The organism is Brasilonema angustatum (assembly GCF_059505445.1).
Genome location: NZ_JCACKO010000145.1, coordinates 1 through 57,671, shown reverse-complemented (window position 1 = coordinate 57,671; position 57,671 = coordinate 1). Strand labels below are relative to the sequence as shown.

Genomic DNA, 57,671 nt, shown 5'->3' with positions numbered 1-57,671 from the left:
GCTTCAGTGAGGCAGCGCCCTATGGCGCTCCGCCACGCCTTACGGTGAGTAAGCGCGCTGTCTCACCGTGCGGTGAATAAGGGCGCATTAGTCCTTGTTTGCCTCGTGCCAGTTCTGGTGTATCTCCTCCAACAGACACACTTGTCCTCGCACACGCTTTGCGCATAGGGCTTATGCTTCCCGAACGTCGCTGCGGACTATAGTTACGTTGTTCGTGCGTAAGTCCTGGTGTATTTTTATTTTTACCTTGTCTATCGGTATTTCCTTGCGTGAAATCTCGTAATATAGTAATTTTTTACACTATTTTTACACTCAATATCGCTTAACAAAGACGAGCCAGCGCACTGCTTCGCTTATTAACCAATACGCTTCATATTGTGTTCGGTTAAAGATTTATCATTAGTGCTCTTGGGAGGGAGCTCTGAGCAGGGAGCATCTGGTACTGGGGAAAAGAGATTTTTATACCATTTCACGATCGCACCTGATACAGCCGCAAAAATACAAGGGTTGTCCATCCTTGTCGTTCGCCCTTGGCGTCGCCCAAGGGGCGAGGGTTTGTCCAACCCTCATATCGTGTTCGGTTAAAGACTTATCATTAAGACCGCAGGGGGGGCAGAGGTGCAGAGGGGCAGAGGGGAAGGGTTTTTAAGCTTAATGCATAGATTCGGGAATTATAACTAATTAGCCGAACTTGATATCACTCCCTCCCAGCCTAAGGCGACCAGGGCGTCTACTAGCCCCTAAAAGGGGTGCTGCGCAAACGTTAACACTGCGCGCTTCACTCTTTATTTTCAAGTTAAGGTGAGCATTGCAATGCCCACCTTAACTCCGGAAGCGGCGCAACTGTACCCGTTCTCCGTAACGTAACAACTTCTCTATCGTGGCAAGACGATTTTCCCAAACTCTGACTTGATATGGATTTGAGAGCGCTTGTAGACGCATCCACTCTCTAAATTGAGACTGTAACCTTAAAAGTGACGTTCTCGCTGTTGCTAATTTAATGTTGTCTGGGTTAGTAGCCAGCTGATTTAAAGCACTTTGCACAACTTCCGCTTGGGAGTTAAAAGTTGAAAGCGTAGTGGAAGTTATTCGCAGCTTATTATTTTGCTGTGCCAACTTCCACTCACGTTGTAGATCTGTGTAACGAACGGAAGCAGTTTGAAAAGGTTGGCGGTGCGGAATGGGTTCTTTTTGTGTGCGTTGAGGGTTACCTTGAGTATTATTAAAGACTTGGTTGAGATCATTCGTGAAATTTTGTGCAGCAAACAGAGCATAACCAACAACAGGCAAGTCTCTAAGTAGTTGAATTTGATCGAATGCTCCCACTGTTTGCAAAGAAAGTAGGCGAATTCCTGGTACCAACAGGGAAGAACCCAGTTGTGTAGCAGTAATTATCCAAGGTTGTGCCAGTCGCTCAAAGCGGGGAGTATCCTGAGCATAAGTCATAGGCACAATTAAATCGATATCGCCGCGCCTTGCCCAAACTTCCCAGTGCTGCTGCAGCTTTTTAATGCGTTCTTGTTCTGGAAGGGGAAATACAGCAGCCGACAAAATCAAGTTAGGTCGCTTTTGTCGCAGTTGTTGTGACACTTGAGCAACAAAGCTATCAATTTGCTGAGTACGAAATTCTGTCCATTTTTGCCATAGTTGCTGTTGCCTTGGAGAAATCTTCGCTGGATCTGTGCCAGTCAGTTGTTGAAATTGCTCTCTAGCCGCCTTCCCATAACCGTAAGTCCGGTTAGCGCTTGGATCTTGAAAGGGATAGCGAATGTAGTCTAGTTGTAAACCATCCACGTCATAGCGAGTGACAATTTCCTGGTACAAGCTGAGCAAATACTGCCGTACTTGAGGATTTGCTGGATCAAAGAATGGTTTCGTCTGTCCAGAAGGAATCATTTGACCGCGATTATCATAGCCAGCCCAATCCGGATGAGCCGCAAGGACTGGCCCTGGGTAATTAGGATTTATATTGAGGAGTCGATTGTGACGTTCATTACCAGCAGCAAAAGTCCAAACCCAAGCGTGTAATTCTATCCCCCGCTCATGAGCTAACTTAACAGCAGATGCCAGTGGATCCCAACCGCTAACCAAAGGGTTTTGCTGGGGTGTAATGTTGCTGGGATAAATGGTGTAGCCAGCATTAACCGTTTCAAAAAATATGGTATTAATTCCGGCTTGCGCCATCCGATCAAAAATCTCAGCCAGTCTCTGCTCGCTTCCCGCACGGATAATCGTTCCTCGGTCAAGCCACATTGCCCTGATTTCTGGTTGAGCCAACCTCTTATTGAGAGGAAATTGGTTCCATAAATTCGCTCTTGCCATCAACCATTGCTGACGCGCCTGAGCGTAGTTTTTTTGTGCAATCAATTCGGGCAAGTTTTTCACAACTTCACGAGCAGCATCTAAAGCTTGTTCTGTGCTAGGAAATGTTGCCCCAGATCTTGTTGATGCCACCTGTGCCTGTTGCGTCTTTGCTAACGCTGGATTGTTACTATTTTCAGAAAGAGCGAGTGCTGCTAAATTGGCACTCTCAACTCTACCAATAAGATTTTCTAGCTCATGCTGATAGGTAAGCGCTTCAGTTCGGCTAATCGGTGCTTGTGAGTTAGGGACAACATCAAACCGCACTCCTTGTTCAAGTTGGTCAATTGCTTCCTCTGATTTTGGAGGTGTGATGCTGGGAATAGGTTTGGGTTGAGGACCTGTGGCAATTTTGGGGGGAGGTGCAGGAGATGGAGGAGATGGAGGAGATGGGGAAGATGGGGAAGATGAGGAAGTGATGGTGGTATTTTTTCCCCTGCTCCCTTCTCCCCTGCTCCCTTCTCCCCTGCTCCCCTGCTCCCTACTCTGCTCCCCTGCTCCCCTGCTCCCCTGCTCCCCTGCTCTTTTTTGTCCCGTCGGAGTTGCTGGCGCTTTAGCCACGGTAGTAGAGCAGGTTTGAGAACCTCCAGCTACTTTAGTTGGAGCACTCGAAGGCCTTTTTAAAAAACGGTTAATGGTAGTTTGTAACCAAGCGCTATCTAGCTGTGCTGGGGAAGCAGCATCTACACCCCAGCGCCAGCCAAATAAAGTGGAACGTTCATTAGCTACCACTGCTGCTGGGTTATCTTTGCCACCCCAAATAGCAGCAGCAGTAGTTGTGGCGTTATCAGCAATCACAACGCCACCCCGGACTTGACCGAATAGTCCGTTTTGGTTTGCCCATTCTATGAATTTTGCTTTTGGTGATGGTTGCAGCTTTTGTGGTTTATCAAGGCTGAATCCCCAATAGCCGCCCAGAATACTTCGCAGTAACTGTCGCACTCCCGGTGCTGACAAACTTCCTACAGGACCGCTTGCAATTAAGCGTCCTCCTTTGCTCATCCATTCTTCCAGAGCAATGGCTTGTGTTGGCGTTAATGATTCGACATTTGGTAAAAATAAAACTGTGCGATCGCCCCAATCTGCCGCACTCCTCACACTAGATAGAGGAATCACACAATACTTGACTCCAGCCGTCTGCAAGCGATTTGTGATTCCTGTCCACTGATTTGCATTTTCTTCACTCTGGACTATGCTCAATACTGGTTCTGAACTTGCCGCTGTGGCTGGGAGAATGTTTAGTAAATGAAATATTAACAAATTTAAATTTAGAATCAGAAATCCTACTTTTTGAATTTTTGATTTTATCTTTTTACCTCGTCTTTTCTGATTTATCACTAGACACTCTCACTTTAACAATTCAAAATATGCCCGTAGGACACCCTTAAAAGAACAAAGTATGCCCTACAGGCACGCTATGTATTAGTGCAACTCAGCGATTCGTTTTTGAATACAATTTACAGACGATTCATTATTGTACATTAAGTGGTTTGATACAAGTTTGAAGAAACTCTTCAACTCCCGCCACTGGAAATATTTTTACATCCAGCTTATAAGCCACATCCTCAACACTTATATCATCTAAAAATATCAATTCACCATGTTTTAGCATGACAGTTGGTAGCAAAATTCCATCTCCCAAATCTTGCCCCTGTAACTTCAAAAGCAAATCATGACCCGTTAGCAAGCCCGTCACAGAAATACTTTGTCCCCAGTAATCGCTTGACAAAGCACACATTTTGATATCTAACCCCTCAACAGAATTCAATCGCTTCAAGATAGGTTGAAATGCTTGCTCTACTGCATTGCCAACAACCCAAGTTAATTTTTTTGGTTGAACTTTTGGTGGTAGCAACTTGTCAGCAGTTTCTGTAAATTGTTTTATAAACAAATTAATAGAACCGACACCGTTATCTATTTGAGGATAATCTTTATATTCAGATTCACTTGGCAAATCCTCACCAGCAATTAAAAACCACTCATCAGCAAGCCAAACACAGTTTTGTTTTTTCTTGCGAAATTCTTGCTGTAGCGATCGCACTTGGGAAATGACTTCTCGGGCTTTTTCTCTGGTTACAGGTATCAGTTCATCTTGTTCTGGACGAAATCGCGTTAAACCGACTGGCACCACTGCCACAGAGGCAACGGCAGGTACTTGTCCAGTATGGAAAGAAGCTAAATCTCTCAGTGTTTGTTCAAGATGACCGCCATCATTAATACCAGGACACACGACAAGTTGTGCGTGAATTTGCAATCTTCTTTTTTTAAACCACTTGATTTGCTGCAATATTTGTCCTGCACGCGGATTTTTCAGTAGTTTAATTCTAACCTCAGGTTCAGTCGCATGGACAGACACATACAAAGGAGACAGCCGCATATTTTCAATTCGCTGCCATTCTCGTTCACCTAAATTGGTAAGAGTTAAGTAGGAGCCATACAAAAAGCTCAGTCGGTAATCATCGTCTTTCAGGTACAAGCTTGAGCGCTTACCTGGTGGTTGCTGATCGATAAAACAAAATGGGCAACGGTTATTACACTGAATCAAACCATCAAACAGAGCCGTTTCAAATTCTACCCCTAAATCTTCGTCATAGTCTTTCTCGATTTCAAGGGAATGGCTTTTTCCAGCAGCGTCTAAAACTTCTAGTTCTAGTACCTCATCAGCGCACAAAAATTGATAATCTATCAAATCGCGAGGATGTGTGCCGTTGATGCTGACAATTGCATCTCCTGGTTCAAATCCAATTTCAGCAGCGATGGAATCTGGTAGGACTTTAGATATTCGGGCGGGACGAAAGATAGTCATAAGCTTTGGATGATAACATATGAGTGACTATTTATGAGTTAATATGCAATAATCAATAGTCTACATACCTGTAGGCTCACAAAAGTAATAACCCAAGTTGCTAGTTATTGATTCAAGCGTTAAGCGTAGCTCTGGCGTAGGCAATCGCTTTATGCAATAAAATCCCCTTGAACAAGAAAAATGGAGGGGATAGATGTTAAATGAAATAATTACCGTCTATGCTATCATTGACGATTTATTAAAAGCGATTGGGCATAGTGAAGATTGTCGTAGACAGATGAGTGACGCAGAAATTCTTACAACGGTAATAACTGCGGTCGGTGTGCAACGGGATTGTTATGCGTTACTGAGCGTTAAGAGTGACAGTACTTGCTCTTATGGTGTTGTATCATCCAAACTTGTGAGCGATATTTTTACACAAGCCTTGACTCCTTGCCAGTCACGTTCTGATAAGTGCCCAATTACAACTAAATTTGCAGAGGGTGGCAGGGTCACGATAAAGCAACGAAACATCGAAGCAGCCCGTAATCCTGCTGAGCCCCAATCCTGAAGCGCGTAATCAGTAATTCCTAGTACTTTTGTCTGAGTAGTAATGAGTCCAACTATCACATCCGGTCGAAGCGAGTGGTAAGTTTCTGATGACAAGATTACAGCCGGACGGCGTTTAACTCCTGTTACACCAGGAAAATCAACTGTAACTAAATCTCCAGGAGAGAATGTCACAGTTCAACCTCCTCCATATCAGAGAAAGTTGTAGCTGCGTATTGTAGTGAAAAATTCACAATATCGATCTGATCCTCTTGGGTCCAGGTATCACTCTGATCGACCGATGGTAGCTGTTGCCCAACAAGCTCATTCAGAATAAGTGTTGCCAATCGCAGTCGCTCATTTGGTGACAAATTGCGAACCACCTGGGTATAAATTTCTTGGGCAGTAGTTTGCATAATCAGATCCTCCTGCCTTGATTTTAGTTCAATTTACTCGACAAACTAACGACTCACCTTTAGATCAGAACCTCTACATGGAAAGTCGCTTCTGAATTGGGTGTGTGAGAGCTAAGAATATTCTTTCATCTTTAAGAAAGGACGAAAATTAGCGTAGTGAAGTACCCACCACTAACCGCAAGCGGTATAGTGGGGGCTTCGCGTCTCATTTGTCGTTGCCACGTTGGGTACACTTATTGCTAAATGTCCGACACTCAAGTCGGTAATGGTCTTACACAACATCTCTGGTTTTTCAACCTTTATCCCTCGTGGGAACCCGCGCAGCCGCCCTTCTTCCAAAGGCAGATAGTTTGTCCGTACATTCCTGTATGGCTTATTTTTTACCGTAGAGCGTAATCATACGAACCAGTGACCGGAATCTTTCCCCCTTTCTCTCGCTAGTTACCGTGGTAAGCGTCGAACCGCTACTGTGACCTTTGTTGTCAGCCGAGTGGGTGGGTCAGCAACCAATAACAGTATAAAACGTTAACTATGTGCATTCCGCAAAGATTGGCAACTTCGCGCTAACGCGCCGCTCCGCTAACATACATCTTTTTCTTCTCTTGCCGGAGGCAAGAATTAGTCAAAGATGCAATCGTCGTCGCCCGTCTTATATCCCCGCGCTAAGTGGAGTACCACTATAGCGGGGGACTTACGACGAAGAAGTTAAGTTAATATCAAAGAAAATAGACTATCTGTATTATTTAGTTATTTTCAGTATTAAAAGTAGCAATTGATAGTTAAGTGCATAAAAGAATTTCAAGTAACCGTGTGCTAGTGACAACTCTTTTACTGAGTGTTGCACTATTTTTCATGATAGGGCTTTCCCTGTCATTTGGAGCGGTTGGGATGACTCCATCTCAATTGTGGCAAGCAATACTCCGTCAAGGTGATACGCTCTATCAAACAATTCTCTGGGATTTACGACTACCTCGCACTCTAGCAGCAATATTGGTGGGTGCGGCTTTGGGAATGTCTGGCGCACTGCTTCAAGGAATGCTGCGCAATGGATTGGCAGATCCGTTCTTATTGGGTATCTCTGCTGGTGCTGGTTTAGTCGTTGTGCCAATATTCACGTTAGGAATATTACAGAGTTGGGTTCCTTTGGCTGCTTGGGTTGGCGGTTTGTTAACAACTCTTTTTGTTTATCTGCTTGCTAAGAGTGGAGATGGGATTTCAATTGAACGCCTTATCTTGGGTGGAGTCGCGATTAGCTCACTATTTGGATCAATTCAATCGCTATTGTTGCTGTTGACAGATAATGGACAAGTGCAAGTCGCGTTAAATTGGTTGATTGGCAGCTTGAATGGAAGAGGATGGAATCTTGTAGTAATTGCGGGACCATATATTTGTTTATCCTTATTATTAGGAAGTTTGTTAGGTAGAAGTGTCAACTTGCTGAATTTGGGAGATGATTTGGCAGTTGGGTTGGGGGTTTCCTTGGTGCGATCGCGCATTTTTATCGGTGCTATTGCGACACTATTAGCTGCAGGTGCTGTGAGTGTCGCCGGATTAATTGGTTTTGTCGGCTTAATCGTTCCTCATGGTATCCGCTTGTTCGTTGGCACAGATTATCGAGTTGTTTTGCCATTGAGTGCTGTTGGTGGTGCTTTAGTCTTGACAGCCGCTGATTTGCTGTCTCGCTTGGGTGCTGTGGAGTTACCAGTTGGTGCTGTTACGGCGCTTTTTGGATCGCCTCTGTTTATTTGGTTGCTGTATCAACGTAAAGGAAATTTTAGTTAGTATCCTGCTTTAGTCGTGACAGATGATGCAGCGACTACTAGCCGTTATGTTACAATCTTCGAGCGCGGTAATGAAAAAAAGCAAGATAAAATACTGGATTGGGTTAATTCTATTTTCAGTGGTTTCTAGCATGGGGATGATCCAGAAACAGGTTGATGCAGCAGTATCCCATCAGCAGCCACTCAGAGTTTTATTTATTGGTAACAGTTATACTTATGTCAATGACCTTCCCTGGTTGACGCAACAGTTGTCCATTTCAGCCAGAGAAACCAGAAGGCTGGAAACTGAAATGGTGACAGTTGGTGGAGCGACGCTGAAAAGTAATTGGGAGCGTGGTGAAGCACTTAAGCGAATTCAGAATTCCCGATGGGACTATGTAGTGCTGCAAGAACAGAGTACTTTACCGATTAGCGATCCGAAGGTGATGTACGAATATGCCCGTTTGTTTGATGCCGAAATCAAACGAGTTAACGCCCGAACAGTTTTCTACCTAACTTGGGCAAGAGAGAATCGACCCCAAACGCAACAGATATTGACCGATTCGTATATGAAGATTGCTAAAGAACTCGGAGCTGAGGTTGCACCTGTTGGACTGGCTTGGCAAAAAGTTCAGGAGGAGAATCCAAAATTGAACCTTTACTATCCGGATCAAAGTCACCCTAGTCCGATTGGATCGTATGTAGCGGCGTGTGTGTTCTATGCAAAATTCTATGAAAAAAATCCAGTAGGCTTGAGTCGTCGTATCTACAGCACTCAATTTGGAACTCCACAAGAAGGAAACAAAATTAGGTTAGAGAGTTTGAGCGAAATAGATGCTGCAATAATTCAAAATTTGGCTTGGTATGTTGTCAGCAAGATGTGGTCTTCCCAGAGCTGATTTATGAAACTTGACAATTGACCCTTCGGCTTCGCTCAGGATCAAAGCTGAGCGAAGCCGAAGCTTTGACGTTTTTATTGAAATAGTTGTGTTTTAGAGATTTTTAAATTAGAATATTCAAGTGGGTTGTATTTTGAGCAACTCTATTTCCTGAAAAAAATTATCTCGCTCCGCTCCGCTCCGCTGACACAGAGAAAAGAAAAAAGAATAAAGGGGAAAAGGACAAAAGTATAAAGGGCTACTAAGTCCACGCGGCGGAACACGCAACGCGGAAACCGTCGTAGCCGAAGATGTTCCCGACGCCCTCATCGTCGTTGAGGCGAGACGCCGAACGGCAGCGATCGGGAACGTAGTGCCAAGAACCACCACGCAGCAAATGATTATTATTATTCTCAGCTATCCATTCACTGCCATCTTTCAGTGCGCCTTCATAGTTCGGATGCCAAGTATCAGCACACCATTCCAAAACATTGCCATGCATGTCGTATAAACCAAAGGCATTTGGTGGAAAACTTCCTACGGTTGTCGTTTCTTGCCGATATTCTCCCTTGGGAGCATTTCCGTAAGTGTAGTTACCATCATAATTTGCTAAATCAGTCGTTATTGTCTCACCAAAGTAAAAGGGCGTCATTGTACCTGCACGACAAGCATATTCCCACTCCGCTTCGCTGGGTAACCGATAATCCCTTCCCGCTGTGAAATTTATTCTAAAATTAAGTCTAGCACAAAATTCCAATGCATCATACCAAGAAATTCGCTCTACTGGTCGGTTATCTCCTTTAAAGTAAGACGGATTTGGGTCTAGTTCTTTGTTGACTTGAGGTAAAGCCGCTACGGCTCTCCATTGTGCTTGAGTGACCGGATATCTACCCATGAAGAAGGGTTGAACTGTGACTTGGTGTTGGGGACGTTCGTTATCTTTACTACCTTGCTCATTTTTTGGTGCGCCCATCATAAATGTACCACCAGGTATTTCAACCATTTCTAGGGTAACTCCGTTTCCTAAGTCTTCCGTAAAGTATTGTGCTCGACATCTTTTGCGAGCGATTTTCCAACCTTGGGCATTCACCGTTACCACATCAAATTCAAACCATTTTAAAAGTGATTTGTTGCTGTTGGAATAGATAGCGTTAATTTCTTGAGCGACTTGCTGTAAATCGGGATTACCACGTCGTTCATTCAACGCTCCTTTAATTAATTCTGGTATACGATTTTGGCTGTCAAGCTGCTGTATTAAGTGGAAAACAACTAAATTATAGTTGGAATGATTAGGAACTTCTGATTCGCTTATATCAAGTTCCATGCGTAGCATCATCACCAGTTCGTCGCGGTTTGGAAAGGCAGATTTTAGTGCTTCTCTTATTTTCCTTATTGTTTCTCCAGACAAACCCATTAACGGCTACTCCATAGTTAGAAAAAATAAAATTTTGCTGCTGATAGCCAATTTTGACCGCCTCGGAATTAATTCCGAGGCTCACAGCCTAAGTCTACTAAAGTAGACTTCAAAGCTTATAAGTAGGTCAACATAAAAAAACATAAAATACGATTCTTGCGATTGCTTCGCTCCACTGCGTTTTGCTCGCAATGACATTTCACGAATTAGGTTGAGCTACTTACAGTCGTCTTTAGACGACTTTTGCTATGAGACTGGGATTTAAATCCCAGGCGGACGAGAATGCAAAGCGTCACTCTCGTTCCCAGGCGCTTTGCTTGGGAATGAAATTCGCTTAGGCTCTGCCTCTAGTAGCTCAGGAGGCAGAGCCTCCATTGCTACATTCCTTGCCAGAGACAAGGAACGAGACAATTGTGCCAAGATCTGAGCATAAATAAATATTCACCATATTGGTTGACCACTTCGTAAATCAGCCAATAAACCTTGCTTCTCTAAACGTGAACAAATAGCACTGAACGGTGTTCCCGCGTTGTAAGTTGGATTTCTCCTGTCAGGATCACCGCTATGATGCAGCGCTACTAAATTCCAGTTAATGTCAAAACATGGAGAACCAGAGGAACCAGGCTGAGTATTCGTTTTATATTTAACAGTTGTGCCATTTTCGTTGATGTTAATAATAGCATCTGTGTCAAACGCCAATTTTAATGGCTCGGCTTTTGGATGTTGCACTATTAATAATGGAGTCTCAGGCAAAAATTCATAAGATTGGGTAGGTAATGAAATCCATCCTCGCTGTGGAGCATTTGGATCAGAGTTTTTCGCGATCGCTTCTTCTCCAGGAACTCCATCTACCCGAAGCAAAGCATAATCTAATTCGTCAGGTGTTGGTAAAGTATTTTTGGTGTAAGGACTTTTATCAATCAGCCAGTCATCCTCTACTAAGCGATATTCTGTACCTTGGTTGATAATATTGCCATCCGCTAGTTGTTTATAGTCAAAACACAGAATAACATTGCTGGCATTTGCTTGTCCTGAATCCACAGATTCGATGACATGGTAATTGGTCATTACCACATTTGGTGCAATCAAAAAACCTGTTCCAAATTCTTTAGTATTATTGTTATTACTAATTTCTATGCGGCAGACTTGCGCTTCAATTGTGCCTAACTTTTCTCGCCATGTATTCACGTCTAGAAAACTATTCGTTTTCTTAATAATTTTCTCTAATGCGCCTCTTGCTGATAGCTGTGGTGGCATAGGAGTCGCAAGATTGAATTCTTGGGCAAAGACAAATAATCCTGAATTTCCAGGATTTGATTCACGAGCACCTGCAATCAGTTTATCAACCCATCCCTCAGCTTCTGCTGCTTGAATCAATCTAAAGACAATTGCTTGTAAGTCATTGCCCATGGCGATTGCATTTAGGTTTTTTTCAAACTGGAATCTTACGACTTCAGCAAGTCTTTGCTGTTCTGGAAATGCCTCAAGTAGAGCTTGTGTGAATTGTTTGTATTGCGGACCAGTTAGTTTCATGGGTTCTTTTACGCAAGTGCGATATATGTGCAGTACAATTTTAGAACTCCATTCTTACCCTTTATTTTGTCTTCGGCAGCCGTCATATAGCAAAAAGACCCGGCGATTAGAAATCGCGGCTATACAGGCAAAACCCGCCTACGCGGGTTTGAAACCCTTAATTTTCCATTAGTCCGCGCAGGCGGACTTCGCTTGTGTAGTAGCGAATTATATTCGCCCAATACTTTTCAAATATCCTCTTAGTCTATGACACAGAGAACAAGGAGATTGCACAATGGATAAAGTAAGTTTATATCGTCAATATATTCAGGAGTTGCTGAGTCAACGGGCAAAACTGCGATGCTCCGGAGGAGCCGCTACGCTAACGCCTAATGATCCGATAGAAAGCGAGACGATATTTGACACGACGAGCGATTGCGCAAAGCGCAGACGCCAAAGGCGTACGCTATCAGCTTGTGAATGTAGGTTGGAAAAATAGTAGCACTCGGATCTATGGTTGTGTGCTGCATGTGGATATTAAGAATGGAAAAATTTGGGTGCAGCATGACGGAACAGAGGATGCGATTGCGCAAAGCGCAGACGCCAAAGGCGTATCGCAGATCAGCTTGTGGCGCGAGGAGTTCCGAAGCAGGACATTGTGCTAGCATATCATGCACCTCATGTGCGACAGTACACAGACTTTGCGGTGGGGTGAGAAGCTCTTATGTAATGGATTGGCGTAATAGAATGCCATTAGAAACAAACAATCTCAGTGGTGGATACGATAATAAACCAATTGTCCAAGAAATCACTCTCGCACTCCAAGCCGGAGAATGGCTGAGTCTAATCGGTGCGAATGGTTCTGGAAAATCCACCCTCCTAAAACTCATGAGTCGCCTGCTGAAACCGCAAACAGGCGCTGTACTGCTGGATGGAAAAGTTATTCACACCCAAAAAGCTACTGCTGTCGCTCAAAAACTGGCGTTATTACCGCAACAGCAAACGATACCTGCGGGGTTATCAGTGCGACAGTTGGTTTCTTTAGGGCGCACACCCCATCAACCTTGGTGGCAATGGGAATTAAACGCACAGGATAGAGATAAAGTTGAGAAAGCTTTAGAATTAACTAGGATGCAATCTTTGTGCGATCGCCCTGTCGAACAATTATCCGGTGGTGAACGACAAAGAGCTTTTTTGGCGTTAGCCTTAGCTCAAGATCCGCAAGTTTTGCTATTAGATGAACCAACTACTTATTTAGATATCCGCTACCAGTTGCAGTTACTAGAACTGCTCAAACAACTCAACAAAGAACAAAAGTTATCCATTATCACAGTGTTGCATGATGTGAATTTAGCCGCAAGGTATAGCTCTCGCATTGCATTGTTGTGCCAAGGTAAAATTTGGGCAGTAGGAGAACCAAGGATAGTTTTGACGCCTGAACATTTGGCTGATGTTTTGGGTATAGAAGTTGCTGTATTGGAAACACCAGTTGGTTTGCAAATTTGCTCGTTGGCTGCTATTGATGAGGAATACGAAGCCGCATCTAATAATGAATAAAAATTATCGGGTAATTATGCAACGTCGTGTTATACTATTTGGATTAATACTGTGGTTAAGTTTGGTCACTTTTGCTTGTACAAGTGCAACGACTAGTACTACCTCTACATCGCAGCAAACCCAACAGTCAGCTAAAAGAATTGTAACCCTCTCATCTCTATCATCTGATATTGTTGAGCAACTTGATAGCACAAAATTAATCGGGATGAGTGGTAGCAATTTATTCAAAAATGACTCACGATTTAAAGATATTCCGCGTGTGAGTCAGGAGCAAACACCACCAAATTTAGAAAAAATTGTAGCACTGAAACCGGATTTGGTTATTGGCGCTGAAGGTTTTTCTAATCCGACTACCGACAAACTCAAAGAACTGGGTATAACAACTTTACTGACTAAGGTTGATAGTTGGGAAAAATTACAAGATTTAACCAAAACTTTGGCAAAAATAGTTAATGCTGATCCAACGCCGCTATTAAACCGCTATCAAACTTTTTTGCCTGAGAAATCGATTCAGAATCCTTCCACATTAGTGCTGGTTAGCCGTCAACCAATTTTGTCACCAAGCAGAAAAAGTTGGGCAGGAAATTTGTTAGAGAAATTTCAAGCGAAAAATGTATCAGCAGATTTACAAGGTAAATTTTCAGTACCTGGTTATGTGACGCTTTCTGCTGAGAAAGTTTTGGAAGCAAATCCAGAAGTATTAATTGTTGTTAGTCCTCTACCTGGATTATTAAAATCTTTTAAATCAGAATCTTTTTGGAATCAACTCCAAGCAACGAAAAATAATCGAGTCTACGAGTTCGACTACTACGGACTTGTCAACCCTGGGAGTATAGATGCGATTGAAAAAGCTTGTGGAAAACTCAAAGTAGCACTATCACGACAAAAGTAAACACCTCTGATAAAAGTCAAATTTTTGGACAATGAAACTAGAAGTAATTCTCATAACTCAGATAGAATTACTATATAAAGTGTGTTATTCACTTTGTTTTATGGTTTTGGGTAGAAAAATGCTTGAACCAAAACAGCTCGCTGACCTGTAGTAGTTCACAGGAAACACGAAAGAAAGAAGAGGGAACAGTGACCCACGTTTAAAAAATGTGAGTCAGAGGAGGTTTTTACTGGCAAGAAGGGGTTGACAACGGTACTAATGCTTAATTTTCAAACGATATTTGAAGCGATACCGGGATTATATTTAGTATTGACACCCGATTTTGTCATTGTGGCAGCGAGCGATGCTTACTTGCAGGCAACCATGAGAAAACGAGAAGAGATTCTTGATCGCATGATATTCGATGCCTATCCTGATAATCCAGACGATCCAGATGCGACAGGAGTGCAGAATTTGCGTGCCTCACTAGAAAGCGTGCTGAAGGATCGAAAGCCTCATACGATGGCGGTACAGAAGTATGACATTCGCCGTCTTGAATCAGAAGGCGGCGGATTTGAGGAACGGTATTGGACTGCAGTCAATTCGCCCGTCTTCGACGCAAATGGTGAGATTACGCAGATCATCCATAGAACCGAGGATGTTACAGAATTTGTCCGGGTGCAGCAGCAGAAAAATGAGCTGCACTTAGTAGGGACTGAGCTTGATCAGCGACTTGAGCCAGCGATGAGTGAACAAACGCGCCAGCAATTCGAGTATTACTATCCCGCGTGGAATCGCTGGTTTGAAAATCGCGTTTACCTGATTCCTGATGCCATTGCGATCTTGTGTGCTGAGATTACTGAGCGCAAACAAGCAGAAGCGGCGCTGCGAGAAAGGGAACAACAACTGAGGCTAGCGCTAAAAACGAGTAAACTTGGTTCCTGGCAACTCGATTTGAAGACAAATATTTTGTCTACTTCTGACCAGTGCAAAATGAACTTTGGGCTATCAATTGATGCTGATTTTTCGCATCAGACTTTGATGGAGCGGATTCATCCTGAGGATCAAGCTTGGGTGCAAGGGGCAATTCAGGAGTCAATTGTCAACCGCACCGACTACGATGTGGAGTACCGCAATATCTGGACAGATGGCAGCACTCACTGGGTACTAATACGAGGTCAGGTGGTTTATGACTCAGCCGGAAACCCCCTGCGCATGATGGGTATGTCAATGGACATCACCGATCGCAAACAAGCAGAGATCGCCTTGCGAGAAAGTGAGCGGCGGTTCCGGCGATTGGTCGAATCAAATTTATTTGGGGTCGTGTTTGGGGATTGTTTTGGTAAGCTGCATTACGCCAATGACTATTTCTTAAACTTAGTTGGGTACACCCCAGAAGAGGTGTACTCTGGGCAAGTACAATCGGATAAATTGACCCCGCCAGAATTTGCAGCGTTGGATGCAAAAGCAGCTGAACAATTGAGTACACAGGGTGTTTGTCCACCCTACGAAAAAGTTTATCTGCACAAGGATGGTCGGCGAATTCCCATTTTAATTGCTGCCGCTTTAGTCCAAGAACCGTTTAATATAAACCAGGAAGTCATGGCCTTTGTCCTGGATCTGAGTAAACAAAAGCAGCTTAGGCAAGAACGCGATCGCTTGTTCAACTTGTCCTTAGATATGCTGGCGATCGGCAACTTCAACGGCTACTTTACACAGGTTAATCCAGCTTGGGAAAAAACGCTTGGTTTCACCCAAACGGAACTGACGACACAGCCCTATCTTGCATTTGTGCATCCTGATGATCGAGCTGCAACACTAACTCAAGGACAAAAACTGGCACGGGGAAGGCAAACGGTTGGTTTTGAAAACCGCTTCCAGACGAAAGACGGTTCCTATAAATGGATTTCCTGGAACGTTGTTTGCGTGCCCGAACAAAATGTTCTTTACGCCATTGCTCGCGACATCACTGATCGCAAACAAACTGAGCAAGAACGAGAACAATTGTTCATGAGCGAACAAGCAGCCCGATCAGAAGCCGAACGGTTGAACCGGATTAAAGATGAATTTCTCGCCGTGCTGTCTCACGAATTACGTTCCCCCCTCAATCCGATTCTTGGCTGGTCGAAGTTATTGCAAAATGGCAAACTCAGCGCCGCAAAAACCAGCGAAGCCCTCGCCACAATCGAGCGCAACGCCAAGTTACAGGTGCAACTGATTGACGATCTCCTCGATGTCTCTCGGATTCTGCGCGGTAAATTGGTCTTAAATGCCATACCCGTCGAGCTCGGTAGCGTTATTTCTGGAGCGATCGAAACCGTTCGATTAGCCGCCGATGCCAAGTCCCTACAAGTGAAAACACAGATGACCCCAGGGGTGAGCGTTATCGGCGATGCGACTCGATTACAGCAAATCGTGTGGAATCTCTTATCCAACGCTGTTAAATTCACCCCGCGAGGTGGACAAATTGAAGTTAATTTAACACCCGTTGGCACCAATGCCCAAATTCAAGTCACAGACACGGGCAAAGGCATTCGGGCTGAGTTTCTGCCGCATGTATTTGACCGTTTCCAGCAAGAAGACGGCTCCACGACGCGCAAATTTGGCGGTTTAGGGTTAGGACTAGCGATTGTGCGTCAAATTGTTGAGATGCATGGTGGAAAGGCGTTTGTCGAGAGTCTTGGCGAAGGACAAGGAGCTACCTTTACTGTAGAGATTCCTCTGGCTCCCAAGTCTGTTGAGATGCCCCAAATCAAGCAATTACCACAACCAGCGTGTGATTTGAGTGGCATTCAGATTTTAGTCGTAGACGATGACCCAGACTCGCGGGAGTTGATTGCTTTTGTCTTAAAGCAACAAAACGCCAGCGTCACAGCTGTCTCCTCTGGTTCTGATGCCCTAGAAGCTTTTTCACAATCGATTCCTAATATTGTGGTCAGCGATATCGGTATGCCAGAAATCGATGGCTACATGCTCATGCGTGAAATCCGAATGCTGCCACCCGAACGAGGAGGACGTGTTCCGGCGATCGCCATAACTGCCTATGCCGGAGAATTGGATCAACAGCAGGCGATAAACGCGGGTTTCCAACGACACATTCCCAAACCAATTTCGCCAAATGCAGTGATCGAGAGTGTAGTGGAGTTAGTTCGATCGCCAGAGTGAATCGGGGCTATGAACAGATGCACACTGATTAAGTCTACGTATATATGCGTATTTTTGCAGTTTTAAATCGTTCTGAATCTGATGATTGCCAGAAATTTCATCAAGTATTATTCAATAGCCCTGTTGCGATCGCACCTAGAATTGCAGCCCCAAATGCCAAGCGATACCAGACAAATACGAAATTGTTATGGGTTTGAAGATATCGCAACAACCAGGCGATGGATATATAAGAAAATATAAACGCTGAAACTACCCCGACACTCACTACCACTAAGTCAATCTTGCCTAACGCCTCTTTGAAGAATTCATATAAAGTGGCGATTGTTAATGTTGGAATGCCCAACAAAAACGAAAATCTCGCTGCTGTCTCCCTTTTGAGTCCCAAAAACAAGGCAGTTGTTAAAGTTGAGCCAGAACGTGATACACCAGGCGCTAAAGCCAGCATTTGGCCCAGCCCTATCAGTAGTCCATCTCGAATCTTCAAGTCTCGAAAGTCCCGCTTGCGGCTGCCAACTTTTTCCGCCACACCTAATAAAATTGCCATCACAATTGAATCGATGGCAATGGTAGTCATGCTGTTAATCACCGAGTTTTCGTCATTAAGTGCCTTCTTCAGGAGAAAGCCCCCCACCAAAGCTGGCAAGGTTCCTACTGCTATGCCCACTAGTAATTGCCATTCGTCTCGCCGCCAGTCTTTTTGCTGAAAAGCCGCCCAGCCTCCAGTCAAAATTTGAGTGATATCTTTCCAAAAATATAGGAACACGGCAATCACGCTGCCGAATTGAATCGTCGCCACAAAGGATTTTTGTCCCAGGAGTTCCCAGCCGAATGCTTTAGTAAACACCTGCAAATGGGCAGTGCTGCTGATGGGGAGAAATTCTGTTATCCCTTGGACAATCCCTAGGATAAATGCCTGAATGAGTGCCTGTATCAGGTTGACTTCACCACCAGCAGGAGGATTTTCGGTTACTCCTACTTGTGCCAGTTGTCCCCATACACCATAAAGCAACCCGTAACACTGTGTACTACTCACTTCTAATATTGTCGTCATCACTAGAACTCTGAATATACCTGCGTTATTGTACTGAATTATCCAAATTTACACTCTTTTTATTGGTCTTTCCGGGTGGCACGTGAACTGTAAGCATCTCAAATGAAATGCTCACAACATTAACATATTCTTAATTCTTGGATTAAGCTAAAATTAAATGCCCCCCTAGGGCATTTATACTGTAATATATTAAGTAATATAAAGATAAATAAAAAATATTAAAAACATTGGTTAACAATACTTTGTCTTCTTACACTGCTTCTACTACTACGATTCAGCGAACTCAGCCAACGAAAAGCGCTGACGTTGGTTTATTGTGGAAAGTCGCCTCTCAACCAGCATGGTTAGTCTTTGCGGCGGCTGTCTTTTTGGTTTGTGTGCCTGTGTTTATTGAAGCGCCACTCGTGCGATCGCTTCCGTGGTTGAGTTTAGCTTTAACAGCAGGTTGGATCTGGCTGAGTTTTAAATTAATGTCGCGTCCCTCTACGTATGTTTGGGGAGATTTGCTTTTAGGATTCAGTTGGAGTTGGTTAGCAGGTTCTGTTTACTGGGGCTGGTTGCGCTGGGAACCGTTATGGCATTTACCCGTTGAGTGTATAGGTTTACCGTTTGCCTTGTGGTGTCTCAGTCGGAACTGGGGCAAAATCGGTAACTGGTTTTATTTAGGTTCTTTACTCGGTACAGTGTTAACCGATGTGTATTTCTACTTGGTAGATTTAATTCCTTATTGGCGGCAAATCGTGCGAGTAGAATCAACATTGGAGGCAACACCAATTTTACAAAGTGCTTTGGCACAAGTCCAAACGCCTTGGGGACAAGCTTGGGCGCTAACTCTCGCCACAGTCTTGTTAACGGTGGGGCTTTTGTCTTTATCTGGGAAGCAGCGACACTGGTATGCTTTTAGTGGAGCGGTTTTGAGTACTATTTTGGTGGACTGCTTATTTTTACTGGCTGCGGTTTTTGCGTGAAGATCAGCTTATGTACTTGGATAACCACAATTGTACGTACTGACTGGGGGTTTGTTCGGCAAGCTAAGCTTATCATTAAAAGTTGAGAGTTTCACTGGTATCAACAGTGAGAGCGTCACAACAAAGGAATTTTTGCAGTGAACAAGCTTAAGCGGTTTTGGCAACAGATCAACCCCCAAGAATTAGGAACGCCTGGAGACATGGCGGAGTCTGGGGCAGAAGTTTCTAAAGCTGCTTTGGAATTTATGATTGCGCTTGGTTTGCTTGCAAGCGTTCCAGCAGCACCAGTGGCGCAGACCTCAGTGGCGCAAACCTCAGTAGCGCAGACCTCAGTGGCGCAGACCTCAGTCGCGCAAACCTCAGTCGCGCAAACCTCAGTAGCGCAGACCTCAGCGGCGCAGACCTCAGTGGCGCAAACCTCAGAACGGCAAACCTCAGTAGCGCAGACCTCAGTGGCGCAAACCTCAGAACGGCAAACCTCAGTAGCGCAGACCTCAGTAGCGCAAACCTCAGAACGGCAAACCTCAGTAGCGCAAACCTCAGAACGGCAAACCTCAGTGGCGCAGACCTGAGTGGCGCAAACCTCAGTGGCGCAAACCTGAGTGGCGCAAACCTCAGTCGCGCAAACCTCAGTGACGCAATCCTCAGTGACGCAAACCTCAGTGGCGCAAACCTCAGTGGCGCAAACCTCAGAAGCGCAAACCTCAGTGGCGCAAACCTCAGTGTCGCAAACCTCAGTGGCGCAAACCTCAGTCGCGCAGACCTCAGTGGCGCAGATCTCAGTGGCGCAGACCTCAGTCGCGCAAACCTCAGTCGCGCAGACCTCACAAACATTACTTGGAATCAGGATACGAAACGGGAAGATGTGCGAGGATTGGAGACAGCGGTTAATAAGCCTGAAGCCTTTTGACATCCTCCCCGCCTGACTTCCGTTTCGCCTCAGTTGTAGCCGAAGGCTTCCCAAAGGATGACTTTTGAAAAAGTACCAAGTAAACTCCAGTTAGCAAGTTTCCTCTGCTGTCGTTCGCTTTGAGCAACTTCATCAGGAGTCAAATACAGTTTACCGTTTCCATCACCTCTACTTTAGGAAATTCTTGCTTGTTGGAAGATTTGTTGAGGTGTAATTTGTAGCATTTCAAATAGGGAATCTTCTAAACTATCAGTACCGCGCTTGGTTTGAGGGAGAGCATCTGGATAAAAAATAGTAATAGTTTTTGCTCTAGTGTCAATAATCCAAACGCGTTGAACTTTAGCTTTCAGATAATCTGTTGCTTTTTCTGTCATTTCTCCGAAAGTTTGACCAGGGGAGATAATTTCAATGACTAATTCGGGTGCAACAGGACAAGCCTCATCTTGCAACCAATCGGCAGAAAGACGGTTATAAGAAACATATGTCAAATCTGGTACAGGAACCCAGTCTTGTTGATTTTGTGTTAGCTTAATTGCCCATTCTATTACAACCCGTCCCTTTCCTTCTGCCCATCCAGATAATAGTATAAATAACGCACCTGTTATAGAACTATGAAAAAAATTTGGTGACATTTCATCGTTTTTGAATTTAGGAATAGCTTCTCCGTCAATTAGTTCATAGGTGATGTCTGCTTCAGTAAGTGCGAGGAATTCTTCGAGGGTGAGTTGGGTTTTGAGTTTAATCATGGTTAGTTTTGGAGTTGAAGGATGACTCAATTTTAGATTTTTAACTAATTCTGGAGGTTTAAGTCTCCTGTTTCTAAGTAGCGATCTACCTAATTAAACGTAAAATGTCCGCATTTTTTTTGGATAATGCGGTTCTGATCGCTGTGTATCACCGCTCAAATTCACAAAAAAAACCGCTGTGTTCTACAGTACAGCGGTCATGGTTTGTTGCGAGTAGATGCATCCTGTGAGGTTGCACCTTTTCGGCTAGGTCAGGGGCAATACAGTTCAGTTAAGGAAATTAATCTGTTTCGGCAGGCACAGGGGCACAGGGGCACAGGGGCAGGGGGGAAGAAGAGTTAACGCCCATTGACTCTTTTCTCCTCTGCTCCCACTAGCGAACCATCCCCTCTGCTGTCTCTACGAATAAACGTCTTAACTGAACGGTATTGAGGTCAGGGGAAGAAATATTGCTTGCTCTTTAGAACTGTTAGCTGGTTGGTTAGGATTCGTCTATTTACCTCGCGAAGATCAGATGTTAATAGTTATTCTCAACTATTGTCAGAAGTTTACTAGGAATTTGCCTGAGAAGCAAGTACTTATATATAGAGAAAGTTTATGAATAAAATTTCAGATATTTATTTTAAATATCAACGGAATAATTTGGTGGATAAGCTTTCTCAACTACTCATAAGTCTCAGAAAATCCTGAAATACTAGTAAAAAATTGTAGTTAAATATAAAATATTCTCAATAACTTCCTCATAAGTTGCCGGAACAAGTGCAAAGTACTTGTAAGGAGTACTTGCAGCTCATGGCAATGGGAATAGGGAATACCCTATTCCCCTTTTCTTAATACCAAAAAGGTATATGTGCAATCTGTGTTAATGAGCGATCGCCACACAAAGGCTTCTGCATCGCCTGCATCATCCCATCGCTGTTCACAATCATCGCTCATTCCTGATAAGTTAATTTTATAAACACTATCAGTTCTTCAAATGTAAACTTTTATTGACCTTTCTTAACAAAATTCTTATACTAGTTTACATAAGTTAAAAATACAAAAAAATAAACCAAAAAAACAAGCTACGTATATTTGTTAACGCTCTAGTTTCGCTTGTCTTGGGTGTTAGCTAAGATTTTTAGATTTCGATATCAGGACTCATTGACATTTGGACTTCTCCTCCTAGCCTCGGTTGGTTTCGCCGAGGTTTTTTGTTGTGCTTGGGTGCGATGTTCCGAAGGAGTCGCCCCAAGGGAGACGCGCTAATTTGTTTTTATGCTTGACAACAATTCAATTCAAAAAGATTAGCTCAAGAGCCTCGAATTAAGTAGAGTGGGCATTACAATGCCCACCCTACACCTGAGGTGACACCGATTTTACAAAGTGCTTTGACGCAAGTGCAAACACCTTGGGGACAAGCTTGGGCGCTAGTTCTCGCCATAGTCTTGTTAACGGTAAGACTTTTGTCTTTATCAGGAAAGCAGCGGCATAGGTACGCTTTTGGTGGAGCGGTTGTGAGTACCATATTGGTAGACTGCCTATTTTTGCTGGCAGCGGTTCTAGCTTTTGGAGTACGCTGATCAAAACACCTGTAAAGATTTTATCTATAATCCTGAAATTGCGCTGTGAGTGATTGTAGTTTAATTTAGCCATAGCCTATCAGTACTACCAATACACAATTCGCGCTTATATTACTATGCAAGCAAGCCAGCCGAACCCTAAAGAAGAATATACTTACGCTGGGCAGCCAGGTCAAGACGTACCATCCTTTGACGCCAAACGTCCCTTACCCGCACGAGTCCAGCCGAAGCCGCGATATGTGGCAAACCTTGCAATGCATCGTCTAGTTCCGATGCCAACCCAAACCCCAGGTTCACCACCTGTGCCACCAGCACCGGGCATCACTGGTGTTCTCGAAGCAATGGCAAAGATAGGACAAACACCCCCTCAATGGATGCCTGCTAACTTAACCCGCTGCCATCCTGACAAGTTCAGCGATAATTTTTTTGTCGAACGTCGTCTCAACGGTTTCAACCCAGGTAAATTCAAACGAGTTAAACACCAGCCTTGGCAGTACATCATTCGCTACGATTGCACTAAGTATACAGTTGAAGAAGGTGGTATCCTACCTTCATTAATTGAGGCACGATTCAAACTCGAAGATCAAGCTTTATATCTTGACTCGATTGAATTCACTCTCAACGGCGAAACTGAGACTCATGTGCCTGGTGATGCCGACTGGGAATGGTCAAAGCGATTATTCCGCAGTGCTGAGTTTGTCTTTCAAGAAATCCAAACTCACCTGGCACGTACTCATATGAATATCGGTCAGTATGCAATAGCGTACTATCGCAATATAGTTAATAACCCAATCCGCTTGCTGCTTGAACCTCACCTCGACGGTCTACTCAACATTAACGCTTTAGGAGCGTCCTTAATATTTGGTAATACAGGTTTTATTCCTGAAGCTTCGGCTTTGAGTCCCCAAGAAGTAGACAATGTACTTAAAGATGAAATTAGACGCCTGTCTTACCGTAATTGGAGTCCTGCTGGTTATGCGTTAAAAGATTACGTGCATAACAACAACTTTGACCCTGCGGCAAAGAGTGTATGGGAAGCGTTTAGAGATTACGTGTCGAAATTCTTCGAGACACACCATGCGGGTATTAAGACTTATTGGTCGGAGGTTGAGGGAATGTCCCGGGATTTAGTGACCCACTCAATCCTTAACCCGGAATTGGGAACACTTGCGATCGCTAATATCAACGATCTCAAGCAGCTTTGTATCTACATGATTTTCCACTGTTCGTTCTTTCATTCGTGGGTAAATAACAAACAGTATGAGGATGGTGGTGACATAGACTATGCCACTATTGGTCTTTGGGACAAACATAATCCTAAGTATGATCCATCTGCGGTGGCTCAAAAACACGCTAAACAAGTAACCCTACTTTGGACGCTGTCGAACGTATACTACAACCCCATCATGGAATTTGGTTCTCCCGACCTCAAAGAACACCTGTGGAAACGCCGCGAATCGATACAGCCCGGATTACCTTTGGAGTCAATCATGATGAGCACTAATATTTAACTGACCAAGCTTGTGTGATAAAGCAATCCAAAACAGACCTAATTGCTGAAAAATCTGGAATTATGCTTGATTCTTTTGATAGGGAAGTACGTCTTGCATTAGGTCTAGAGATTTGTTGATGCTTTCGGTGTCACCAATGTCCGCAGGACTTACGGCGTATCGCACGTAAGCCTAAAACATCCTCGCTCTTTGGTACGCGCTGCGTGTTCCAAAGAGCGATCGCAAGGGAGCAACAGACGCATAAACGCCTATCGCCTCCATCACTCCATCGCTGTTCACAATCATCGCTCATTCCTGATAAGTTAATTTTATGAACGCTATCAGTTCTTCAAATGTAAACTTTTATTGACCTTTCTTAACAAAATTCTTATACTAGTTTACATAAGTTAAAAATACAAAAAAATAAACCAAAAAAACAAGCTATGTATATTTGTTAACGCTCTAGTTTCGCTTGTCTTGGGCGTTAGCTAAGATTTTTAGATTTCGATATCAGGACTCATTCACATTTGGACTTGTCCTCCCTGCCTCGGTTGGTTTCGCCGAGGTTTTTTGTTGCAGTTGCGTGCGATGTGCTGCATTCGCGTAGGGTGCCAAAGGCTTAGCCGCAGAGTTTCCAAACTCCCGCAACGCCTTTGTGACGTTATCCCAGGATGACACAGTTATGCGATCGCCCAAAAGAAGCGATCGCATAAATTTCCACTACAGCTAAGTTCTATCCCATCAACGAATGCGCCTTATCTACCACAACGTTAAGCACATGATGAGTGAAGGGAAGGCTATCAACAACCATGCCTACACACAACAACATCATGTATGAAATGGAATACAGAAATAATCCTTTAGCAAAATTGCGGTCTTCTGGATTGTGCAGTAGTTGCCAAGCTTTGTAAATAAAAACTGCCCCTAAGCTGACAGCAAGGACTCCGTAGATTACTCCACTGACGTGCAAAGGGTAAATTAATGAAAATGTTGCTGCTACTGTAACTAGGGTGTATAACCAAATCTGCCGCACCGTCGGCGTAGTTCCTGCAATTACTGGTAACATTGGTATACCAACTTTTGCGTAATCATCCCTAATCATCAAAGCAAGAGACCAGAAATGAGGCGGTGTCCACAAAAAGACAATAGCAAATACTACCCATGCTGCCCAGCTTAAGGTACCAGTAACAGCAGCCCAACCAACTAATGCTGGAACTGCTCCTGCTGCTCCACCAATAACGATATTTTGAGTGCTATGTCGCTTAAGTAAATGCGTATAAATTAGCACATAAAATAAAATACCTGACATTGCTAGCAGTGCAGCTAGTAAGTTGGCAAATACGTAAAGCAACGTAAAAGAAATGACAGCTAAAGCACTAGCGAAAATCAAAGCATCGCGCGACTGTATTCTACCTGAAGGTAGAGGGCGATGACGTGTGCGCTCCATTTCATAATCGATATCTCGGTCGTAGACACAGTTAATCGTCTGGGCGCTTGCAGCGGCCATTGTACCACCAGTAAGTGTGACGAGTAACAACAATGGGTCTACTTCTCCCTTAGCTGCAATCCACATACTTCCAGCAGTGGTAATAAGTAGCAAAGGGATGATTCTCGGCTTTGTAAGCTGGTAGTAGCTTTGAACAACCTGTAGAAATGTTTGATGGTGGCGAGAGACATTAGTCTCAATCATTTTGGCACTATTTCCTTTTTTTCAAACCTAGATAACTGTTCACTGTTCACTTATGGTATTTGCGTTGATAATCACGCTGTTAGCGTTGATCCCACGGCTGTGAACCCAGTCGCGCAGTGCAAGAACTGTGAAACCCACTAAAGTACCAAGCAAAGCTGCTCCTACAGCTTGGTGAGAGACAGTAAGTGGCTCGACTTGAAGATGTAACCGAAAAGTGGCAACTCCTACCAGGAGTTGTACAATAAGTAATCCACCAGCGATATTTGCTAGTCGTCGTAATGCAGGATGCAATGCTGGTGTCCGCCATGAAAGAAATACGACTGCCAATGTTGCCACTGTTGGAGGCACTACGCCAGCAATATGACTATACATCACAGTACAAAGTTGGGATATGCCAAAGCATTGGTGTAGCGCCCAACGAGACCCGACCAAAGCACCTAGTAAACTTTGTAGATAAACCAAAACAGCTGCTGTTAAACCAACCCAAGGCAAGTTACCTACGTTTCCGGTTGGCTGGTAAGGGGTAAGTGCAGTGCCAATGACTAGTAAGGTCATGAAAAATAACAGCGCTGTTCCTAAGTGAGCTGTTACAATATCAAACCGCAAAAGTTCAGTTACCGTGAGTCCGCCCAAGACTCCTTGGAAAACGATTAAAAATAGCGCGAATGTGGATGCCCAAGGTAGCCATCTGGGTAAAGAGCGACGAGACCACCAGGACATTCCAACGAGTGCGATCGCGCTGACACCAATTAATGCCGCATCCAACCTGTGAAACCACTCCAAAAAAACCTGGAAATTCATTTGCTTGGTTGGCACCAGTTCTCCGTAACACAAAGGCCAATCAGGACAAGCAAGTCCAGCATTCATCACACGGGTGGCACTGCCTATTGCCATCAAAATCAAAGTGGCTATACACATTCTCCACACCAAGCGACGAATTCGTTCTTGTGGAGCCTGCGGCGGCGCAGTGGTTATGTTTTGTTGTTCTAGGACAAATTCGCTCATCTAAAGACACCTTTTGCCGCTCTTTTTGATTCTGTCTACGTTCTAAACATTTATCAGTACCGATCCATCTCCCACCCTAGCGTACAACTAAGGTTCGAGACTGGCTCTCACTATACTGTGAATCACCATAGCCACTTTTTGCCTGAAGCTTTAGGGAATTTTTAAGTTGTGAGCCTTAAACTCGTGCGCTCTTAATTTCTAGCAACAACCTTAATAAACATTATCCCCCTGTTTCCTGTTTCCTGTTCCCTATTCCCTATTCCCTGTTCCCTGTTCCCTGTTCCTAACCAGTTAGAAAAATTTTTCCCTAATTGACATCCACCACTAGACACATCCGAGAAACAGATTCTGTTCAAGATCCAAAAAATCAGCCGAAAAATTAATAAAATTTTCATGCGTGACTCCAAGATATCTCTTAGGCTGGACTAGTGTAGTAAGTGAGTAAACTGCTCAGTCGGATATAGTAAAGCCGTTAACTCAAAAAAACCGTGAAAATCCCAAGTTCCATCTGGACATTACTAATTGGCATCGGGCTGACCCTAGTCAGTCTCTGGTACGGTCAAAATCATGGTCTACTACCAACAGCAGCTTCTGACGAAGCCCCGTTAGTAGACGGTTTGTTCAACGCAATGATGACCGTCTCCACTGGTATATTTGTGCTCGTAGAAGGTATCTTAATTTACTCTGCTATAAAATACCGTCGCCGTGCAGGTGACAATGCAGATGGTCCGCCAGTACATGGCAACGTACCATTAGAAATCCTTTGGACAGCAATCCCAACTGTTATCGTTATCGGTATTTCTGTTTACAGCTTCGACGTTTACAACGATATGGGCGGCTTTAGTCCCCATGACATTCATGAAGCCCCAATGACGTCACAAGTCATGAACATGCCTGGGGCTGCGATCGCCGCAACTTTAAGCGATACTCCCCCCAGCACAGAACCTAACGAAAATCAGGAAAAATCTGATGAGGCAATGCAAGACCCTGCGACAGCAGCAGTCCGCAATGCTGACCAAATTCCCCAAAAGCGGAATGCTCCTGGTGTAGGAAGTGTTGCTCCTAGCCTTGGACCTACACCTGAAAATGAAGGAAAACCACCTGCATTTGTGGTAAACGTCACAGGTTTGCAGTACGCCTGGATTTTTACCTACCCTGACACTGAAGTCACTTCTGGAGAACTGCACGTTCCCATCGGGCGGGAAGTGCAATTGAATATGACAGCCAACGATGTGATCCATGCCTTCTGGGTACCAGAGTTTCGTTTGAAGCAAGATGTGATCCCCGGTCGGCAAAGTGAGATTCGTTTTACGCCCAACAAAGAAGGTGACTATACGCTCATCTGTGCCGAACTGTGTGGTCCTTACCACGGTGCGATGAGGACACAAGTTGTTGTTCAAAAACCAGAAGAATTTGAACAGTGGATCAAAGAACAGGAAGTTGCTAGCGCTGAAGAACTCAAGCAAGCAGTTGCTCTTAATCCTGCGGATTTAACACCAGATGAATTTCTCGCTCCTCATACCAGCCATATGGGAATTCATCCAGAAATGCTACATCAAATTCACCATTAGTCATTAGTAATTAGCAATTGACTCCTGACTCCTGAGTTCTGAAATTTTTATGACACAAGCACAGGTACAAGAAAAAGCCAATATCCCTGCTCTGGCTGAAGAACCAGAGATCAGACATTGGCGAGACTACTTTACCTTCAACACTGACCATAAGGTGATTGCGATTCAATATCTGGTCACCACGTTCATTTTTTACTGTATTGGCGGCGTTTTGGCTGACTTGGTTCGCACCGAACTGCGAACCCCAGACGTGGATTTTGTCACCCCTGAGGTGTACAACAGTTTGTTTACACTGCACGCCACAATCATGATTTTTTTGTGGATTGTGCCCGCAGGCGCAGGATTTGCTAACTTCCTCATCCCCTTGATGATTGGGGCAAAGGATATGGCTTTTCCACGCCTGAATGCTGTTGCCTTTTGGATGATTCCTCCTGCTGGTTTGTTGCTGATCGCCAGTTTAGTGGTGGGTGATGCACCAGATGCAGGTTGGACTTCCTACCCTCCCTTAAGCTTGGTCACAGGTCAAGTGGGTGAAGGTATCTGGATTCTGAGCGTTCTATTGCTAGGTACGTCTTCGATTCTGGGGGCAATTAATTTCCTGGTGACTATGCTTAAGATGCGTACTCCAGGCATGGATTTCTTTCAATTGCCTTTGTTTTGCTGGGCAATGTTGGCAACCTCAGCGCTGACTTTGGTCTCTACGCCGGTGCTAGCAGCCGGTTTAATTCTGCTCTCCTTTGACTTACTTGCAGGAACAACATTTTTTAATCCGACTGGCGGTGGCGATCCGGTTGTTTACCAGCATATGTTCTGGTTTTACTCCCACCCTGCGGTTTACATCATGATTTTGCCCTTCTTTGGGGCAATTTCTGAGGTGATTCCGGTTCATTCCCGTAAGCCAATTTTTGGATACAAGGCGATCGCCTACTCAAGTCTGGCAATCAGCTTCCTAGGACTGATCGTCTGGGCACACCATATGTTTACCAGCGGTGTTCCTGGTTGGCTGCGGATGTTCTTCATGATCACTACCATGATCATCGCTGTACCGACTGGGATCAAAATCTTTAGCTGGTTGGCAACAATGTGGGGTGGCAAAATTCGCCTCAACAGTGCGATGCTGTTCGCCATAGGTTTTGTTGGCACCTTCGTTATTGGTGGGATCAGTGGCGTGATGTTGGCGGCGGTTCCGTTCGATATTCACGTTCACGACACATATTTTGTCGTAGCACACTTGCACTACGTCCTATTTGGTGGTAGCGTTCTGGGCATTTATGCGGCAATCTATCACTGGTTCCCCAAAATGACAGGGCGGATGCTGAACGAATTTTGGGGCAAGGTTCACTTTACTCTGACAATTGTCGGTTTAAACATGACCTTCTTGCCCATGCACAAGCTGGGAATGATGGGTATGAACCGTCGTATTGCTCAGTACGACCCCAAATTTACGTTTTTGAATGAAATTTGTACCTATGGTGCTTATATACTAGCGGTTTCGACATTTCCCTTCATTATCAATGCGATTTGGAGTTGGATGTACGGACCCAAAGCAGGTAATAATCCCTGGAATGCACTCACCCTAGAGTGGATGACAACCTCACCACCAGCGATCGAGAATTTTGATAAACCACCAGTTTTAGCGACTGGACCATACGATTATGGTTTGGAGAACACTGCAAAGGGTGTACCTTTATCTGATCCCGATCCAGTCTTGTCTGCCGGTGTTAACTCAGTGTTACGCGCCGAACCTGACGAGCCATATCCCGCTATCACTGCCGAGAAAGAAGAACGCTGATAGATTATGAATGATGAATGCTAAAAGATTTCATCATTCATAATTAGTAATTCATAAATTCAACGGAAAATTCATGCAAAGTCAAACAATTGACCCAGCAAAGACAGCCCTTAACCATCATCACACTGCTACCGCAGATGCTCATCACGAAGAACATCCAGACCATCGCCTTTTTGGACTGGTTATGTTCCTGGTGGCAGAAGGAATGATTTTCATGGGGTTGTTCGGAGCATATCTGGCAATGCGTTCTACAGTACCTGTTTGGCCCCCAGAAGGTACCCCAGAATTAGAACTATTGCTACCCGGAGTCAACACCATCAATCTAATTGCTAGCAGTTTTATTATCCACAATGCTGATACTGCCATCAAAAAGAATGATCTCCCGGGAATGCAACTCTGGTTCGGGATTACTGCTGCAATGGGTATTCTTTTCTTGGTGGGGCAGGTGTATGAGTACACCCACCTAGAATTTGGCTTGACGACTAACTTGTTCGCGAGCGCATTTTATGTATTGACTGGCTTCCACGGTTTGCACGTGACTTTGGGAGTTGTAGCAATTCTTGCTGTATTGTGGCGATCGCGCAGTAAAGGTCACTACAGCAATGAACATCACTTTGGTATAGAAGCCGCCGAAATCTACTGGCACTTCGTTGACGTGATTTGGATTATCCTCTTCTTATTGCTGTATCTGCTTTGAGTATTGGTGATGAGTTTGTCACTTGACTCAATATACTAACCAACCCCCTCTAGGGGGTTTTATTTTTGAATAAATAATATTCATCAAATTTTAACTTCAGCTTATTGGAATCTTAACTCTTAAATCCTATGCTCAGTTGTGATTGGGTTATTTTACCAGCATGGATTTCTTCCAAGACTTAACTCTAGTCAGTGGCTTGTTCCTAATACTAGCCTTGTTACTTGCATTTGGCTTTGAATTTGTCAATGGATTTCATGATACTGCAAATGCGGTTGCTACCGTAATCTACACTCATACACTCAAGCCAAACCACGCCGTTATCTGGTCGGGTTGTATGAATTTATTGGGAGTGTTAACCTCCTCAGGGGCGGTAGCGTTTGGGATTATCTCACTTTTACCTGTTGAGTTGGTGATCAACGCGGGTTCTGGCGCAGGATTTGCGATGGTATTTGCGCTCTTAATTTCAGCTATCATTTGGAACCTTGGCACCTGGTATTTAGGGCTACCTGCATCCAGTTCACACACGCTTATTGGTTCTATCATCGGAGTCGGTTTAGCCAACTCCCTTTTGACAAATGGTCATTTTGGCGAAGGCGTGAACTGGGAAAAAGCATCTGATGTTTTAAAATCACTGTTACTCTCACCATTGGTAGGCTTTACTGCAGCAGCACTGCTCCTCCTTGCTGCTAAGGCACTGATCAAAGAGCCACAATTATATCGGGCACCGGAAGGGAAGTCTCCTCCTCCCCCGTGGATTCGAGGTTTGCTGATACTAACCTGTACAGGAGTCAGCTTCGCCCATGGCTCGAATGACGGGCAAAAAGGGATGGGGTTGGTTATGCTGATTCTGATTGGCATTCTGCCGGGTATCTATGCGTTAGATTTAAATATTGATCGCTCAACATTCACTCAGTTATCTCAAGAGTCGAAAGCTGCGATTGTGATTCTTGACAAACGCGTTCCCCCTGGGGTGTCTCTACAGGGTAAGGACGCAGACGCCGAACTGTCTAGGTTCCTCAAATTAGATAACGCCGGTGACAAGACGTTTGCTGCTTTGGCTACCAAAAATCGCCAGATTTCAGACAAGCTATCTGGTAAAACCAGCATTAAAGACATTTCCAAAGCTGATCGCCGCGCTTTAAGAAGTGACATCTATTTAGTTAGTAAGACAATTAACAAGCTCGATAAGAAAAATATATTTACAGAAAAAGCTGATGAGAAGTCTCTGGTAGACTACAAAAAGAATTTAGATAAAGTCACGGAGTTTATTCCCAATTGGGTTAAGTTTGCTGTTGCTTTCTCGCTGGGACTGGGCACGATGATTGGATGGGAGCGGATTGTGGTCACAGTCGGTGAAAAGATTGGCAAAGATCACCTCAACTACGCCCAAGGTGCCTCAGCTGAATTAGTTGCCATGTCTACAATTGCGGCTGCAGACCACTTTGGTTTGCCTGTGAGCACAACACACGTTTTATCTTCTGGGATAGCAGGCGCGATGACAGCCAATGGATCTGGAATTCAGAAGGAAACAGTCAGGAATCTCTTAATCGCTTGGGTGCTAACGTTACCTGCTTGCATTTTTCTGGGCGCATTGACATTCGCAGGGGGCTTGTTCTTGGTCTTCAATGTATTTGGTTTGAATTGATACTTAAAACAAGACCAAAAATTATGGCAACATTCCATCCGCACAATAAGCGTTCATTTGGTGAACGCTTATTGTGTTTTTGTAACAAATACTACTGAAATCACCGGATAATCCGACATTAACCAAATACTGGAAAGAGGAAAAAACTACATTTAGCGGAATTTGTTGGGATTTAGACGATTACCAGTTTGAGGTTGAGACTGCTGCGAACCCAGCGACACACCATTACGCAGTTTTTCTCCGGTACCGCGATCAGCACGATCTAAGAAAGGTTTGAGATTGATGGGGTCTTTAGAAGAAGCAGAAGCTTTTTTACCACCAAAAATATTTTGCCCCAAATTGGAGAGCTCGTTACCACCACTTGTATAAGTGTTAACGCCAAAAGTTTGCTGTCCGCTATCAGCAGATGCTAAGTTTTGGAAAACGCTATTACGGACAACATAAGGATCTTTTTCGGGGGGTACTGTCAGCACAATGCGACAGTAAGGATTAGCTTCTGTGGTGACGCAGAGAATATTCTGTCTGTTCTCTATAGCTGTCTTCAGTTCCACTAAGCCATCTGGGCGATATGTTTCCAAGCGTTCGGCAATTGCTTGGCAACGCTGTTGTGAATCCCATCCGCCACCCAAAGTTCTAGGACTCGCCCAAGGGAAGTATTGACCTGGTTGACTTTCTGGCTGGTACATCACGGTGTACTGACCATTGTAAGACTGACAGAAAAATCGATTTCTGCTACTAATAGGTGATGAGGTATTTGTTCTGGTTGTAGTGGAGGATCTACCTGTTTCTATTGTTCTTGTTCTAGTTGTTGTTGAGCCACCGCCTGCTGGTTCTGTTGGTACAACAATATCACCACCTCCACGAACTTGGGCAAATGCTGCTGCAGGACCTAGAACAAAGGATAAACTCACAGCACTCAAAAAAAGAAGTTTCACAGGTTGAGATAGCATAGACAGATCTAAAAAGCTCGTGAATTTGACGTTGAGAGTTAATAATTCCAGTGACGAAGAATCTTGTGATTTTGATTCTTCAATTTCGTGAATAGGGAACAGGCAACAGGGAATAGGCAACAGGGAATAGGGAGAAGGGAGCACCGGAGCACCGGAGTTGGGACTTCACATACACGCTAACGAAGCTTCGCAAAAATCTGCGGAGGAATCGTATATACCTGTTCTGTGTTACGTACACCACGGGTAGGAGTGCAGCAATGGTACGTCCCTAGCGTTTTTCCAATATGGCACTCAATGGAAATCTGCTATATTTGCGACAGCTTAAGTTATTTTTTGTAATTTTTAATGCCAAATTTAATACGAAAGCTGTCAAAATCGGAAAAATATCCTCGCACATAAGATTGCGATCAATAAAAAAAATCAAAGTCGCTGTTAAAATCCAAATAATTTATAAGCTAGAATTAAGCCCCTGACTTTTATGAGAGAAACTATCCTAGACGTTCGCAATTTACAAGTTGAGTTTTCGGGTGAGAGTAAAAGTGTCAAAGCAGTAGATGGGATATCTTTTGAACTACATCGAGGAGAAACTCTAGGAATAGTCGGAGAGTCGGGAAGCGGAAAATCAGTCACATCGCTGGCAGTTATGGGGTTGGTTCAAAATCCTGGTAGGATTAGTGGCGGTGAAATTTGGTTTCACCCTCAAGAGAATGGCGCACCGATCAATTTAGTGGAATTGCCTAGGGAGCAAATACAGATCCACAGAGGCGGCGACATTGCCATGATTTTCCAAGAACCGATGAGTTCGCTCAATCCGGTTTACACGATTGGGTTTCAGATAACGGAAGCTATTTTACGACACCAGAATGTTTCGGCATCTGAAGCACGACGAATTGCGATCGCCGGTTTGCAAGAGGTCAAACTCCTTCCTAGCGATGAAGCTCTCAAGGTACAGTATATCGAAACTTGGAAACAAACTTCCTTCGATTCACCAACCCCAGACGAGCAAAAGATAGCACAGTTGGTAAAGCAGCACAAAGAAGCTATCCTAGAACGTTACCCGCATCAACTTTCTGGGGGACAGTTGCAACGGGTGATGATTGCAATGGCAATTTCGTGCAACCCACTGCTGCTGATTGCTGATGAACCAACCACAGCATTGGATGTGACGGTACAAGCAACTATCCTTGAGTTGCTGCGAGAATTGCAGCAGCGCCGTGAAATGGCATTAATTTTCATCACCCACGACTTAGGACTCATTTCAGAAGTCGCTGATAAAGTTGCGGTGATGTATAGAGGCAAAATTGTAGAATACGATTCGGCGGCACAAATTTTTTCAAATCCGCAGCATCCATACACGAAAGGCTTAGTAGCTTGTCGCCCCACACTCAACCGTCGTCCGCAAAAACTGCTGACAGTTTCTGACTACATGAATGTGGAGGAAACGCCAACAGGAGATTTGATCATTCAAGAAAAGCAACCTCAACAACCTGTGGAAGTCACAACTGAAGAAATAAATCAAAGGTTGCAAAGCTTAGAACACCAGCAATCTCTTTTGGAAATTCGTGATTTGAAGGTTGGTTTTCCTATACGGGGGGCGTTTGGTGGCACAAAACGCTATTTTATGGCAGTCAATAGCGTTTCCTTTGATGTCAAAAAGGGAGAAACGTTGGGATTGGTGGGAGAATCTGGTTGCGGTAAAACCACCCTTGGCAGAACCTTGCTGCGATTAATTGAACCAATGAGTGGTCAAATTATTTTTGAAGGGCAAGATATCATAACCCTCAAAGGCAAAACGTTGCAGAAGTTGCGACGAGAAATGCAGATTGTCTTCCAAAACCCCTTTAGCTCGCTTGATCCACGCTTCAAGGTTGGGGAAGCAATTATGGAACCTTTGGTGATTCACTCGATTGGTAACACAAAGCAACAAAGGCGAGAACGTGTCGCTTACCTCTTAGAACGGGTGGGTTTGAATGCAGACGCGATGAACCGCTATCCGCATCAGTTTTCTGGTGGTCAACGTCAGCGGGTTTGTATTGCCCGTTCTTTGGCATTAAATCCTAAGTTTATTATCTGTGATGAATCGGTTTCAGCGCTGGATGTATCTGTGCAAGCACAGGTGCTAAATCTGCTCAAAGAATTGCAAGCTGAGTTTGGGTTGACTTATATCTTCATTTCTCACGACTTGAGTGTGGTGAAATTTATGAGCGATCGCATCTTGGTAATGAATCGCGGTGAAATCGTCGAACAAGGGACAGCAGAGAGTATTTACCGCGAACCCAAACAGGAATACACCCAAAAACTCATCGCCTCAATTCCTACTGGAAGCGCTGAACGGGTGCGACAACGGCAAATTAGGGCGTTGTAAGAGGCGGGTTGGTAACATACCTTATGATCGCAGAGGATTTTGTAGCCGCACTCAACTGACCGAAAACTAGAGGGCTTATCCCCTAAATTTCATTTATGGGGATAAGCCCGTAGGGGACTTTAGTCCCCGTCCAAATTCTTCTATTAACTCGCTAGCACTTATCCCACGAGATATTGCTTCATTCTTGATATTTTCCCATGCAAATGGGGTTAGTACTACTGTTCTTTTTGTTTTAACTTCTTCATGCAGTATCGGTATATTCTTTAATCTTTTTTGTCCTTTCTTTGTTGTCATTTTTAGTTATGCCGTATATACTAATATTAGGTTAACAAATAAAAGGAGGTGATTCAAGAGTGTTGGTACTGGAATACAAAGCAATAGTTAAGAAGACTCAATCACAAGCCATAAACGAAGCAATTCGTACAAGTCAGTTTGTACGTAACAAAGTGCTTAGATATTGGATGGATAACCGTGGTGTTGGTAAAAAAGAACTGTATCAGTACAACACTCAATTGCGTGCAGAATTCGAGTTTGTTAAAGACTTAAACAGTCATGCGTGTCAAGCCTCGGTAGAAAATGTAGAACGTGCTATTTTGCGGTTTTTTGATAACTGCAAGAAAAACAAGCAAGGATTGAAAGGTTATCCGAGGTTTAAAAAAGATTGTCGCTGTGTTGAGTACAAACAATCTGGGTGGAAGCTACACTCGACAAAACGCCGAATTACCTTTTTAGACAACAAAGGTATTGGTGAAGTCAAGTTGTTAGGTAAATGGGACATCCATACTTACTCAGTTGAGCTAATCAAGCGTGTTCGGATTGTACGCAAAGCCGATGGTTATTACGTTCAATTCTGCATTAAAGTAGATACTGCGTCCGAAGCGAGAACCGGAGATGGTGAAGTCGGTTTGGATGTCGGATTAGAGTATTTTTACTCTGATTCAAACGGACATCACGAGGAAAATCCAAGATTTCTCCGTAAAGCAGAGAAAGCCATCAAGCACGCTCAACGCCGGATTTACACTAAAGAAAAAGGTAAAAATAACAGACGAAAAGCTAGAGGGCGGTACGCTCGGAAGCATTTAAGAGTAAGTAGGCAACGTGAAGAACATGCCAAGAGACTGGCACGTTGCGTGTGCAAGCTTAACAGCTTTGTCGCCTATGTAGACGCGAAGCGGCTTGCCGCAGGCTAGATTTAAATGTGAAAGGGCTGGTAAAAAATCGCCATTTAGCGAAGTCAATCAGTGATGTTGCTTGGACTTCTTTTCGTCGTTGGATTGAATACTTTGCTTTGAAATTTGATACTAAAGTTGTAGCTGTTCCACCTCATTACACAAGCCAGAAATGCAGTAATTGTGGAGAGACTGTCAAAAAAGGACTATCTACAAGAACTCATAACTGTCCACACTGTGGGACAGTATTGCAACGAGATGTGAACGCAGCTATGAATATTTTGTGTAAAGCAAAGTCTACCGGAGGGCATCCGGGAAGTAACGCTTGGGGAAATGTTTCCTCTACTTCTATTGGTCGCAAGACCTGTAGAGGCAAGAAACGTCAATGAGCCAAGAATCCCCCGGCTTTTTGTGTGAATGGAGCGCAGCGAAATTTACACAGCCGTGGGGAGTGTCAAAAATCCCTCTCAAGTCAGAGGTAGATTCTATGCTGTGGCAGATGATTTTTTGTCTGTGTTTAAGTATGTTAATTAGTGAATAATAAAGAGTTTTTTGCATAGCCCACAAGTGGTAACGTTCTGGATAGAGAACTCTTGGGATTATGCTATTTGAGCACAAACAACCATAAGAAGGAAGAACAAGCCGAAGTATGGATAACAACGAACCCACACAAATTTCTAAAACACTTAATGTAGATGGTCACCGTCCAATTGACCCCGCTGATATTGAAGTTGAAGAAACTGTTGACATAGATGGTGAGCGTCCAATCGCCAAAAGTGAATTTGACCGTTCTAAAACCTTAGATGTAGATGGTCACCGTCCGATTGGCAAGAGTGCTTTTAAGAATCATGACATGCTTGCAGTAGATGGTAAGCGTCCAATTGACCCAAGTAGTTTTAAAGTTAGGGAGACTGTCAACATAGATGGTGAACGTCCCGTTGCTAAGAGTGATTTTTACATAACAGACACCCAAAACATAGATGGTGAACGTCCAATCACTTCAAATAAGACTGACAAAATTGATATCACTGCCAAAAATTCCGCTCAAAATACAACAGGTAGTAGCCCATCATCTAACGAACCCACACAAATTTCTAAAACACTTGATGTAGATGGTCACCGTCCAATCGACCCAAATAACATGCAAGTTCGGGGTACTCTCAACATCGATGGTGAACGTCCTCTCGCCAAGGGTAATTTTGAGGTTTCTAGAACCTTAAATGTAGATGGTAACCGTCCAATTGGCAAGAGTGCTTTTAAGAATCATGACATGCTTGCTGTAGATGGCAAGCGTCCAATTGATCCAGGTGATATGAACGTTGGGCATACTGTCAACATAGACGGTGAACGTCCCGTTGCTAAGAGTGATTTTGACATAACAGACACCCAGGACATTGATGGTGAGCGTCCAATTACTTCAAACTAATAGTGAAAAACCTTGAATAATAAGCGCTCGATGTAGACTCACATTTTCATCTAGATGAAATCGAATTTTGCTGAAGCGCGGTTTTCAAGTAAATAAACCAGGGGGTAGAGGCTGATCTTGCCGTACCCCCTACGATAATCTGTGGTTCAATGTACTGAAAAAAGCTGTCAGATTTCGATTTTTTTAGAAATTTTCACACTGACAGTTTTTTTATATCTATTTTCTTTCAAATAGGTTTGTACTTCATCTCAAAATATTTAAGATTTTTGCCATTAATATGTCAAATTTGATAGGTTTACGCATAAAGTCATTTGCCCCTATTTTTAATCCTTCTATCCCATCACTGTCATTACCAGCTGTTATTAGTAAAATCGGAAGGAAGCGGAGTTTATCATTTTGACGGATACTTTTGGTCACTTCAAAGCCATTCATTACTGGCATCATCACATCTAGCAGGACTAAATCAGGTGGTGATGCTTGAATCTTAGTTAAGGCTAAAAGACCATTCAAAGCAGTATCAACCTCAAATTCCTCTGCTTCTAAAATTGTTTGAAGCAAATATATATTGTTAGGAACATCATCCACAACTAAAATTCGCTGCTTAGTGGAAAACACCATAAAAAATAAATCTTAAATGAATTTAACTGTTCAAATAGTTGATCTTCAAAAATTGATAGAAACAATCAAATATAGGGTAGGATTTTTCAGCACTTGAAGTTTGATTTTTTCATGTTTTGCAAGCGATATCGCTACTTGTTGTTGAGTTGTCCTCAACAGCCTAAAACGACAGAATTACGCTTGACACATGATGATCAATTTGTATAGTGCCTAAGTCCTAGAGAAAATCACACATTTAGCACTTATATGTACGGCGTTAGACGTGTTGTTTTTTGATTTTTGATTATCCATTAGTTTACACTAAATCTGTACAGGTTTTGAAAACTTGTACAAGTTTATGATTGTAAATATAATACTTGTACAAGTAACTTATGTTAAATACTCCCCAACGTGGCAAGCGAGGTCCAGCCCCTTCATGGAAGCTTGGTAGAACCCGTGCTATCAGAGTGCCGATAGTCTTAGCTGATGCTCTACTGGAACTAGCGAGAAAAATAGATAATGGTGAAAAGCCTTTAATTAATACCTTGGTCACAGAGTCAGATAAACAAGTAGCTCTTGTTATGAGTTCTCAAAGCGATGAGAAGGAAAATGACTTTGATGAATAAAAAAAAATCAAAAGCGTGCTTTAGCTATTATGCATGCTGAAGCTAAAGCTAGATACACTAAAGCTCAGGCTAATTTTGTTAAGGCTCAAGCTCTGTTTTTGAAACAAAAAAAATTACAACAATTTGATAAATCAGCTCAAAGTTAAGTAAATCTCTTACCTGATTCTGCTAGCGTGATGTTAGCAGTGCGATATGCCTAGCTCCGCTGCAATTAGGAGGAATAACAAAAATGCCCGGACACGATCTCATCGTTGTCGGAGCATCGGCAGGGGGAGTTCAAGCACTTTCTTACTTAGTCAAAAAGTTACCGCCAGACCTAAATGCTGCTGTGATGATTGTGCTTCATGTACCAAGCTACGGTACAAGTGTTATGCCACGCATCCTTACCCGTGCTGGAAAATTGCCCGCATCTCATGCAAAAGATGGCGAAGTCATTGAATTGGGAAGGATTTATATTGCCCCGCCAAACTATCACCTACTGGTAAAACCAGGATATATACATCTGACACGGGGATCTACAGAAAACAGCCATCGTCCAGCTATTGACCCACTGTTTCGCACTGCAGCGCGAGCTTATGGGCGACGAGTGGTTGCTGTGGTGCTAACGGGTGTTCTTGACGACGGTACGGCAGGACTAAAGGCAGTGAAAATGCGCAATGGTGTTGCAGTTGTTCAAAACCCCGAAGATGCAATGCATCCTGGAATGCCGCGCAGCGCGATCGAGAACGTAGATGATATTGACTATATTTTGCCTCTGTCGGATATTCCAGATATGTTGGTAAATCTAGCTAACACGCCCGTGGAAGGCGAAGAAGATCCTGTGCCTGAAGAGATTGAATTTGAATCTGGGTTGGTGCAGTTGGATATGAACGTACTTAACAACGAAGAAAGACCAGGCAAACCTTCTACTTACGGCTGTCCAGACTGTGGTGGTACTTTGTGGGATCTTTCAGACGGAAAGTTATTGCGGTTTCGATGCCGTACAGGTCACGCTTATTCAGCAGAAACTCTGTTGGCAAAGCAATCTGATGCTTTGGAAGATGCGTTGTGGTTTGCCCTCAGGGCATTGGAAGAGAAAGCATCTTTATCAGGTCGGATGGCGAAACGGATGCGCGATCACAACCAAACTTTATCAGCACAACGACTGGAAGAGCAAGTGAAGGATGCTCTAAAACGTGCTGGGGTTATTCGGGATATCCTGCTCAAGGATAACCCTACACCAGTACAGGGGAACAACACTGAAGTTGCACCAAATGAAGAACCAACTAATATCTTGTGAACTTTGTATAGCAGGGAACGCTTAACAGGGAACGCTTAACAGGGAAAAGGCTTGGAAGTCTCGTGGAAGGGTAACTTATACCGTTCCAGATAGTGTTTTACAATAACTGTTTGGAGCAAAAACATCTCTTGTTGAGGTACTAATTATGCCTGGGAGGCTGTAGTTTGATAACAATTACATATAATACTAAAGTTTAGTATAAAAAAGACATGAATAACCAAGAAGTAAATCCGGAATTAGAAAATTTATTAGAGTACATTAAACGCAATCGAGGCTTTGATTTTAGTGGTTATAAGCGCACAAGCTTAAGCCGTCGAATTTTTAAACGTATGCAAACTATTGGTGTAGAAAATTTTAATGATTATTTAGACTATCTAGAGGTACACCCAGACGAGTTTGCTGAGCTGTTCAACACTATTTTGATCAATGTGACAGCTTTCTTCCGTGAGCCACAAGCTTGGGACTACATAGCTAGTGAAATCATTTCTAAAATAGTTGCAAAAAAACATACAACTAAACCAATCCGAGTATGGAGTGCAGGATGCGCTTCTGGGGAAGAAACCTACAGCATAGCGATTTTGCTTGCTGAAGCAATGGGTATGGAACAGTACACAACACGGGTGAAAGTGTTTGCCACGGATGTAGACGTGGAAGCTCTTAATCTCGCTCGCCAAGCAAGTTACAATCCAAAAGATATTGAAAGCGTTCCCGCAAATCTACAGCAAAAATACTTTGAGCGAGTTAACGATCGCTACATAGTTCAAAAAGAATTGCGTCGCGGTGTCATATTTGGTCGCCATAACTTGGTACAAGATGCACCCATCTCCAGGATTGATCTACTGGTGTGCCGTAATACTTTGATGTATTTTAATACCGAAACCCAAGCAAAAATTCTTGATCGCTTTCACTTTGCTCTGAATGATAATGGTTTTTTGTTTTTGGGGAAAGCAGAAATGTTGTTTACTCGCAGTCACTCGTTTACCCCTCTAGATTTACGGCGACGGGTATTTACCAAAGTTGCTAACGGCAATATTCGAGATATGCTGTTAAGTATGTCTAATTCTTCTACACAGCAAGCGGTACCAGAAATTGTTGACCAAATCCGCGTTCATGAAGCAGCCTTTGAGATTGATCCGGTCGCTCAATTAGTCGTGGATATCAACAGTATTGTTATATTGGCTAATGCTGAAACTCGTAATTTGTTTAATCTCAATTCTAAAGATTTGGGTCGTCCGTTACAAGATTTAGAGCTTTCTTATCGACCTGTGGAGTTGCGATCGCGCATTGACCATGTTCGCTCCACTCGTCGCTCCATCATCTTAAAAGATATTGAGTGGTCCACTACAGACCGCGAAATGAAATCTCTCGACGTACAGATAATACCCTTAGTAGGTGACAACACCGACGAAATCTTGGGTACAAAGATTATCTTCATAGATGTGACTCGATTTAAAAATCTGCAACAGGAACTCGTAAACGCCAATCAAGAATTAGAAACAGCTTATGAAGAAGTCCAATCCACAAACGAAGAATTAGAGACTACCAACGAAGAACTTCAATCGACAGTGGAGGAGCTGGAAACCACAAACGAAGAACTACAATCCACCAACGAAGAATTAGAAACTATGAACGAAGAACTGCAATCTACCAACGAAGAATTGCAGACTATCAACGAACAATTGCGCCAACGTAGCCAAGAACTCAATACAGTCAACGGTTTTTTAGAATCTATCCTGACTAGTTTACGTGTTGGCGTGGTTGTTCTAAGTCCCGACTTGCATGTCGTAATCTGGAACCGCAAAGCAGAAGATTTGTGGGGTTTGCGATTTGATGAAGTTTTTTCTAAGCATTTTATGAGTTTGGACATTAATTTGCCGTTGGAGCCACTCAGACAACCGATGCGAACAATTCTGAGTGGAGAGTCAGAACATTATGAAGTGTTGCTAGATGCTAGGAACCGCCGGGGCAGAGCGATTCAGTGTCAGGTGATTTGCAACCCGCTGTTGGGTAACGCCTCTGATATCCAAGGACTTATTATCCTAATGGAAGAGCGCCCGCAAGTAGAATAGTCAACTTTTATCATTCATTGGCGCTTGAAGAATAACCTGTCAGATAGATTTTAGATCTAAGCACGATATGTATCTTGGTTGATAGAGGAGACTAGAAGAGGTGCGCCGTGAATTTGGACAAGTTTAGTCAACAAATAGAGGAAGTACGCCAGCGCAGCCAATTCTTAGAATCTCGTGCTCGTGAATCACCTACGACCCCGCAAGATGTACTGTTGCAAGCTATCAACGAACTTAATACCACCTTGGAAGAATTGTATGTGGCAGAGGAAGAATTGCATCAACAGAATGAGGAATTGACAATTACTAACCAACAGCTAGCACTAGAACGTCAACGCTACCAGGAATTATTTGATTTTGCACCGGATGGTTACTTGGTCACAAATACCAACGGGAAAATTTTGCAAGCCAACCAGGCGGCTAGTCAACTGCTCAACATCTCGAAAAATTTTTTGATAGGCAAAGCGCTGATCAACTTTGTTCCTGAGGAAGAACGTCGCGCCTTTGGTAATCAATTCTCACGGTTATCTGAGATGGAGCGAATCCAAGAGTGGGAAATCCGCTTGCAGACCAGACAAGGTAATATATTTGATGCAAGCATCAGTGTCACTCGTGTGTTCGCTCCCGAAGACAAATTTCAAGGCTTGCGTTGGCTTGTGCGTGATATCACCTCCCGCAAGCAAGCAGAGGAAAAACTGCGGTTAATTCAGAAAGAGAATTTAGAGTTACAAGAAGTTGCACACATCAAAACTCAAATGATGTCAGTTCTCTCCCACGAACTGCGTACACCTTTGAATTCAATTTTGGGGTTTTCCCAGCTGCTGTTACAGCGCTACTATAATCTGTTCCCCGTCGAATTAAGAGACATGATAGAACGGATTACTAAAAGTGGCAAACATTTACTAGCACTGATTGAGAATATGCTTGACTTCTCCAAATTAGAGAAAGATAAACTAGAACTCAATCCAGAAGAATTTAACTTACTGGAGCTGGTTACAGCAAGCACAGAGGAACTGCGTTGTCTTGCCGAACAAAAAAACCTAAGTTTAGTTTTGCACGCAAATATCGAAAATCCCACAGTTATCAACGATAGCCTTCGTCTACGGCAAATATTGGTTAATCTGATTTCCAACGCCATTAAATTCACAGATACAGGCGGCGTGTTTGTGGAAGTACAACAACGAAATCAACACCAAGTTGTGTTAATGGTTAAGGATACAGGCATTGGCATCCCACAATCGGAACTAGCACACATTTTTCAAGAATTTTGGCAAGTTGATAAGTCTACCACACGCAAGTACGGAGGTATTGGTTTGGGACTGGCGATCGCTGATAAATTGGTTCGCCTCATGAATGGCAGAATCACAGTTGAAAGCACCATTAACGAAGGCTCCACTTTCCGTGTACAATTACCACGCAATGTTAGTCATTAGTTATTAGTCATTAGTTATTAGTCATTAGTTATTAGTCATTAGTCATTAGTTATTAGTTATTAGTTATTAGTTACTTAAATTTTTAGTGAAAAATTTCTGTTCAAACTTGACAAAACTCACTTTTCTGGCAACATCAGGCTAATATTTGCTTGGAGCGGAGCTACTCATCTGACATTTCAATCATGAGCAACATCCCGCTTTATGCACTTTAGCCTTTCCTAATACTTCCGCTCCTGTGGCTGAAACATCGTAATTGCCACTGGGCGATATTGGATATCAATCCCTGCTGGCGAATAATAAGCCATTGTGTGCCTTAAGAAGTTGGTGTCATCCCGTTGGGGATAATCTTCGCGGAAGTGAGCGCCGCGACTTTCCTGACGATTCAAGGCTGATTCCAAAATCATACGCCCTACTACCATCAAACTCCGCGTTTCAAAGGCTTCTATGATTTCTGTATTCCAGCAACTGCCTTTGTCGTCTAAATATATCTGCGAGTACTGTTCTTCTAATTCTTGCACTTTGTTTAGACCTTCACGCATTAATTCCTCGGTGCGGAAAACGCCGCAGTACTGAGTCATGTCATCTTGGAAGGCTTGCCGGACTTGGTTAATCCGGTATTTGCCTGACTGATCTAGCAAAGCTTGAATCTCTTGCTGAGCTTCACTGATGTAGCGTTGCTCGTCCACTGTGGGCAGCTTGCGTTTTTGGACAAAATGTGCAAGCGAAGCGCCTGTTCTACGTCCATAAACCACACATTCCAACAAGGAATTACTACCGAGACGATTTGCACCATGTACGGAAACACAAGCAGTTTCCCCAGCGGCAAAAAAGCCATCAATCAGACCATCGCCACTACTACGAACTTGACCTTCAGTATTCACAGGGATACCACCCATGCAATAATGAATGGTAGGGCGGACAGGCATAGGTTGAGTGACTGCGTCAACACCCACCAGACGGTGTGCTTCCTCCCAAGAGAAGGGAACGCGACTCATGATTTTTTCTTTACCCATGTGTCGTAAGTCAAGATAGACAAAGGGACCACCCGCACTCCCATCTTGATGAACACCACGACCAGCACGAATTTCGTAGGCGATCGCCCGTGAAGTAATATCACGCGGAGCAAGTTCCATGCGACTGGGAGCGTATCTTTCCATAAACCGTTCTCCCTCAGAGTTGATCAGATATGCCCCTTCCCCACGCACTGCTTCTGAAATCAGCACCCCTACCGGATATAACCCTGTAGGATGAAATTGCACAAACTCCATATCTTGCAACGGTAAACCAGCCAGAGCAGTCATTGCCAGACCATCACCCGTGGAAGCATAATCATTAGACGTGGTGTTGTAAACTCGCCCATATCCGCCAGTCGCAAACATCACTGCTTTAGCTCGCAACACTTCTATGTGCCCATCTTCGATACGGTACATCACCACACCTTTCGCCTGACCTTCTTCTAAAATCAGGCGCATCACGTACCACTCTTGATAAATTTGCACACCATATCGCCGCAGGTTGTTCACCAGTTCATGCAAAATGGCGTGACCAGTTTTATCAGCAGCGTAGCAAGTACGATTGTGAGAATGTCCACCAAAAGCGCGTTGAGCAATGCGACCATCGTTTAAACGGGAGAATAAAACGCCCATGTGTTCTAGATCAATCACGACATCTGGCGCTTCACGCGTGAGAATTTCCACCGCATCTTGGTCAGCTAAATAGTCAGAACCCTTAACAGTGTCAAAAGCATGAGCTTCCCAAGTGTCTGCTGAATCAACATTTTTTAGAGACGCAGCCATACCACCTTGTGCTGCGACTGAGTGGGAACGAATCGGGTGAGTTTTCGCAACCACTGCGACGTTCAAACTGGGGTCAATGCGGGCAATTTCCACTGCAGCGCGACACCCAGCCAACCCACCTCCGACAATAATTACATCGTGTTCAAGCATCACAAATCCCCAATTATCAAAAAGTTATAGTTGTTATATTGTAAAAAGCTGATACGTCGCGTGTGTCAAGAAGAAGGGGTGTAAGGGTATAAGGGTGTAGGGAATAAATCAGTGCTTGCTCTGAGACCAAGGTGATTCCGGGGTTTTCTTGTACAAAAATATCGTTTTTTCTTTCCCCTACACCCCCAATACGGTTTGGATAAGATCCCCCCGCCTGCGGCGACCCCCTTAAAAAGGGGGTAAAAGAGGGTTATAAGCCCCCTTTTTAAGGGGAGCCAGTGCGTTGCGGAGCCAGCGCCGTGGGCGGGTTTCCCGACTTGAGGCGTCTGGCGTTGGGGTTCCCCCCGTTGTAGCACCTGGCGTGGTTGGGGGGATCTTCCTTGAGAAAAACAAGCTAACCGAACCGTATTGCCTACACCCCTACACCCTTAGCTTTGGTCAAAAAAATTCCCCGCCAACAGACAGGGATGTGGTGTCAGTTATGAACTTTGAAGTCAGGAATGAGAATTGTTTAGTTGTTAGCTTACGCTGTTGCACTTGTTAAGTTACACATTGACGTGTTCACGGGGTTTGTATGTTTTGGTCATTAATCATTTGTAATAACAGGCGACGCGCTGACTAATGACAGCCAAAAAAAATCAAGTAACTTAGACACGCATTAGCTTGTTCTTTACCATTTGCCGTTAACAACTAATCATTTATCAGTCCTCAATCTAAAATTGATCAGCTAGTTGCTTCTACAGGTTGTTGCTGCGACACATTACCTGGAATTGGTTCCATTTTTGTTCCTGGTTCTATAGGAGACACTTCAATGTGATTTAGCAAGGTAGTGACGAAGGCAAAAAGCAAGAAAGGCAAAGATAGTAAAACTACGAGTCCAACAGTGGCTAAAGCATAAACAGGTTTTCTGGCACCCATCAACGCCAAAGCTGACGCCAAACTTATTGTAATGGTAATCAACCAAACAATGATTTGACCATAGATATCGCCAAATGTCAGGGTACAGACAAATCGATACTTTTGAATGTTACTCGTCATAAATTGCCTCTAGTATCTTCTTAGGTTCTACGTTAGAGCCATGTTTGCTTTTTAGACGTTTTCTAAACATTTTTTTCAAAAATGTAATATCGCTTCACAATTTAGATCTTTTTTTTATAGAAACATGCGATTCTGACAGAGTGTATATAAAATTTAAAAATAATATGGTAATCAAAAAGAAAAAAGAGTAATACAAGATTAAGAATAAATTAAGGCAATTATCAAAAATTGCCAGTCGAGTTATATCTTACACAAAGTTAGTGAGTTGGATAAAAATTATTTAATTGTCACTTTTGCGATCGCGAGATTCTACCTGTTTAATTTTCATCCGCAAGTCAAAATCATCACGAGTTATAATTGTTTCTAAGTTAGCAATTCTTTGCTCTAAGAGTTCTACATTTTGCGGAAGTAAAGAGTTCTTTGTTGATTTTTTTTCATCAGAACGCCACACAGCAACAGTACCTATTGCCGCTGCTGTCATAGTAGCTAAAGGTAAAATAGAACCACTTTTTGTAGCAGATGAAAGTGGGATACAAATTGCTAACATTCCTACAGCGATACCCCAAATTATTGAGGTTGCAGTAACTCGCACATCTTTAGATTCTGCCGGAGATTCTTGAATTTTTTGAGTCATAAGTAACTTGATGATCCATTTGATAAAACATTGACATGAGCTTCTACAAATAAGCTTCCTACTATTGGGTTAAGTAGATTTGCTCCTTTGATGAACAATGTTATAAAATTGCCATATTTGCGCAGATCTGTGCTAGACAGTACAACTACGAACTATAACGCTACGAACTTATGAATGTTGTACTTATTGAACTATTTATGGCGTTCCTGCATTAGCCTTTTTGTATCCCAATTAATGGTAAAATCAGATGATAGCTGATACCAAGTTGCGTTCTGTTGTAGTAGTTTGTGATTAGGGGAGATTGCTGAGTCCCAAGGGGACACGCGCAAGGGACGCTCCACTTCGTTTCGTATGCCCTCCGGGCACGCTACGCTAACGCAATGACAGGTGCTACCTTTGATTGCAACTTGGTATGACTGAAAAAATGTAACTAAAGTCAAAGAAAAAATGGGTGACGGAAATGACAATTACAGTTCCAGTAACCACTACACTGAAGGAGTTTTTGGAACTTCCATACGTTGATGAGTCACCAGCTTGGGAGTTTATTAATGGAGAAGCGGTTCACAAACCGATGGGAGGAGGTAAACACAGCCTGTTGCAGAAACGTTTAATTGCAGTGATTGATGCAGCAGGAAGTCAGTACGAAAGCTTTCCAAAATTACGCTGTACCTTCGGTAATCGTTCAGTAGTTCCTGATGTCGCGGTTGTCGCCACTGATCAACTACCGCTGGATGATAGCGGTGATATCATCCAGCGGTATTGAGTTTCCTCCACCTTGGGTGATTGAAATCCTTTCCCCTGCTCAAAGTCAGACCAAGGTAACAGGCAACATCCTGCACTGTCTAAGAAATGGTACTCAGCTAGGATGGTTAATAGATCCGAGCGAACGCTCTATCTTAGTTTATCATCGGGATCGGCTGCCGGATTTGTTGACTGGAGCAGATGTGTTGCCAGTGTTAGAAGGTATAAATCTGATACTATCCGTTGATGAAGTCTTTAGTTGGTTGAAGCGCAGATAAAGTTTTCAAGCGATAAGCCCGCTTGCTTGACGCTACGCGTATCGTATATTTAGAAAAAACAGAATTATCTTGATAAGGGCACTCTATTGTTCTTTACTTCTAATCTACAATCCAACTTTACGTATAAGCTGCCACAGATGGCTTGTAGCTATAAAGCCATTCTTCAAACTCACGATCACTTACTTGCGCTTGCTCAATCATCCCACGAAGATATGTCTCGCTATCAGATTGATAAGAGCGATTTGCCTGTACTGCGTTACGGATTTGAATGATTTGTGTACGGGGCTTACGACTGTTTTCGTAGTTAGCAAGGGCTGTTTCAATACAGGGGGCATGGCAAAGGTGCTGAGAAAGTTCCCAAGCATCTTCAAAGGCTGTATTTGCTCCCTGTCCTAGTAATGGCACCATTGGATGGGCGGCATCACCTAAAAGCGTTACTCTGCCCTGGCTCCAGTTTTGCAATGGCGGTCTGTCGCATATCGGTCGTTCTACAATATCCTCAGGATTTGTGACTTTGAGAATTGCTGGCACTGGTTGTGCCCAATTCAAGAACTTTTCTTGGACGCGAGACTTAGCATCGCCAGTATGGATCATAGATTCGTCCTGCCATAGCGACGTAGCAGCCCAAAACATGTATCCGCTACCCAAATCAAAAAAACTGAAATTTTTACTACCATCAGGTGCTGTCATTGACATGACTTCGTTGGGAGGTAGCATGGAATGGCTGAATTTGAGAACAGCCCGCCAAGACATGCGACCAGCATAGCGAGGATCTCCATCACCAATCAGTGTCTGTCTGACTGCTGAGTTTAAACCATCAGCACCAATTAATAAATCTGCTTGTACTATATTTTTGCCATCAAAGTAAACTTCAACACCTTTGTCATTTTGCTCAAAGCCAATGCAGCGATAATCGAGATGGATAGTTTCTCCTAGCAGTGCAGCAGCAAGAATCTCTTGTAGACGCGACCACCGAATCAGCAACATTGGCTGCCCGTATTTCTCCATGAGGGTGACAGATTTTTGGGCAATCATCTCGCCAGTACTTTTTTTCAAGGTTAGCATCTGAGTTTTGCTACCTGCATTTTTGAGTGACTCGGTGATACCAGGAGCAATTGCTTCGAGACTATTCAAGCCGTTTGGTAGAATACTTAGACCAGCACCAACTGAGCGTAAAAAACCTGCTTTTTCGTAGACTTGGGCGTTGATGCCTTGTTTCTGGAGTGCGATCGCTATTGCTAAACCACCAAGTCCAGCACCGACAATAGCTACTTTTTTGAGCATGATTTTATAATTACTCCTTTGCCGCTACTAGTACTCCAAGGCGTAAATTCGGTTAGGGTGTAAATATAGACTTTTAAGGGGAAGCGTTTGGCAGTATAACCCTATCTAAACTTACGCCGCACTGTACTAGGTAACTTATCTTTTCCTTTGTGTTCTTTGCGTACTTTGCGGTTTGTTTAATAAAAAGGGTGTTTCATAAAGTTATTATAAGTCAGCTTTTATGCTAAAAGCTTGACCATAATGCGAATCATCGCAAAATCGATTTTTGGAGAGGTCTACTGAGCGAAAATAAAAGCGTAGAGATGAGTGTTTTCTATGTCAGCTATATCTACAACCTTCAAACTTCCTCCGTTGGAAAGTGGCGATCGCCTAACTCGCCATGAATTCGAGCGTCGCTATCAAACAATGCCCCACGTAAAGAAAGCAGAATTAATTGAAGGAGTTGTGTACTTGGCTTCACCCGTTCGAGTAAAAAGTCACGGTAGACCCCATGCAAAAATCATCACCTGGTTGGGAACTTACTGTGTTGCAACACCAGGAGTAGATATGGCTGACAACGCCACTGTACGTCTTGATGTTGATAATGAACCTCAACCCGATGCCTTATTACGATTAGAACCAGAAGTAGGAGGTAAGTCTCGCATCAGTGATGATGATTATGTTGAAGGAGCACCGGAACTCATAGTAGAAATTGCTGCTAGTAGTGCTTCTTATGACCTTACAGATAAGCTTAATGCCTATCGCCGTAATGGTGTACAAGAATACATTGTTTGGCAAATGTATGAGAATCGCTTGAATTGGTTTAAGTTAGAAGAAGGGCGATATGTCTCATTAGAACCAGATACAACTGGAGTGATTCGTTCTTATATTTTCCCTGGATTATGGTTAGCAGTCCCTGCTTTGCAAGAGGGAAACATGGTTGAGGTTTTGGCAGTTCTTCACCAGGGGCTGCAAACACAAGAACATCAAGCATTTGTGGAAAGCATCAATAGTAACCGTTAACCGCTACTATCGGCTAATTTGGAAATATTGCCAATTCCGTTTCCGGGTCGAAAAAGTGCAGTTTTTCTGGCGTCAAAGATAACCACAGTTCCTCGCCACAAGACACAAAACGCTCTGGAGGAACTCGCACTTGCACTTCCTTTATCCCAAAGGCAGATTTTTGAAAACCTGGTTGGAGAAGTTTAGTGGAAATATATGTATCATTTCCCAGATTTTCTACTAATTCCACTTGCACCTGGAGATTTTTATTTGCAGGTACGCTCAAAATTAAATGTTCTGGGCGAATTCCTAAAATAAGGTTTTGATTGTCGTATTTTTGCAGAGCTTCACCACAAACTGCTGATAAAGTGAAGCGAAAATCACCATTGGTAATTAATTGGGGAGCATGAAATTGCACAGGGATAAAATTCATCGGTGGTGAGCCAATAAATTCTGCAACAAAGCGGTTGGCTGGACGATTATAAAGTTCCAAGGGGGATGCAACTTGTTGGAGTTGACCATGATTAAGAATAGCAATGCGATCGCCCATTGTCATAGCTTCAGTTTGATCATGGGTGACATAAATTGTCGTGACGCCCAACTGACGCTGTAGTTTGACAATTTGGGCGCGGGTTTCGGCGCGGAGTTTTGCATCCAAGTTAGAAAGCGGTTCATCCATCAAAAACACTTGGGGATTACGTGCGATCGCCCTTCCTAAAGCTACCCTTTGCCTTTGTCCACCAGACAGTTGCTTGGGTAAACGATTTAACAGCGCTTCAATTTGCAACAGTTGAGCAACAGTACGCACCTGCTCATGCACAGTTCGTTCTCTATCAGAAATATATCTCAGTCCCTTAGGAAGCGTCCTCGTTATTCCTACCAACAAATTTTCTGCCCAATCACGAACATGGGATGAGGGGGATATTGCTCCCTTATCTTCGTTATCTTCCCCACCGGAGGTGGGACGGCGTCGTAGCCCAAAAGCAATGTTGTCATACACCGTCATATGGGGATAAAGGGCGTAATTTTGAAACACCATTGCGATGTCTCGTTCCTTGGGGGGCAAATCATTGATTAGGCGATCGCCCACCCAAATATTACCGCCCGTCATCGCTTCCAACCCAGCAATTAACCGCAAAAGGGTGCTTTTCCCACAACCGGAAGGTCCCACCAGCACCATAAATTCACCATCTGCGATCGTTAGGTTAATTCGCCGCAGGACGTTGAGGCTTTCTGGACGGTGAACAACTGTATCGCCAACATTTCCAGAGGTGAGAGAGGGTTGTATTTGGGATGCAACACCTTCTCCTCTTCGAGGGGGAAAACTTTTATAAACGTTTTCTAAAACAACTTGCGCCACGAGAATTTAAGGTAACTGTAATAGTCACTAGCATTAGTCATTAGTTATAAATTACTAAAGACAAAGGACTAACGACAGATAACGAAGGTTTAGCGCTCATGATACACGCTTAAAGAGAATACGAAAAGTAAAAAAAGTAGCTTTAGTCATAAAAAGCTAACTACCGTGGAATTGTGAATATTTTGTGGCAATGCTTGACCGTGGTGACCAATGGCAAATCGCCTATGTTATCCCTAAAGGCGGCTATCAGCAGATTCGTACTGCTGGTATTGAGGCGCTTCGACAATCTATCATTGAAATCGTACCAAATTTACAAGACCGTATAGAACAATTGCAAGATTGGTCGCAAATCGCTTTTCTCTCAGTGGAGTCTAACCGCCTTAAGCGTTGGTATTGTCCTGGGTTGCTCCTCATTGGTGACGCCGCCCATGTCATGTCCCCTGTTGGTGGAGTTGGCATTAACTATGCTATTCAAGATGCTGTTGTTGGTGCCAATGTTCTGAGTCAACCACTCAAAGAAGGACGTGTCGAATTACACGACTTGGCAAAAGTACAACGCCAGCGCGATGTACCTACACGTGTGATTCAGGCTTTTCAGTCCTTGGTGCAGCAGCAGATATTTGCCCGTGTTCTCAACTCAGAGCAGCAGTTCCAGCCACCAGCTTTTTTGCGGTTGCCCTTTTTACGTGATCTACCAGCCAGGTTAATCGCTTTTGGTCTTTTTCCATCTCATGTCAAGAAAAATTTGTAATTTTTCATTTTTTGTTGTGTTCATTATTACAAATTACCTATAATTTATTAAGATTTTTATGGTATAATTGTACTAGTTAAGTGTCAAAATCAATGCTTTTTTTAGTCAGGCGGAGGTTGTAAACAGGGTCTTGGTCGCTGTTTGCGACAATCGCTTGGCTTTTATGCTAGAAATGACTGAAAACTGAGCTTTTTGAAATAAATTTGTCAAAAAGCCAAAGATTTTCATTATTGATTTATCTCCAAAAGCGTTTATGCGAATCTCCTCATCCAGCCTTTCCCACATTCCATCAATCAGCAAGGGCGCTACATCTTTTTTTATCAATTAAAATTTCTTTTCATAAGGAGGATTTGATTTCATGAATAGTTGCATATTGTTAGCAGAAATTATTCAAGAACCACAACTGCGCTTTACAGCAGATAACCTGGAAGTGACTGAAATGCTGGTGGAGTTTCCTTCAGCCCGAGAAGGAGAACCTCCGGCAACTTTAAAAGTGGTAGGCTGGGGAAACTTAGCAAAAGAAATTCAGCAAAACTATCACCAAGGCGATCGCGTTCTTCTGGAAGGACGTTTAGCAATGAATACGATTGAGCGTCCAGAAGGGTTTAAAGAAAAACGTGCGGAATTAACAGTACAGAAGATTCACTCTCTGGGAATAGCGATTGATACTAGCTTCTCAAGCGCAGCTCTTAAAACAGAATTACCTGTAGCATCACCTCCAAAAACAACTCCTGCTTACGAGCCACCCCTACCCACACCAACTCCAGTCACAAACAAGGTTGGCGTTCTTCCCCAAAATGACACAGCACAACAGGGCAGATCCCAAAATACTAATCTTGAGCGCAAAACCTATGGAGTCACACCAACCGAAGAACCTGATCAGGACGATATTCCGTTTGTGCGATCCGTTTACTCCCGAACCAGTTGGGGACATGAGCTATGTGACTCTTATGAGTTAGAAGCTAATGCTTACTCGAAAGCAGCAGAGCAAATTAAACCCTAAAAAAGTTGAACTTGCTTAACAGGGTGATGGTAGTGTGAAATTCCACCCCTGTGGATTTCGTACTCACAGCATATCCCACACCCTGAAATTAATTATCACCCCTGTGGATGGAAATCTACACTCCAACAGGGTTTGTTTGCGATAATTTCCAAGGGGTAAGCCTCTGCGCGATAGCTAGCCCCTAAGGGGGCGCTGCGCAAACGCTGCTGCGCTCCAAATTGGTTTAGTAAACAGAGATTTTATGGAGCAGGATAAATGACTCTCAAACGGTTGGGTTTAATCATACTGACGCTGGTTGCAATACTGTTTGCAGGCTCGTCTTTGTTGGGTAGTTGGGAGGAACCTCAGTTCCAAAGTCGCTTGGAACTTTACCAAACAAATATTGTGCTGCAAGCTGCTTCTTGGAAACTGCCAAATGACAACAAGGATTTGAAGCCATTGCAGGATGCACTCCTTGGCGTCAAACCTGTTGAAAGCGCTACAGAGCAATATCAACAGACGCGCCAATCTGCTCAAACTAATTTGGAAAAAGCGAAAAAGCAACTCGCACAGCTTCAGTCTCAACCCGCGACGACTCCTACAACCCCAAAATCCCAATCGGAATATCCTCCTGTTAGTAACACCTCTAGTGAATTACAGCAACAACAATTGCAGCAATCACTAAAAGGACTGCAAAAATTGATTGCTGAATTAGATTTGCATCTGGGAATTTTACAAGCAAATCAAGGAAAGACACAAACAGCTTTGAAAACTTGGAGCCAATTGCAGCAACAATCAGACATTAATTCTGAGTTTGATAAAGTTGCTGCTGTTTTGGCAGGGCTTTGGAGTGATCCCCCGCGTATTTTGCCAAATGCTGAACGACCAATTCAAAATAATTTAAAAGGTTGGTTTCGCTATACTGCTCTAGATAAACTATACCAACTTCAACAACGTCAAGATGCTTCAGCAGAGCTTGAAACTATTCAACAAGAAACAGCTGAACAAGCTCTTTTAAAATTAGCAGTTATTGGTACTATTCCTGCCTTAACAGCATTTTTTGGTGTAGGGCTGGTGATTTTTCTCATCGGTCAGCGCCTTGTCAAAGGGAAAACATCTCTATTGGCTCAAAATTCAGATGTGCGTTGGTCAACACCTTGGGATGGTGAAACAATTTTACAAGTTTTTGTCGTAGGCTTTTTCTTGATGGGACAAATCATAGTGCCCTTGGCAATCCAACTGCTTCCCATCCCCCGTCCTACCCAAAATGTCAGAATACAGGCATTATATGTGTTGATAAGTTACCTGTTAGTGGCATTTGGTGCCCTATCAGTGCTGTATTTGTCTATCAAACGCTTTTTCCCTTTACCACAGAACTGGTTTCGTTTTCGGTTACAGGGTAGCTGGTTTTTATGGGGGCTAGGTGGCTATTGCGTAGCTTTGCCCATAGTAGTGGTTGTGTCTTTAATTAATCAACAGCTATGGCAAGGACAAGGTGGTAGCAATCCTTTGTTGCAACTCGCGTTAGAAAGCCAAGATACTGTGGCGCTTGCTATATTCTTCTCTACCGCTGCTATTGCTGCCCCAATTTTTGAAGAACTCTTGTTTCGCGGCTTTTTGTTACCCTCCCTTACCCGTTACCTCTCTGTGTGGGGATCAATTCTTGCGAGTGGTTTTCTGTTTGCAGTTGCTCACCTCAGCTTATCCGAAATTTTACCGCTCTTCGCCCTAGGTATTGTCTTGGGTGTTGTTTACACGCGATCGCGCAACCTCCTTGCTCCCATGCTTCTCCACAGCCTTTGGAATAGCGGCACTTTGTTAAGCTTGTTTGTCTTAGGCAGTAGTGGTCAATAATACTTTATCTTGTGCAAACAATACTTAGAAAAATTTCGTTTTTTTTACAAAACTTTACAAATTTATCTTGGTATTTAGTGCACATTAGTGCTATTTTTAATGCACAGAGATTGTCAAGGGTAAAACTTACTACAAAAATTTGTAAGTATAAAAGTCTAAATCCTTCATAAAGGTGAAAGAAAAAACTAGCAACTCCACTTTTGATCAATCCTCAAGATGCTTATAACGTGGAGTGCAAAAACTTATCTGATTGTACAGGGCAGTTAAGCGCTTAAAAACATATCAGTACGATATCAGTATGTCAACGAAAATTAAAAAAGTCCGGAAATAACAATGCTTAAATTGTAAAAAGTAAATGGCATCAGCTTAGCTTTGCGTAAATGCCCAAGAATTCTTTATGGAGTTCTTTTCTGGCATGAGATTTCGTAGCGAAACTGCTGTACTGGAATTTATCGTTAAAGTAAAGAAAGAGGGGTTATTGAGGAGTGCAGTTTCAGATACTGTCTGAAAACCTGCTCGATCCTAAACTTTAGTGTCCCTTGTAAACGAGTGGGACACCACTTTTTGATGTTTGTTTTTGTATTTTGATCGTATTTCCACTGAAAAACAAAAAAGTATGAGGATCAAGTAAGCAAACAAACAGAACTTATCTGATCAAAATATATAGCTTTCATTTTATACATCACATAGAAAGTGCAGGAGCTTGATACATATGGCAAATCTTACCCCTAGTCATGCCACCAAACAACTTTTGGCTGGATACTGCGGCATTATTTTTGGAGGCTTTGGTGCTCATAAATTTATTCTTGGGTATGCACCGGAAGGATTGATAATGCTGGTCATTTCTTTAGTCGGTGGTTATTTTACCTACGGATTGACATTGTTGATTATGCAGCTTGTGGGTTTAGTTGAAGGGATGATTTATTTGAACAAATCTCATAATGAATTTGTTGATACCTACTTCCTTAAAAAGCAGGGGTGGTTTTAGAAATCTTTATCCTAATATTGAATCTCTTTTTTAGATTTCTATTCTCAGTACATTAGGTCATAGTTTGACAGCAGTAGGATGGGCACTGCCTATCCTATAAATGAATATAGAAGACTTATGGCTATTTGCAGCAGACCGCTACTATTCCTTATTCCTTGCTCATGTGTCGCAAACCGGAAAATTCAATCTCTTTTTGATTCACTCACCTTTGAGCAAATATGTTTCTGTATTAATAAGAATTAACTCTGGGCAGAACACAGAAGGCAGAATGATCCCAAAAAATTTTGACGCTTGCTTTGTAACTATGGCAACTTACCCAGCAATAGAGAATGACAGCTGTTAGCGCAGCGTGTCCGTAAGACATATTGTGACGCATGATTCTGAGTTCTTCTTGATTCAGTATCAATTCATCATTAATACCAATAAATGAAGAGTCTACTACTGACTACTAACAGACTTTTTGTTGACCGAAGCAATTTTAGATTTTAAATTTTAGATTTTAAATTGGGGAGCCAATACAGCAAGCGC

At 43.3% G+C, this 57,671-nt stretch carries 45 protein-coding genes and 4 pseudogenes; 29 read left to right on the top strand and 20 right to left on the bottom strand.

Annotated elements, in window-relative coordinates; all coding sequences use genetic code 11:
- Window positions 1–822 precede the first annotated feature (822 nt).
- Together AC5JM2_RS29670 and AC5JM2_RS29665 are read right to left on the bottom strand one after the other, a co-directional pair.
- Window positions 823–3,699, bottom strand: a complete 2,877-nt coding sequence (locus AC5JM2_RS29670) for a family 10 glycosylhydrolase (protein ID WP_495838748.1) — start codon at window positions 3,697–3,699, stop codon at window positions 823–825.
- Between the two features lie 133 nt (window positions 3,700–3,832).
- The gene (locus AC5JM2_RS29665; protein ID WP_495838746.1) at window positions 3,833–5,167 is read right to left on the bottom strand and encodes a TIGR03279 family radical SAM protein; all 1,335 of its coding nucleotides are present in this window, start codon (window positions 5,165–5,167) and stop codon (window positions 3,833–3,835) included.
- Window positions 5,168–5,360: 193 nt separating this feature from the next.
- Here AC5JM2_RS29665 and AC5JM2_RS29660 point away from each other — a divergent pair.
- A pseudogene (locus AC5JM2_RS29660) lies at window positions 5,361–5,483 on the top strand (IS982 family transposase); the annotation flags it as partial.
- A gap of 59 nt (window positions 5,484–5,542) precedes the next feature.
- Here AC5JM2_RS29660 and AC5JM2_RS29655 read toward each other — a convergent pair.
- Window positions 5,543–5,890: a type II toxin-antitoxin system PemK/MazF family toxin gene (locus tag AC5JM2_RS29655; RefSeq protein ID WP_495838744.1), complete on the bottom strand. Its 348-nt coding sequence runs from the start codon at window positions 5,888–5,890 to the stop codon at window positions 5,543–5,545.
- Window positions 5,887–6,111: a hypothetical protein gene (locus AC5JM2_RS29650; protein ID WP_495838742.1), complete on the bottom strand. Its 225-nt coding sequence runs from the start codon at window positions 6,109–6,111 to the stop codon at window positions 5,887–5,889. Before AC5JM2_RS29650 ends, AC5JM2_RS29655 begins: the two co-directional genes overlap by 4 nt.
- A gap of 783 nt (window positions 6,112–6,894) precedes the next feature.
- Between AC5JM2_RS29650 and AC5JM2_RS29645 the strand changes: the two genes are divergently transcribed.
- Both AC5JM2_RS29645 and AC5JM2_RS29640 read left to right on the top strand, forming a co-directional pair.
- Window positions 6,895–7,893 carry a FecCD family ABC transporter permease gene (locus tag AC5JM2_RS29645; RefSeq protein WP_495838740.1) on the top strand — a complete coding sequence of 333 codons (999 nt, stop codon included), beginning with the start codon at window positions 6,895–6,897 and terminating at the stop codon, window positions 7,891–7,893.
- 70 nt (window positions 7,894–7,963) lie between these two features.
- A complete protein-coding gene (locus AC5JM2_RS29640; RefSeq protein WP_495838738.1) occupies window positions 7,964–8,770 on the top strand; it encodes an SGNH/GDSL hydrolase family protein in 807 nt (268 codons plus the stop codon).
- A 241-nt stretch (window positions 8,771–9,011) separates the two neighbouring features.
- Here AC5JM2_RS29640 and AC5JM2_RS29635 read toward each other — a convergent pair whose 3' ends face one another.
- Window positions 9,012–10,163, bottom strand: a complete 1,152-nt coding sequence (locus AC5JM2_RS29635; protein ID WP_495838736.1) for an SUMF1/EgtB/PvdO family nonheme iron enzyme — start codon at window positions 10,161–10,163, stop codon at window positions 9,012–9,014.
- A 441-nt stretch (window positions 10,164–10,604) separates the two neighbouring features.
- Window positions 10,605–11,696: an effector-associated domain EAD1-containing protein gene (locus tag AC5JM2_RS29630; RefSeq protein WP_495838734.1), complete on the bottom strand. Its 1,092-nt coding sequence runs from the start codon at window positions 11,694–11,696 to the stop codon at window positions 10,605–10,607.
- Between the two features lie 274 nt (window positions 11,697–11,970).
- On the opposite strand from AC5JM2_RS29630, the pseudogene AC5JM2_RS29625 reads away from it, so the two are divergent.
- The 4 genes and pseudogenes from AC5JM2_RS29625 (at window position 11,971) to AC5JM2_RS29610 (ending at window position 17,268) form a co-directional block, all read left to right on the top strand.
- A pseudogene (locus tag AC5JM2_RS29625) lies at window positions 11,971–12,390 on the top strand (XisI protein).
- Window positions 12,391–12,422: 32 nt separating this feature from the next.
- Window positions 12,423–13,232 (top strand): ABC transporter ATP-binding protein, encoded by an 810-nt coding sequence (locus AC5JM2_RS29620; RefSeq protein ID WP_495838732.1) that lies wholly within the window; start codon window positions 12,423–12,425, stop codon window positions 13,230–13,232.
- Window positions 13,233–13,248: 16 nt separating this feature from the next.
- Window positions 13,249–14,124 carry an ABC transporter substrate-binding protein gene (locus tag AC5JM2_RS29615; protein WP_495838884.1) on the top strand — a complete coding sequence of 292 codons (876 nt, stop codon included), beginning with the start codon at window positions 13,249–13,251 and terminating at the stop codon, window positions 14,122–14,124.
- Window positions 14,125–14,382: 258 nt separating this feature from the next.
- Window positions 14,383–17,268 carry a PAS domain-containing hybrid sensor histidine kinase/response regulator gene (locus AC5JM2_RS29610; RefSeq protein ID WP_495838730.1) on the top strand — a complete coding sequence of 962 codons (2,886 nt, stop codon included), beginning with the start codon at window positions 14,383–14,385 and terminating at the stop codon, window positions 17,266–17,268.
- A 100-nt stretch (window positions 17,269–17,368) separates the two neighbouring features.
- On the opposite strand, the gene AC5JM2_RS29605 is transcribed toward AC5JM2_RS29610, so the two are convergent.
- Entirely contained in the window at window positions 17,369–18,319 is a 951-nt protein-coding gene (locus tag AC5JM2_RS29605; protein ID WP_495838728.1) for an undecaprenyl-diphosphate phosphatase, read from the bottom strand.
- A 227-nt stretch (window positions 18,320–18,546) separates the two neighbouring features.
- Here AC5JM2_RS29605 and AC5JM2_RS29600 point away from each other — a divergent pair, with 227 nt between their 5' ends.
- Both AC5JM2_RS29600 and AC5JM2_RS29595 read left to right on the top strand, forming a co-directional pair.
- Entirely contained in the window at window positions 18,547–19,287 is a 741-nt protein-coding gene (locus AC5JM2_RS29600) for a DUF3120 domain-containing protein (protein WP_495838726.1), read from the top strand.
- Between the two features lie 241 nt (window positions 19,288–19,528).
- Window positions 19,529–20,197 (top strand): pentapeptide repeat-containing protein, encoded by a 669-nt coding sequence (locus tag AC5JM2_RS29595; RefSeq protein ID WP_495838882.1) that lies wholly within the window; start codon window positions 19,529–19,531, stop codon window positions 20,195–20,197.
- 173 nt (window positions 20,198–20,370) lie between these two features.
- Here the strand turns inward: AC5JM2_RS29595 and AC5JM2_RS29590 are convergent, their stop codons facing one another.
- Entirely contained in the window at window positions 20,371–20,943 is a 573-nt protein-coding gene (locus AC5JM2_RS29590) for a Uma2 family endonuclease (RefSeq protein ID WP_495838724.1), read from the bottom strand.
- A gap of 1,346 nt (window positions 20,944–22,289) precedes the next feature.
- Between AC5JM2_RS29590 and AC5JM2_RS29585 the strand changes: the two genes are divergently transcribed.
- Both AC5JM2_RS29585 and AC5JM2_RS29580 read left to right on the top strand, forming a co-directional pair.
- Window positions 22,290–22,505 carry a DUF3120 domain-containing protein gene (locus AC5JM2_RS29585; protein ID WP_495838722.1) on the top strand — a complete coding sequence of 72 codons (216 nt, stop codon included), beginning with the start codon at window positions 22,290–22,292 and terminating at the stop codon, window positions 22,503–22,505.
- A 116-nt stretch (window positions 22,506–22,621) separates the two neighbouring features.
- Window positions 22,622–24,016: a lipoxygenase family protein gene (locus tag AC5JM2_RS29580; RefSeq protein WP_495838721.1), complete on the top strand. Its 1,395-nt coding sequence runs from the start codon at window positions 22,622–22,624 to the stop codon at window positions 24,014–24,016.
- Between the two features lie 489 nt (window positions 24,017–24,505).
- Here AC5JM2_RS29580 and AC5JM2_RS29575 read toward each other — a convergent pair whose 3' ends face one another.
- The 3 genes from AC5JM2_RS29575 to AC5JM2_RS29565 are packed head-to-tail and all read right to left on the bottom strand — an operon-like array spanning window position 24,506 to window position 26,690.
- Complete coding sequence (locus AC5JM2_RS29575) at window positions 24,506–24,706, bottom strand: hypothetical protein (RefSeq protein WP_495838719.1); 201 nt, start codon at window positions 24,704–24,706, stop codon at window positions 24,506–24,508.
- A gap of 22 nt (window positions 24,707–24,728) precedes the next feature.
- On the bottom strand, window positions 24,729–25,685 hold the full coding sequence (locus tag AC5JM2_RS29570) for a heme o synthase (protein ID WP_495838717.1): 957 nt from the start codon (window positions 25,683–25,685) through the stop codon (window positions 24,729–24,731).
- Between the two features lie 39 nt (window positions 25,686–25,724).
- The gene (locus tag AC5JM2_RS29565; protein ID WP_495838715.1) at window positions 25,725–26,690 is read right to left on the bottom strand and encodes a COX15/CtaA family protein; all 966 of its coding nucleotides are present in this window, start codon (window positions 26,688–26,690) and stop codon (window positions 25,725–25,727) included.
- Between the two features lie 488 nt (window positions 26,691–27,178).
- On the opposite strand from AC5JM2_RS29565, the gene AC5JM2_RS29560 reads away from it, so the two are divergent.
- The 4 genes from AC5JM2_RS29560 to AC5JM2_RS29545 all read left to right on the top strand — a co-directional run bounded on the left by AC5JM2_RS29560 (window position 27,179) and on the right by AC5JM2_RS29545 (window position 32,395).
- The gene (locus AC5JM2_RS29560; RefSeq protein ID WP_495838713.1) at window positions 27,179–28,261 is read left to right on the top strand and encodes a cytochrome c oxidase subunit II; all 1,083 of its coding nucleotides are present in this window, start codon (window positions 27,179–27,181) and stop codon (window positions 28,259–28,261) included.
- Window positions 28,262–28,310: 49 nt separating this feature from the next.
- Window positions 28,311–30,053, top strand: coding sequence for a cytochrome c oxidase subunit I (gene ctaD / locus AC5JM2_RS29555; RefSeq protein ID WP_495838711.1), 1,743 nt, complete (start codon window positions 28,311–28,313; stop codon window positions 30,051–30,053).
- Window positions 30,054–30,126: 73 nt separating this feature from the next.
- Entirely contained in the window at window positions 30,127–30,750 is a 624-nt protein-coding gene (locus AC5JM2_RS29550; RefSeq protein WP_495838709.1) for a cytochrome c oxidase subunit 3, read from the top strand.
- Between the two features lie 160 nt (window positions 30,751–30,910).
- Entirely contained in the window at window positions 30,911–32,395 is a 1,485-nt protein-coding gene (locus tag AC5JM2_RS29545) for an inorganic phosphate transporter (RefSeq protein WP_495838707.1), read from the top strand.
- A gap of 152 nt (window positions 32,396–32,547) precedes the next feature.
- On the opposite strand, the gene AC5JM2_RS29540 is transcribed toward AC5JM2_RS29545, so the two are convergent.
- A complete protein-coding gene (locus AC5JM2_RS29540; protein ID WP_495838705.1) occupies window positions 32,548–33,345 on the bottom strand; it encodes a COP23 domain-containing protein in 798 nt (265 codons plus the stop codon).
- A 478-nt stretch (window positions 33,346–33,823) separates the two neighbouring features.
- Between AC5JM2_RS29540 and AC5JM2_RS29535 the strand changes: the two genes are divergently transcribed.
- Window positions 33,824–35,710 (top strand): ABC transporter ATP-binding protein, encoded by a 1,887-nt coding sequence (locus AC5JM2_RS29535; protein ID WP_495838703.1) that lies wholly within the window; start codon window positions 33,824–33,826, stop codon window positions 35,708–35,710.
- Between the two features lie 93 nt (window positions 35,711–35,803).
- Here the strand turns inward: AC5JM2_RS29535 and AC5JM2_RS29530 are convergent, their stop codons facing one another.
- A complete protein-coding gene (locus AC5JM2_RS29530; RefSeq protein ID WP_495838701.1) occupies window positions 35,804–36,004 on the bottom strand; it encodes a hypothetical protein in 201 nt (66 codons plus the stop codon).
- Window positions 36,005–36,063: 59 nt separating this feature from the next.
- Here AC5JM2_RS29530 and AC5JM2_RS29525 point away from each other — a divergent pair.
- Together AC5JM2_RS29525 and AC5JM2_RS29520 are read left to right on the top strand one after the other, a co-directional pair.
- Window positions 36,064–37,268, top strand: a pseudogene (locus AC5JM2_RS29525) (RNA-guided endonuclease InsQ/TnpB family protein).
- A 260-nt stretch (window positions 37,269–37,528) separates the two neighbouring features.
- On the top strand, window positions 37,529–38,305 hold the full coding sequence (locus tag AC5JM2_RS29520) for a hypothetical protein (protein ID WP_495838699.1): 777 nt from the start codon (window positions 37,529–37,531) through the stop codon (window positions 38,303–38,305).
- Between the two features lie 243 nt (window positions 38,306–38,548).
- Here the strand turns inward: AC5JM2_RS29520 and AC5JM2_RS29515 are convergent, their stop codons facing one another.
- On the bottom strand, window positions 38,549–38,923 hold the full coding sequence (locus tag AC5JM2_RS29515) for a response regulator (RefSeq protein ID WP_495838697.1): 375 nt from the start codon (window positions 38,921–38,923) through the stop codon (window positions 38,549–38,551).
- Window positions 38,924–39,294: 371 nt separating this feature from the next.
- Between AC5JM2_RS29515 and AC5JM2_RS29510 the strand changes: the two genes are divergently transcribed.
- The 4 genes from AC5JM2_RS29510 (at window position 39,295) to AC5JM2_RS29495 (ending at window position 44,306) form a co-directional block, all read left to right on the top strand.
- The gene (locus AC5JM2_RS29510) at window positions 39,295–39,528 is read left to right on the top strand and encodes a hypothetical protein (RefSeq protein WP_495838695.1); all 234 of its coding nucleotides are present in this window, start codon (window positions 39,295–39,297) and stop codon (window positions 39,526–39,528) included.
- Window positions 39,529–39,757: 229 nt separating this feature from the next.
- Window positions 39,758–40,807, top strand: coding sequence for a chemotaxis protein CheB (locus AC5JM2_RS29505; protein ID WP_495838693.1), 1,050 nt, complete (start codon window positions 39,758–39,760; stop codon window positions 40,805–40,807).
- Window positions 40,808–41,016: 209 nt separating this feature from the next.
- A complete protein-coding gene (locus AC5JM2_RS29500; protein ID WP_495838691.1) occupies window positions 41,017–42,876 on the top strand; it encodes a CheR family methyltransferase in 1,860 nt (619 codons plus the stop codon).
- A 107-nt stretch (window positions 42,877–42,983) separates the two neighbouring features.
- Window positions 42,984–44,306 (top strand): PAS domain-containing sensor histidine kinase, encoded by a 1,323-nt coding sequence (locus AC5JM2_RS29495; RefSeq protein WP_495838689.1) that lies wholly within the window; start codon window positions 42,984–42,986, stop codon window positions 44,304–44,306.
- A 218-nt stretch (window positions 44,307–44,524) separates the two neighbouring features.
- Here AC5JM2_RS29495 and AC5JM2_RS29490 read toward each other — a convergent pair whose 3' ends face one another.
- The 3 genes from AC5JM2_RS29490 to AC5JM2_RS29480 all read right to left on the bottom strand — a co-directional run bounded on the left by AC5JM2_RS29490 (window position 44,525) and on the right by AC5JM2_RS29480 (window position 47,924).
- On the bottom strand, window positions 44,525–46,252 hold the full coding sequence (locus tag AC5JM2_RS29490; RefSeq protein ID WP_495838687.1) for a succinate dehydrogenase/fumarate reductase flavoprotein subunit: 1,728 nt from the start codon (window positions 46,250–46,252) through the stop codon (window positions 44,525–44,527).
- Window positions 46,253–46,975: 723 nt separating this feature from the next.
- The gene (locus AC5JM2_RS29485; protein WP_210613775.1) at window positions 46,976–47,290 is read right to left on the bottom strand and encodes a hypothetical protein; all 315 of its coding nucleotides are present in this window, start codon (window positions 47,288–47,290) and stop codon (window positions 46,976–46,978) included.
- 280 nt (window positions 47,291–47,570) lie between these two features.
- Window positions 47,571–47,924, bottom strand: coding sequence for a hypothetical protein (locus AC5JM2_RS29480; RefSeq protein ID WP_495838685.1), 354 nt, complete (start codon window positions 47,922–47,924; stop codon window positions 47,571–47,573).
- 460 nt (window positions 47,925–48,384) lie between these two features.
- Between AC5JM2_RS29480 and AC5JM2_RS29475 the strand changes: the two genes are divergently transcribed.
- Both AC5JM2_RS29475 and AC5JM2_RS29470 read left to right on the top strand, forming a co-directional pair.
- The gene (locus AC5JM2_RS29475; RefSeq protein ID WP_495838683.1) at window positions 48,385–48,687 is read left to right on the top strand and encodes a Uma2 family endonuclease; all 303 of its coding nucleotides are present in this window, start codon (window positions 48,385–48,387) and stop codon (window positions 48,685–48,687) included.
- Complete coding sequence (locus AC5JM2_RS29470; protein ID WP_495838681.1) at window positions 48,665–48,943, top strand: Uma2 family endonuclease; 279 nt, start codon at window positions 48,665–48,667, stop codon at window positions 48,941–48,943. The genes AC5JM2_RS29475 and AC5JM2_RS29470 overlap by 23 nt, the downstream gene beginning before the upstream one ends.
- 117 nt (window positions 48,944–49,060) lie before the next feature.
- Here the strand turns inward: AC5JM2_RS29470 and AC5JM2_RS29465 are convergent, their stop codons facing one another.
- The gene (locus AC5JM2_RS29465; protein ID WP_495838679.1) at window positions 49,061–50,227 is read right to left on the bottom strand and encodes an FAD-dependent oxidoreductase; all 1,167 of its coding nucleotides are present in this window, start codon (window positions 50,225–50,227) and stop codon (window positions 49,061–49,063) included.
- A gap of 315 nt (window positions 50,228–50,542) precedes the next feature.
- On the opposite strand from AC5JM2_RS29465, the gene AC5JM2_RS29460 reads away from it, so the two are divergent.
- On the top strand, window positions 50,543–51,229 hold the full coding sequence (locus AC5JM2_RS29460; RefSeq protein WP_495838678.1) for a Uma2 family endonuclease: 687 nt from the start codon (window positions 50,543–50,545) through the stop codon (window positions 51,227–51,229).
- Window positions 51,230–51,242: 13 nt separating this feature from the next.
- On the opposite strand, the gene AC5JM2_RS29455 is transcribed toward AC5JM2_RS29460, so the two are convergent.
- Entirely contained in the window at window positions 51,243–52,568 is a 1,326-nt protein-coding gene (locus AC5JM2_RS29455) for an ABC transporter ATP-binding protein (protein WP_495838676.1), read from the bottom strand.
- Window positions 52,569–52,746: 178 nt separating this feature from the next.
- Between AC5JM2_RS29455 and AC5JM2_RS29450 the strand changes: the two are divergent.
- Window positions 52,747–53,319, top strand: a pseudogene (locus AC5JM2_RS29450) (FAD-dependent monooxygenase); the annotation flags it as partial.
- 105 nt (window positions 53,320–53,424) lie between these two features.
- Here AC5JM2_RS29450 and AC5JM2_RS29445 read toward each other — a convergent pair.
- Complete coding sequence (locus AC5JM2_RS29445; protein WP_495838674.1) at window positions 53,425–53,643, bottom strand: hypothetical protein; 219 nt, start codon at window positions 53,641–53,643, stop codon at window positions 53,425–53,427.
- Between the two features lie 34 nt (window positions 53,644–53,677).
- Here AC5JM2_RS29445 and AC5JM2_RS29440 point away from each other — a divergent pair, with 34 nt between their 5' ends.
- From AC5JM2_RS29440 to AC5JM2_RS29430, 3 genes are all read left to right on the top strand, one after another.
- Entirely contained in the window at window positions 53,678–54,322 is a 645-nt protein-coding gene (locus tag AC5JM2_RS29440; protein WP_495838672.1) for a single-stranded DNA-binding protein, read from the top strand.
- A 255-nt stretch (window positions 54,323–54,577) separates the two neighbouring features.
- A complete protein-coding gene (locus AC5JM2_RS29435) occupies window positions 54,578–56,155 on the top strand; it encodes a CPBP family intramembrane glutamic endopeptidase (RefSeq protein ID WP_495838670.1) in 1,578 nt (525 codons plus the stop codon).
- A 712-nt stretch (window positions 56,156–56,867) separates the two neighbouring features.
- The gene (locus AC5JM2_RS29430; protein ID WP_169266664.1) at window positions 56,868–57,143 is read left to right on the top strand and encodes a TM2 domain-containing protein; all 276 of its coding nucleotides are present in this window, start codon (window positions 56,868–56,870) and stop codon (window positions 57,141–57,143) included.
- Window positions 57,144–57,671: the final 528 nt, after the last annotated feature.

What these genes read in the sequence shown, in the direction of transcription:
- AC5JM2_RS29665 (WP_495838746.1), bottom strand. Translation starts at nt 5,167, where the DNA reads ATGACTATCTTTCGTCCCGCCCGAATATCTAAAGTCCTACCAGATTCC.
- AC5JM2_RS29650 (WP_495838742.1), bottom strand. Translation starts at nt 6,111, where the DNA reads ATGCAAACTACTGCCCAAGAAATTTATACCCAGGTGGTTCGCAATTTG.
- AC5JM2_RS29640 (WP_495838738.1), top strand. Translation starts at nt 7,964, where the DNA reads ATGAAAAAAAGCAAGATAAAATACTGGATTGGGTTAATTCTATTTTCA.
- AC5JM2_RS29635 (WP_495838736.1), bottom strand. Translation starts at nt 10,163, where the DNA reads ATGGGTTTGTCTGGAGAAACAATAAGGAAAATAAGAGAAGCACTAAAA.
- AC5JM2_RS29630 (WP_495838734.1), bottom strand. Translation starts at nt 11,696, where the DNA reads ATGAAACTAACTGGTCCGCAATACAAACAATTCACACAAGCTCTACTT.
- AC5JM2_RS29620 (WP_495838732.1), top strand. Translation starts at nt 12,423, where the DNA reads ATGCCATTAGAAACAAACAATCTCAGTGGTGGATACGATAATAAACCA.
- AC5JM2_RS29615 (WP_495838884.1), top strand. Translation starts at nt 13,249, where the DNA reads ATGCAACGTCGTGTTATACTATTTGGATTAATACTGTGGTTAAGTTTG.
- AC5JM2_RS29610 (WP_495838730.1), top strand. Translation starts at nt 14,383, where the DNA reads ATGCTTAATTTTCAAACGATATTTGAAGCGATACCGGGATTATATTTA.
- AC5JM2_RS29605 (WP_495838728.1), bottom strand. Translation starts at nt 18,319, where the DNA reads ATGACGACAATATTAGAAGTGAGTAGTACACAGTGTTACGGGTTGCTT.
- AC5JM2_RS29590 (WP_495838724.1), bottom strand. Translation starts at nt 20,943, where the DNA reads ATGATTAAACTCAAAACCCAACTCACCCTCGAAGAATTCCTCGCACTT.
- AC5JM2_RS29580 (WP_495838721.1), top strand. Translation starts at nt 22,622, where the DNA reads ATGCAAGCAAGCCAGCCGAACCCTAAAGAAGAATATACTTACGCTGGG.
- AC5JM2_RS29575 (WP_495838719.1), bottom strand. Translation starts at nt 24,706, where the DNA reads ATGCGATCGCTTCTTTTGGGCGATCGCATAACTGTGTCATCCTGGGAT.
- AC5JM2_RS29570 (WP_495838717.1), bottom strand. Translation starts at nt 25,685, where the DNA reads ATGATTGAGACTAATGTCTCTCGCCACCATCAAACATTTCTACAGGTT.
- AC5JM2_RS29565 (WP_495838715.1), bottom strand. Translation starts at nt 26,690, where the DNA reads ATGAGCGAATTTGTCCTAGAACAACAAAACATAACCACTGCGCCGCCG.
- ctaD (WP_495838711.1), top strand. Translation starts at nt 28,311, where the DNA reads ATGACACAAGCACAGGTACAAGAAAAAGCCAATATCCCTGCTCTGGCT.
- AC5JM2_RS29550 (WP_495838709.1), top strand. Translation starts at nt 30,127, where the DNA reads ATGCAAAGTCAAACAATTGACCCAGCAAAGACAGCCCTTAACCATCAT.
- AC5JM2_RS29545 (WP_495838707.1), top strand. Translation starts at nt 30,911, where the DNA reads ATGGATTTCTTCCAAGACTTAACTCTAGTCAGTGGCTTGTTCCTAATA.
- AC5JM2_RS29540 (WP_495838705.1), bottom strand. Translation starts at nt 33,345, where the DNA reads ATGCTATCTCAACCTGTGAAACTTCTTTTTTTGAGTGCTGTGAGTTTA.
- AC5JM2_RS29535 (WP_495838703.1), top strand. Translation starts at nt 33,824, where the DNA reads ATGAGAGAAACTATCCTAGACGTTCGCAATTTACAAGTTGAGTTTTCG.
- AC5JM2_RS29530 (WP_495838701.1), bottom strand. Translation starts at nt 36,004, where the DNA reads ATGACAACAAAGAAAGGACAAAAAAGATTAAAGAATATACCGATACTG.
- AC5JM2_RS29520 (WP_495838699.1), top strand. Translation starts at nt 37,529, where the DNA reads ATGGATAACAACGAACCCACACAAATTTCTAAAACACTTAATGTAGAT.
- AC5JM2_RS29515 (WP_495838697.1), bottom strand. Translation starts at nt 38,923, where the DNA reads ATGGTGTTTTCCACTAAGCAGCGAATTTTAGTTGTGGATGATGTTCCT.
- AC5JM2_RS29510 (WP_495838695.1), top strand. Translation starts at nt 39,295, where the DNA reads ATGTTAAATACTCCCCAACGTGGCAAGCGAGGTCCAGCCCCTTCATGG.
- AC5JM2_RS29505 (WP_495838693.1), top strand. Translation starts at nt 39,758, where the DNA reads ATGCCCGGACACGATCTCATCGTTGTCGGAGCATCGGCAGGGGGAGTT.
- AC5JM2_RS29500 (WP_495838691.1), top strand. Translation starts at nt 41,017, where the DNA reads ATGAATAACCAAGAAGTAAATCCGGAATTAGAAAATTTATTAGAGTAC.
- AC5JM2_RS29490 (WP_495838687.1), bottom strand. Translation starts at nt 46,252, where the DNA reads ATGCTTGAACACGATGTAATTATTGTCGGAGGTGGGTTGGCTGGGTGT.
- AC5JM2_RS29485 (WP_210613775.1), bottom strand. Translation starts at nt 47,290, where the DNA reads ATGACGAGTAACATTCAAAAGTATCGATTTGTCTGTACCCTGACATTT.
- AC5JM2_RS29480 (WP_495838685.1), bottom strand. Translation starts at nt 47,924, where the DNA reads ATGACTCAAAAAATTCAAGAATCTCCGGCAGAATCTAAAGATGTGCGA.
- AC5JM2_RS29475 (WP_495838683.1), top strand. Translation starts at nt 48,385, where the DNA reads ATGACAATTACAGTTCCAGTAACCACTACACTGAAGGAGTTTTTGGAA.
- AC5JM2_RS29465 (WP_495838679.1), bottom strand. Translation starts at nt 50,227, where the DNA reads ATGCTCAAAAAAGTAGCTATTGTCGGTGCTGGACTTGGTGGTTTAGCA.
- AC5JM2_RS29460 (WP_495838678.1), top strand. Translation starts at nt 50,543, where the DNA reads ATGTCAGCTATATCTACAACCTTCAAACTTCCTCCGTTGGAAAGTGGC.
- AC5JM2_RS29440 (WP_495838672.1), top strand. Translation starts at nt 53,678, where the DNA reads ATGAATAGTTGCATATTGTTAGCAGAAATTATTCAAGAACCACAACTG.
- AC5JM2_RS29435 (WP_495838670.1), top strand. Translation starts at nt 54,578, where the DNA reads ATGACTCTCAAACGGTTGGGTTTAATCATACTGACGCTGGTTGCAATA.
- AC5JM2_RS29430 (WP_169266664.1), top strand. Translation starts at nt 56,868, where the DNA reads ATGGCAAATCTTACCCCTAGTCATGCCACCAAACAACTTTTGGCTGGA.